Genomic DNA, 57,671 nt, shown 5'->3' on the forward strand with positions numbered 1-57,671 from the left:
CACCACCACCGCCCCCGGCCAAAACGGCACCTGGACCTTCACCGGAACCACCGGCCAACGCGTCTACTTCAACTTCACCGGCGGCACCTACGGCAGCATCAACTACGCCACCGTCAGCATCAAAAAACCCGACGGCACAGTCCTGATCGACTCCACACGCTGCGGCACCAGCTGCGCCTTCAACACCACCACCCTGCCGGCGGACGGCACCTACACCATCACCCTCAACCCCGACGCCCACTACACCGGCGCCCTCACCGCACAGCTCTACGACGTCCCCGCCGACGCAACGGCGGAGATGACGATCAACGGTGAGGCCCAGCGGGTCACCACCACGACCCCCGGCCAGAACGCGACCCTCACCTTCGCCGGCACCGCCGGTCAGACCGTCACCATCAACCTGACCAGCAACACGTTCGGTTCCACGCCCTTCGCGGTCCGCGGCCCAGATGGCGCGACCCTGGCAAGTTCCCTTGGGTCAGGGAACGTCACCTTCTCCAACCTGACCCTCCCGGCGGACGGCACCTACACGGTGTTCGTCAACCCCGACCGCACGGCCATCGGCGGTGTGTCCGGCATGGTCACGGCCTGACGATCCGCGTCGCCCTCTACCACTCGGCCACCCGGCGGTCCGTGGCCCCGGCGGCGGACATCTCGGCCGGGCTCGGTGGGGCCGCTGTCCTCGGATGCGGCTCGCACGACCGTGCTCGCCGTACCGCTCAGGAGGGCGCACGCGTCTGTCAGGGCGCCGGGCGTCGGTCCCGGCCTGCATGGACGAAGGTCCCGGGATCGGGGGACCTGTGACCGCATCGCCGACCGCGGCCGCCGCTCCACTCTGGAACCAGCACCCGAACCGAGCAGAGGAGCCGGCCATGCCGCTGCCATCAGATCCCGTCGTCGTCGGAACCGACGGCTCGGCGCACGCGGACCGCGCCGTCGAATGGGCCGCGGAGGAGGCCGTCCGCCGGAACCGGCCGCTGCTCATCGTGCACGCCGCGCAGCCGTGGCTTCCCGCCGCGCCGATGATGCCCGCGGGCGGGCTGGCCGACGCCCTGGAGGCGGCCGGGCGCGAGGTCCTCGGCGAGGCCGAGCGGCTGGCCCGCAAACGCTACCCCGACCTGGAGATCGGCACCCGCTTCGTCCCGCGGACGCCCGGTCTCGCGCTGGACCAGGAGTCCAGAACCGCCTACGAGGTCGTCATCGGCCATCGCGGGGCGGGCGGGTTCACCAGGCTGCTGCTGGGCTCGACCGGGCTGCAATTGGCCGGGCACATCCCCGGACCGGTCGTCATCGTGCGCGGCGACGCCGAGGAACGGGCCGGTGAGGTCGTGGTCGGCATCGACCCGGCCACCGAGCACGCCACGGCGCTGGAGTACGCCTTCGAGGCGGCGGCACTGCGGAGCGCGCGGCTGCGGGTCGTGCACGGCCGACGGCCATCGCCGACCCCCGAGGCCGCCCATGCGATCGATCTGCGGGACGCCGAGGAGGAGGCCCGATGGGCGATCCTGCGGGCCACCACGGCGCTGCGCAAGCGCCACCCCGGCGTCGAGGTCGTCGAGGACATCGTCCACGACCATCCGGTGGCCGCCCTGACCGAGGCGTCCGGGAACGCGGACCTGGTCGTCGTCGGCGCCCGCGACCGTCACGGGCTCGGCGCCCTGCGGCTCGGCTCGGTCAGCCACGGTGTCATCCACCACGCCCACTGCCCGGTCGCCGTCGTCCGCCCGCGTAGCTGAACGGCGGAGTTCGGCGCCGCGGCCGGCCGGTCTCTTGGAGATCGGCCGGCCGCGGCTTTTCGGGGCCGGTCAGCGACGGCGCCGGAGTCTAGATGAGGGACGTCCCGTCCCGAGGCGCCGGAGTTGGATCCACAGCGCGGGCAGCACCGCCAGGAAGATCACCAGGACCAGCGCCGGGTTGATCACCAGCAGGTGCCGATGAAACCCGACATCGTGGTGATCGCCTGCGCGATGGACAGGCTGCCGAGGATCAGCCGGTCCGGCGCCTGCTGGCTGGACTCGTGCGCCAGCCGTAGCGTGTCCTGGAAGGCGGGGTCCTCCAGCCGGCGCAGCCCCGCGTGCGCGTCGACGGCGGTGAACAGGCGGTCGACCACCAGGGCGCGCACCGCCCGGCGCAGCTGGCCTGCGCGTAGGTGGCGGCGTGCGGCAGCACGATGACGCACAGCCCGCTCGCGGCGAGCCCGGTGAGCACGGCGAGCAGGAACGACGCGGCCATCGCGCCGCGGTGCGCCCGGCCACTCAACGTGAGACGGCCGCATCCAGTGCTGCGCCGGACGGGCGGCACACAGGTCGCCCGGACCGGGATTACCCTGTTCACATGCGGAGACGACCACCGGCCCCTTTGGTGGTTCTTTTCGGGGGCGGTGGTCGCTTCCGTGGTGGTGATGGTCTACAGAGCGGTCAGGCCGTGTCGACGCAGATGCCCTGGGCGACGATGTAGTCCCAGTCCTGGCCGGTCGGGGTGTTCTCGACCGCGCCCGCTTCCGCCTGGGAGCCGGGGAAGACCTTCTGCAGGGAGACATGGCCGGGCGCTGAGGTGCTGATGCCCGCACCCGCGTTCACCGGGGCTCGCCCGTCAGGGCACTGCACCACGGCGTGCTTGTAGGTCTCCGAGTCCTGCTGGGCCGACGGGTCGCTCACCACCTCGTAGCCCTGAGGGGTGTCCATGCAGACCGCGTAGACGGCCAGCCAGTGGTTTCCCCCGTAGCCGGTGGCGTCCTCGTGCGACTGCGCCCGGGCGATGTCGCCCGTGCCCGAGGCCCGCGCCGTCTGCAGCACCACCTGGCCCTGGGACTCGTCCGCGACGCCGCCGATCATGGCGCCGGTGCCGACCACCCGCTGCCGGCTCGGGTCGTCGCAGCCCACCTCCACCTGCTCTTGCGGGTCGCTGGTCGTCCCGCCGTCGTAGGCCGCATTGATGTGCCAGCCGGGGACGGAGGAGGCGTCGGCGCACCACGCGTACGCCTGCACCCACCAATTCCCCGACACCCCGGGCGCAGTCTCGGCGGCGGTGACCCGGTAGCCGTCCGACCCGTGGCCATCGCCGACGTTGTCCATCGGCTGCAACTGCGTCAACGTCAACCGCTCGGGAGCGGTGGTGCTGGTCTCGAACGTCCAGCCGCCGCCGCCGACCACCTTCTTGCCGGCCGGGCACTTGGCGAGCGCCGACTTGGGCGACACCGAATTGACGTCCGACGGCATGACCTCGCTCTGCACCTTCTCCAGCCCGGTCAGCACCGGAGCGGCCACTGCGGCGGCCTGGCTCGGCGCGGCCACGCCGGCCAGCCCGAGCAGGCTCCCCATGCCCATCGCCGCCACCGCAAGGCGGCGGATCGCTCTCCCGGTCATCGTTCTTCCTCTCCTCGTTCCCGACGGCGGGCGAGGGCCTCTGGCCTTCCGCCGTTCGTGCTCACGGGAACCAAGAGTGCGAACCGGGGATTGAGGGGGACATCGGGCGGCGACCCCTAAGTTGGGCGATGGCCACCCTTGGCCTTTGCGGCGGGCGACCGCATGGACGCGGGTACGGTCCGTCCGTGGGGAACGTGGGCGCGGCACCGTTTCTGGAGCGTGAGAATGCGCTCGGCACGCTTCGGGACATCATTATCGGCGCCCGGGAGGGATCCGGCCGTGTGGTGGTCGTCAGCGGTGAGGCGGGGATCGGCAAGACGACCTTGGTGCGCCGGTTCACCGAAGGGCTGAGCGGTGACGTCCGGGTGCTGTGGGGGGCCTGTGACGACCTGACGGTGCCGGAGCCGCTCGGGCCCTTGCGGGAGATCGCCGGGCAGGTGGGGGGCGGTTTCGCCCAGGTGGTCGAGGGCCACGAGTCTCGGGAGGTGGGCCGGGCGCTGCGCGCTGAACTGGCCCGCGACATGCCCTGCGTGTGCGTGATCGAGGACTGTCACTGGGCGGACGAGGCCACCCTCGACGTCCTGGCGTACGCGGCTCGGCGCACCCGGGGCCTGCCTTCGGTGCTGCTGGTCACCTTCCGTGATGACGAGCTGAGCGGGACGCATCGCCTGCGCCAGGTCATCGGGTCCGTCCCACCCGACGATCTGATCCGGCTGCCGCTGGCGCCGCTGTCGAGGGCGGCCGTCGGGGAGATCGCCGGCGCGGACGCCGACCTGGAGGCCCTCTACGCGATCACCGCCGGGAACCCCTTCCTGGTCACCGAGACGCTGGCGGCGGGCACGGACCGGGTGCCGCCGACGGTCCGCGACACGGTGCTGGCCCGTGCGGCCCGGCTGAGCGCGGCGGCGCGCGGCGTGCTCGAAGTGGTCTCGGTCGTGCCGACGCGGGCCGAGCTGTGGCTGGTACAGGCGCATTCGGGAACGGCGGCCGCGATCGACGAGTGTGAGCGCTCCGGGCTGCTGGTGGTCGAGGAGCGGACGCTGCGATACCGGCACGAGCTGGCCCGCCGCGCCTATCGGGAGTCCCTTTCGGCCCTGCGCCGGATCGAGCTGAACCGGAAGGTCCTGCGGATCCTGGAGGACAGCGGGCAGGAGCTGGCACGACTGGTTCATCACGCCGAGGCGGCACAGGACCACGATGCCCTGACCCGGTATGCGCTGGTGGCCGCTCGACGCGCGGCCGAGACGCGGTCCCACCGCGAGGCCGTGGCGCTCTTCACGCGTGCACTCCGTCACCCGGACCGGCTGGATCCGGCGGACCGGGCGGCCGCCTACGAGGCCCTGTCCGATGCGGCGGGCACCAACAACCAGCTCGGCCCGGCGGTGGAGGCGCGGCAGTCCGCACTGGCGCTGCGCCGCGAACTGGGCGATCCGCAGAAGGTGGGCGTCAACCTCATCCGGCTGTCGCGCCTGCACTGGTGGGCGGGCCGGCGGCGGGCGGCCGAAGAGAGCGCCGCCGAGGCGGTCACGCTGCTCGAAGGACACGGGCCGTCGAGGGAACTGGCGATGGCCTACGGCAATCGGGCGGCACTGCTGATGCTCGTCCAGCACAACCGCGAGGCCATCGCCGTCGGCGAGCGGGCCATGGCGCTCGCGCGCGAGGTCGGCGACACCGAGACGCTGCTGCACGCGCAGACGACCGTCGGCTCGGCGCGCATGTTCGACGACCCCGACGGAGGGCGTGAGCTGCTGAGGCAGGTGGGCGAGCAGGCGCTGGCGGCGCACCTCGATGAGGCCGTCTGCCGGGCTTTCCACAACATCGCGGCGACCGACGTCGACCACTGCCGCCTGGACAGGGCGGAGACGGAGATCGAGCACGCGCTGACGGTGGCACGGCGGTTGGAGCACCGGCGGTTCGAGGTGGAGACACTCGGCGTGCGCGCGGTGCGCGACCTCATGATGGGCCGGTGGCAGTCGGCCGTCGCGATCGTCGACGACCTGTTCGCCCTCCACGAACTGTCCGGCGTGACTCATGGGCAGGTGCTGCGCGTGCTGGCGACCGTCGAGCTACGGCGCGGCGGGCGGCAGGCGCACGCTCTCGTCGAGGAGGCCTGGCGGCTCGCCCGCCCGGCCGAGGAATTGCAGTGGACGCGCCCCACGGCGGCGCTGCGCGCCGAGGCAGCCTGGCTGTCCGGCGACGTCGACGGGGTCCATGAGGCCACTCGGGAGATCTACCCGATCGCCCTCGAATACGGCCATCCCTGGGAGGTGGGCGATCTCGCCCTGTGGCGCTGGCGTTCGGGGCTGTTGGACGGCGTCCCGGCGAACTGCGCAGAGCCCCACACGCTGGCCATCGACGGCGACTGGGAGGGCGCGGCCCGCGCATGGGAGCGGATCGGCATGCCCTACGAGCGCGCCCTCGCCCTGTGCGACGCGCCCGAACCCGAACCCGTCCTGGCCGGGCTCGGATTGCTCGACGAACTGGGTGCGGTCGCACCGGCCCGGGTCGTCCGCCGCAAACTCCACGCCCTCGGTGTGCGCGGCGTACCCCGCGGGCCGCGTCCCGCGACCCGCGCGCATCCGGCCGGACTGAGCACCCGGCAGGCGGAGGTGCTGACGCTCATCACCGGCGGGCTGTCGAACGCCGAAATCGCCAAGGCCATGTTCCTCACCCCCAAGACGGTCGAACACCACGTGTCGGCGATCCTGCGCAAGCTCCGTGTGGACTCGCGCGCCGAAGCCGCCGAGGCCGCCCGCACCCTCGGCCTGGCCACCGCCCAACCTGGGGGTGCCGGCTCCCCGGGCTGAGGGAGAGGTCCTCGTTGGTGGGCCGGTCGGCGAACGGCGGAGGGCGGCACGGCTGGTCGGCGCACGTCATCAGGTCGTCGCATCCGGCGCCGGCCGGTGGTGAGGGAGCGGGCGTGGAGGTGCTCGCCGGCCCGGGGGCCGGCGAGTGCGCGCAGGTCAGTGTGTTCTCACCCCAGGGGGAGAAGTGTGATGAGTTGATTGCAGGATGTGACGTGAAGTGAGGTGATATTGCTGACAGTGTTACCCAGAGAACTGTGAGTGGCTATGGGGCGAGACGAGGACACCCGGGCGCACGACGAGGTGATCTACCTGGCGGCCGGGGTCGCCGACCTGGTGATGGGCGGGATGCGGGGCGCGGTGCGGCGTCTTCCCGGCCTGGGCGAAGTGCGGCAGGAGCTGCGGGCACGGGGTGAGCTGGCGCTGCGGCGCACCGCCCAGACGCCGCCGGCGCACATGGAGGTGCTGGCCCGACGGGTGGGCGAACGCAACGCACAGGCCGGGCAGACCGGGCAGGTCGGGCCGGGCGTTGATGAGTGACCTGCGGGTCCGTGTCGACCGGACGCTGGAGAAGTTCGTCGAGTCCGAGGTCGCGGCGCTGGTGGCGTTGGAGGCGGAGCTGGCGCCGGTGGCCGAGCAGGCGCGCGTCTCGGTCGCCGGGGGCAAGCGGATCCGCCCGGCGTTCTGCTACTGGGGATGGCGGGCGGCCGGGCAACCGGATGCCGAGCCGATGGTGCGGGCGGCCGCGTCGCTGGAGCTGGTGCACGCGGCGGCCATCGTCCACGACGACATCATCGACCGCAGCCCGCTGCGCCGCGGCCGGGCCACCGCCCACGAGCGGCTCGGCGACAGCCTGGCCATCATGATCGGTGATCTGCTGCTGACCTGGGCGGGGGAACTGTTCCACACCTCGGGGCTACCGCGTACGTTCCTGGCCCGGGCGGTGTCGGCGTGGACGGCGATGGGCCGGGAACTGATCGCGGGCGAGTGCCTGGAGATCCTGCGGACCGGGGCCGCGCCGGACGTGAGCCGGTCGATGCAGGTCGTGCGGTTCAAGACCGGCTCCTACACGATCGAGTGGCCGCTGCGGATCGGTGCCGTCCTGGGCGGCGCGGCACCGGCGGTGCTGGAGGCGCTGGCCGCCTACGCCCGGCCGCTGGGCGAGGCGTTCCAGCTGCGCGACGACCTGTGGGGGGTGTTCGGCGACCCCGCCGACACCGGCAAGTCGTCGCTGGACGACCTGGCCGGCCGCAAGCCCACCGCGCTGCTGGCCCTCACTCTGGAACGGGCCTGTGCGGAGGACCGCGCGCGGCTACAGGAACTGCTGCGGGCGCCGATCCAGGACGCCGAGGCCGCGCGCATCCGGCAGATCATGCGTCGCTCCGGCACCCCCGACCAGGTCCGGCAGATGATCGACGACCGTGCCGCCGCGGCGCGGGCGGCCCTGGAACGCGTGCGCCTGCCGCCGGAGGCCCAAGGCGCCCTGACCCGACTGATCAACGAGGTGACCGCAGATGCCTGAACCCACCACCCCGGCCGTTCACCCCGGCCCGACCAGCCCGGCCGGCCGCTACACCGATGCCTACCTGGACTCCCTGCGGCTGAAGGGCGACGAACTGGCCGACGCCACCGTCGACGCCCTGTTCACCAGCGGGCAGGTGTCCCGGTTCAACACGCTGATGCGCTGGTTCACCACCTCCGGGCAGGCGCTGCCCGAGGGCCTGCCCGACGCCGCCCGCGACTACCTGCAGGCCACGGCCACCCCGCCGGACTGGGTGGACTGGGCGATGATGGAGCAGGCCCGGCAGTTCTTCATCGACAACGACGTGCACATCTCCACCGCGCTGTCGTTCGCGTCCATGCCCGCCTGCTACACCGTCCCGCACGGGGCCAAGCTGCTGTCGGCCACCCACTCGCTGGCCTACCCGGCCCGGCGGATGGCCGAGACCGGGCAGTTCACCGTCTACCTCATGCAGCCCGACGCGTTCGAGGCCGGCGGCCGGTTCCTGCCGGCGGCGCAGAAGGTCCGGCTGCTGCACGCCTCCATCCGCCGTCACCTCCAGCAGGAGGGGCACTGGCCCGAACCCGTGCCGATCTGCCAGGAGGACATGCTCGGCGCACTGATGATGTTCAGCATCCAAGTCCTGGACGCCCTGCACCGCCTGGGCATCCACATCGACCCCGGCGGCGCCGAGGCCTACTACTACGCCTGGAAGGTCGTGGGCGCCATCCTGGGCTGCGACCCGGCCACCATCCCACCCGACCTGCAGGCCGCCCGCGAGTTCTCCGACCGGTACATGCTGCGCCACATGGGCCCCTCACCCGAGGGCGCCCACCTGACCCGGCAACTGATCGACATGTACGAGCAGGTCGTCCCCGGCACCCTGCTGGACCCCGTCGTGCCCGCCCTCATCCGCTACCTGATCGGCGACACCGCCGCCGACTGGCTCCAGGTCCCCCGCTCCCGCTTCGACACCCTCGTCCAGGCCTCCCCCACCCTGCTGGGCGTCATCGAACGCTTCGAGGACCGCGGCCCCTGGGCCGCCCAGTTCTCCGACCGCCTCGGCCGTCTGGTCTCCCACCTGGAGCTGACCTCGCTGACCCGCGGCCGTGTCATGCACTACGCCATCCCCGAAGAACTCAAACCCGACTACGGCATCCCCACCCCCGCCAACCGCTGGACCCCGCCCCCGCCCATCGACGACCTGTAGGGGCGCGACCCGGCTGCCGTCCTGGGCGATCGACGCGGTCACCTGCGTCCGCAGATACAGGGCCAGGGCGGCGGTCAGCAGAGCCCCGGCGGCGGTGATCTGCTGCTGGCTGAACGTCCCAACCGAACGACACGCCGAGCTGCAGGACGGCGGCCAGGAGCCCGGCCACCGCGGGGATGACCTTGTCCTTGGCGACGACCAGTGAGATGGCCAGGCCCATGCCCGTGGTGGCCACGGCGTTGATGCCAGCCTGCTGGGCCTCGCTCAGCTCGACGCCCCAGGCGACGAGGAACTGGACGGCGACGGCGACCAGGGCCAGCCACGCGGCCGGGTCTCTGCCGAGGATCTTCATAGGGCCTCCGGTGGACACGGCCCCGGACATCCCGGGGACATTTCAGGGGCGGATGGCACATCAGACCAGTTCGAATCTGATGCATAAACGGATAATGCGGTGACCGAAATCACCCGAAGTTAAACCCGTCCGATCAGGACGGGTTATTCGCCGGGGAGTTCACTGATTCTGAGATGGATTGACGTTCGACGGGTGCCATGGCCCTCGCAAGCACTGGCGGGAGACGACGCGGCCGTGTCGGACGGCTACGAAAGGACCGCCCGCCCACCCCCAAGGAGGACCCACCCATGAGACCCGCCGGCCTGCTCGTCGGCATCACCGCCGCGAGCACCATCGCCTTCACGGCGACCCCGGCCCACGCCTACGCCCAACAGGCCGACTTCACCATCAGGCCCTCCCCCTCCTCCAGTGACTTCTGCACCTGGAGCGGCGCGTCCACCAGCGCTGCGCCCCCGTCCCCGCTGACGATCGGCCTCACTGCGGCCTCCCCGTTCTGCTACAGCGGCGTCCTGGCCGCCACCAGTGACCCGGCATTCACCTTTAACGAAAACTGGCCCGGCACCGCCCTGTCCCCGCAGGTCGCTATCGCCATTTTCTACGGCTCACTCGTCGGCACCTGCCACTACGGAGCGATCAACTTGACGCTCCACCGGCAAGGGGTTACCAGGGAGTACTCCAGCTACTCCATCTTCTTCACCGAGTTGGCCCCAAAGCGCACTCTCTGTCCAGACACCATGCCTATACACTTGGTCTCCATCGTCTTCTACTGAGCTGTTTCCAACCTCAAGGGAACTGTCTGAAAGATGTGTGGGTGAGGTGGTGGTCCGGAAGGCTCTGGGGCCGATGCCCCGGCCAGGAAGGATCACCTGTGACCACTCACGATGAGGACGAGCGGTCGGGCGAGCCGGATGTCCAGCTCGCCGCCGAGTTGATCGAGCGGGCCGGGGCCGAGGGCGTGTCGCTGGAGAACATCACGGTCACCCCCTGGACCGCCCTCGCCAACTGACCCCACCGGCAAGGCGTGCAAGGCCCGCACGACCTGCCCGCCGACTACCAGCGGCTGCTCGCAGCCGTGACCGGCCCGGTGCGCTACAAGAAGCTCTGCGAGCAACGCGGCCTCGGCACCGAACCCCGGCATGTGGAGGTTGTGCCGGCCAAGCCGAAACGGCTGGAAGACCGGGCCCGGCTGCGCCGTAACGGCGCGGGCGCGTTCATCACCGGCACCCTGACCGGCCGCCGCTGTCAGCCAAACCCTCACCTTCGTCGCCGATCTGCTGCCTCCCGCCTGAAGAAGATCGGTTCCCGGTGGCGGAAACTCCCACCCGACAAGATCGCGGTGATCGTGCGTGCGGTGCTGCGCCACGCCCAGCGCCTCGCCGACATGGCCGGCGGAAACGACGTCTCCGTCTCCACCGTGCACCGCTGGGTGCGGGAGGTCATCGACCTACTTGCGGGCGGACGAATCTGACGCTGCGGCAGGTCGGGCCACTGTTCGGCATCTCGCACGCGGCCGCGCACCGGGTCGTGGACACCCTGAGCCCGCTGCTCACGTTGACGCCGGTCCGCCGCCGAGGCCCCGAGTAGGCATGCATCGCAGGCGGCACGCTGGTGCCGCTCCGTGACCGCAGCCTGGCCGCGCGCAGCAAGAACTACCGGTACTCGGCCAACGTACAGATCACCGTCGACGCCGACACCCGCCTGGCCGTCGCTGTCGGGGACCCAGTGCCGGGCGACCACGGGCGGCTGCCCGGCCTACCGCGATTCCGGCATCGACCGGGCCCTGGCCGGGCGACACGTGATGGCCAACGGCGCCTACCAGGGCAACCCCGGCGTCATCATCCCCTACCACAAGCCGCGCGACGGCAGCCCGCTGCCGGCCTGGCAGGAAACCTCAACCGCGTGCACCGCAGCGTCCGCGCCCACATCGAACACGCCCTGGCCCACATGAAGTGCTGGAAGATTCTGCGCGACCACCACCGCAAGGCCCGCTCCTTGCACGACACCATGGCCGGCATCGCCTACCTGCACAACCTCGCGCTCACCGGCTGACCGGCACCACCATCCGAGCCAACAATGGCTCCAGCCCCGCAGCCCACTCCTCGGCCTCCGCCATCCCCACCACGACCAGAACAACGAGCCCGACCAGCTCAGGACACGACTTCCCGGAGTACCGAGGAGATACTGCAGTTGCTGCTGCCCCTCGTGCGCAGGGCCGTACGACCGGACGTGGACGTCGAGCTGGCGCCGTGGACCCTCGCCTGTCCGGTTGGCAACTGCCTCCAGGCCGGCCTGCTGACCTCCGACGGCAAACGAAACGATACGCGCCGGATGACCCCGCCGCGCTGCATCACATGCGCGCTCGCCTGCGCTGGATCGCCGACGTGATGACGAGACAGGGCTGATGTCCGCCGGGAAGCAGCCCGTGACACCGAACGCTCAGGCGAGCGGGAACCTGTGACCGCTCCCCCCGCTGGGTTCCGGACCGGGGGCGCGTGATCGCGTGCACGCGATCACGTCGCCAGATTGGCGGGACGCCGTCCAGAGGTCACAGAATGGTGATCGCACGTTCCGGGCAGGCGCCGGCGCCGGTCTGGGCCGCTTCTTCCATCCCCGCGGGCACCTCCACCTCGCTCACGGCCACGTAGCCGAGGTCGTCGAGTTCGAACAGGTCCGGCGCGAAGGCGTTGCAGCGCGCGTGGCCACAGCACTTGCTCTGGTCCACCACGATTTTCATGAGACCTCCAGTCGAAGAGAAGCGGCGTGCTTCTAGCCGCGGACGTTCCAGACCAGCGGCAGGTTGTCCAGGCCGATCTGGCCGCCGTGCTCGCGGATCTCGACGTCCGGGTCGAGGTGGTAGTCCGGGATCCGGCGGTGCCACTCGGTCAGTCCGATCGTCAATTCGCGGCGCGCCAGGTGGGAGCCCAGGCAGCGGTGCGGGCCCGCGCCGAACGCCAGATGACGGTTGTCCTTGCGATCGATGATCACCTTGTCGGCGTCCGGGAACTCGCGAGGGTCACGATTGGCCGAGACCAGCGGTAGCCACACCATCTGCCCGGCCTTGACCGGGCACCCGGCGATCTCGGTGTCCTTGACCACCTTACGGCCCGGCGTCACGAAGGCGTAGTAGCGCAGGAACTCCTCGATCGCCGGTGCGAACAGGGCCGGGTCCTCGACCACTCGCCGCCGGTCCTCGGGGTTGGCGGCCAGGTGGTACATGGAGTAGGACAACTGCATCGCAACCGTGTCCAGACCGGCCATGAACAGCAGCAGGCACAGGCCGTGCAGGTCCTCCTCACTGACCGGCTCACCGTCGATCCGCCAGGTGGAGGCGATGCTGACGATGTCCTCGCGGGGGTTCCGGCGCCGCTCGGCGATCAGCGCGGCGAAGTAGTCGTTGACCTCCAGCATCGCCTGGAAGGCCGCCTCCGGGGCGGAGGCGCCTTTGTGCAGGATCGCGGTCTGCCACACCTGGAACTGGTCGGCGTCGGAGATGGGAAGCCCCATCATCTCCATGAAGATGGTGTTGGGGAAGCGCAGGGCGACGTCGGCGACGTAGTCGCACCGGCCGCGGTCGACGACGTCGTCCATGATCTCGTCGAACCGCTGCCGGAGCTTCGGCTCCAGCCGATCGACCGCGCCCGGCGCGAAGAACGGACCCAGCAGCTTGCGCCACTTGGTGTGCTCCGGCGGGTCGAGCATCTCGGGGATCCACTTGTACGGCGGGTCCGGCTGGTGCGGGACCACCGCGCGGTTGGAGATGGCGTCCGTGTTCTGGTAGGTCGCGCGGATCTCCGCCATCCGCGTGATGAGCCAGAACTCGTTGCCCAGGGCGGTACCGAAGTGCGCGGGGGCCTGCTCACGCAGCTTGTCGAACTCCTCGAAGCGCGCACAGGGCGCCGAGACCGGAACGTCGAGGTCCTCGTAGCGGATCGTCGGTTCAAGCCCTGCGGGATCACTGGCGATGGTCACAGCATCTCCTCGGCCACATGGGGGTGGACTCACGGGGCGGACGCCGGCGCAGCGTCGCGACCCTGCTCCCCGATCACCGAACGCCTAGTTAGGCGTCTAGGTTATTTCAGGTAGATGTTTACTTTCACTTACCTCGTCGGCCCATGTCAACACCCCGAGAGGGCCATCTGCGATCATGCGGATTCGGCGGCCATGTGACGACACGATCACACTAGGTGCACGCTTCAAAGCTATATAGTTACCTCAATTCGATCGATCTCCTGGAGATCTGCATGACGGCACTCGCCGAGGACGAGGGGGAGCTACTGCGCGTCGGCCCCCAGGAGCGCCCCCTGACGGTCTACGGCCGCGCGGCATGGTCACCGGGTCGTGGGCTTCGGGATCACGCGCCATGTGATGCGGCTGCGCGCGCTGCCGGCCCGGTCCGCTCCTGTGCCCGAAGTGGTCGCGGCCGCGTGGCAGTGATCGCGGGCGGCTTTCCGCGCAGCGACCGGGGACGGTTTCGGTATCGTCCCCGGCCCCTGCTCGCCGGATCCGCCGGACCTACCTCTTGACCTTCTCGTCGAGCAACCGCCCGCAGACCGGCTTGGCCTTCGGGTCCGGCTCGAACTTCGTGCCCTTGAGGATCGACACGTAGAAGCAGTTGCCCCCGCCGTGGCTGCCGGCGAGAACGCCATAGCTGGAGAAGTCGATCGGCTCCGGGCTCAGGCCGTTCGCGTCCCAGTCCTTGCTGGCGCGGAGCGCGTCGATCACCTTCGCCTGGGAGGTCCCGCATCCGGACTTCTTCAGCCCGTGCAGCAGCAGGTCGGCCGCGAGCCACCCCATCTGCTCGGAGAAGGAGGGCAGATCGGTCCTCATGCCGGCGTGCTTCTTGAGCCCGGCCACCATCGCCTGGCCCCCCGGGGTGGAGATCTCCACCGGCGCGGTGGACGTCACGAACCCCAGACCCTGCGCCGCCTGCACGGCGGGCTCGGACTTGAGCAGGTCGGCACCGTATCCGGTGGCCAGGAGCACCGACTTCATCTTGAGACCGGCCTGCTTGAGGCCGGCGACGATGGCGAACGCGGTCTCCGGGGTGACCGGAAGGTACAGCACGTCGGCGCCCGACTCCTTGATGCCGAGCACGAGGGGGCCGACGTCCTTGGTGCCGAACGGAACCTTGACGTTGACGTAACCGCGCTGCAGGCCGGCGTGCTCCGCGGACTGAACGCTGGCCAGTGCCGCGCTGGAGGAGCTGCGGGTCTCGAAGCTCACCGCGGCCGCCTTGGTACCGCCGATGCTCTTCCAGTATTCGCCCATGGTCGAGGCGACGTTGTCGTAGTCGTTGCTGCCCATGGCGTTGAACAGGTTCCGGTAGTCCTTGTTGAGCCACTGGGGGCCGCCGTCGAAGCCGGGACCGGCGAACAGCGTCTGCTTGGCCTGCGTGCCGGCGTACTGACCGGCGCCGAAGAAGAACGAGCTGACCGGCAGCACCGCGAAGACCTTGTCCTGGCGCACGAGCTTCTGGGTCGCCGTCAGCGCGCCCTGCGGGGTGGAGGTGTCGTCGGCCGCCACCACCTGAAAGTCGACCTTGCAGGCGTCGGACTCCTCCTTGTAGGCCGCCAGGCGGGCTTTGACCGCGCTCTCCACCCCGGTGAAGCTCGCGCTGGCCGAGCCGCTGAGCGAGGTGAGCACTCCGATCTTGAGCGTGGATCCGTCGGAGCCCGTGGCGTCCGAGCCGGAGCCACAGCCGGTGAGGGCGAGCATCAGGGCGCACGCGACACCGGATGCCGTCAGAGCTTTGCTGAACATGGTTCTCCTCTTCTGGCGGGGCGCTCCGACGGGTCGCAGTTCGGATGGTCCCCGTCGTCAGTCCCGAGCCCCGAACGAGCCACCGCCTCTGGTGCGCTAGGTAAGCTCAGTTAGCTGTATTGAGGCAACCATCGTTACAAAAGAGTGACCTGTTTTGGCGGCGAGGCCCGCTCATCTCTCTTTACCAGGCAATCCTGGGACCAGCCCGGGGACATCCCGCCGCTCAGTCGACCAGCCAGAGCACGGTTGACCAGTTATCTAACTAAAGGCACTATGTCTGAACCAGTGTGACGGCGGGCACATCCAAGCTCGGCGTCGCCGTATCCGGCCTGAGCACTACGGACGGTGCACGTGCTGCAGTACCTCTTCGCTGGCCTGGCCCTGGGAGCGATCTATGCGATCGCGTCGGTGGCGCTCGTCGCCACCTACGTCTCCTCCGGGGTCTTCAACTTCGCGCTCGGGTCGATGGCCTTCACGGTCGCCCGGTTCTACTACTTCCTCAACACCGAGAGCGGATGGCCGATCCTGCCCTCGGCGGTGGTGTCACTGGGCCTGTTCGCGCCCGCGCTCGGCGCGGTGCTCTACTGGCTCCTGTTCCGCCACCTGCGCCTGCGCTCTCCACTCATCAAGGTGGTCGCGACGATCGGCCTGTCGGTCGCGCTGCCGCCGGCGGTCGAACTGGTCTTCGGGAAGCTGACCAACGTGACCGCGCCCGGGCTCGCCCCGGTGCCGCTGAAGGTCTTCCACCCGTTCGGGGCCGCGGTCAACATGGACCAGATCATGACCTACCTGGGGCTCGTGGTCGTGCTCGTGCTGGGCATCGCCGTGCTGCAGTACACCGACCTCGGCCTCAAGGTGCGCGCCCTGGTCGACTCCGAGGCCCTGACCAGTCTGTCCGGGGTCAACCCCACGCGCGTCTCCCTGGGCGTGTGGGCGGTGAGCACCGTGCTCACCGGGCTGGCCGGCATCCTCCTCGCCCCGACGGCGGGGCTGTCGGTGGAGGGCATGACCTACCTGATGGCGGCCGCGTTCGCGGCGGTGGTCGCCGCCCGCCTCAACGGGCTGGCCACAGCCGTGGCCGTGGCCTTGGCCATGGGCGTGGTCACCACCGTCATCCAGCGCTACCTGGATCCCGAGAGCGCACTGTCGGCGCAGATCGTCCCGAGCATCCCGTTCGCGTTCATGCTGCTGGCGCTGCTCTACCACGCCTGGCGCCGGCGGGCGGGTGAGCCGCCGGCCGGTGGCGCGCTGGACCGGGCGATCCGCGTGGCGGGCGGCGCCACCGGCGGCCCCGCCCCCGCCCGTCGGGGCCTGGCCGACCCGACGCTGATCGCTTCGGGCGTCGCCCTGCTCAGCGTCGCGGCCCTGCCGCTGGTACTGCCGGAGTACTGGGCCGGACTGACCGCGACGGGACTGGCCCTGGCCATCGCCCTGCTGTCCTACACGCTGGTGACGGGCGAGGGCGGGATGATCTGGCTCTGCCAGATCACCTTCGCGGGCATGGGCGCCGTGCTCTCGGCGGAGCTGGCCACGTACCACGGCTGGCCGCCCCTGCTCGCCGTGTTCGTCGGGGCGCTGCTCATCGTGGTGGTCGGAGCGGTCATCGGCCTGCTCACCATCCGGCTGGGCGATCTGTACGTGGCGTTGGTGACGCTCACCTTCGGCCTGCTGGTGCAGACCCTCCTGTTCACCCGCGACCGCTTTTACAACTTCGGCCAGGGCACCGCGATGCCGCGGCCCGGCTTCGCCGAGGACACCCGGGTGTTCTCCTACCTGACCCTGGGCACCTTCCTGCTGCTGGCGCTGCTCATCGTCAACCTCCGCCGGTCGACGGCAGGGATGGCCATGCGCGCCGTCCGCTGGAGCGAGGACGGGGCGCGCACCCTCGGCCTCAGCGTGGTGCAGATGAAGCTGCTGGTGTCGGCCCTGGCGACCTACACGGCGGCCGTCGGCGGAGGCTTCCTGGCCATGAACTCGCAGTCCTCGCTGCCGGACTCCTACAACGTCTTCAGCGGCCTGGTGTGGCTGGCGGTCCTGGTGACGGTCGGGTCGCGTTCGCTCATGGCCGCGCTGGTCGCGGGCCTGAGCTTCCACCTGTTCCCCGGGGTCTTCCAGACCTACCTGCCCACCGGGTGGGCGGAGGTGCCGGTGCTGCTGTTCGGTCTCGGCGCCGTCATGGTGGCCAAGGATCCGGACGGCATCCTCGCCGTGCACGCCAGGCAGTTGCGCGGGCTCTTGGCGCGCCGCGGCGGCGGGCTCCCACAGCCGTCCGGCCGGCCCGCCCAAGCGGCCCTGGCCTCCGGTTCCCCGGACTCCGCCGTACACCAGCTGACAGGGGGAGATCGTTGATGAACGCCGTTTCGACCAGCCCCGTCCCCGCTCCCCCCGCCCGTCTAGAGGCCGTCGGGGTAACCGTGAGATTCGGCGGCCTGGTGGCCTTGAACAAGGTGGACCTGCGAATCCCGCCGGGTTCCATGGTCGGTCTCGTCGGACCCAACGGCGCCGGCAAGAGCACCCTGTTCGCCGTGCTGTCCGGGCTGCTCAGACCGAACGAGGGCCGGGTGCTGATGGGCGGCGGGGACGTCACCCGCGCGACCCCCCAGGCGCGCGCCCGCCGTGGCCTGTCGCGGACCTTCCAGCGTCCCGAACTGTTCTCCGGGCTCACCGTCCGAGAGCACCTCGTGCTGGGCGACCGTGTACGGCACTCCGGTGACCGCATCTGGCGCGACCTCCTCACCGGCGGGGGTTTCCGGCGACCGTCGAAGGAGGAGGACGAACGGGTCGACCGGCTGCTGGAGGCGCTGCACCTCGGCGGTCTCCAGCACCGGGAGGCGGCGGGCCTGTCCCTGGGCGCCGGCCGGCTGGTGGAGGTGGCCCGCGCGCTCGCGGTGGAACCCGAGGTGCTGCTGCTGGACGAGCCCTCCTCCGGGCTCGACATGCGGGAGACCGAGGAACTGGCGGCGACCCTGCGGCGCGTGGTCGAGGAGCGGGGTCTTTCCCTGCTGCTCGTCGAGCACGACGTCGACCTGGTCCTGGGCATGTGCGACACCGTCAACGTGCTCGACTTCGGGGCCATGATCCGATCGGGCACCCCGGAGGAAATCCGTTCCGATCCGGCGGTGCGCGCCGCCTACCTCGGGGAGGAGCCCGCTCCACGGGACGCCGAGGCGAAGCGCGACGAGGAGGATGCATGAGCGAGTCGGAGGAGCGCATGGACTGTGAGGCGAGGGAAGGCGGCGCTGCACCACTGCTGTCGGTAGCCGACCTTCAGGTGCGTTACGGTCCCGCCCAGGCGCTGTTCGACGTGTCATTCGAACTGGCCGCCGACACCACGCTCGCAGTGCTCGGCGCGAACGGGGCCGGGAAGAGCACGCTCGCCCGCGCGCTGAGCGGGCTGGTGCCCCCGAGCGGGGGGCGGATCCGTTTCGACGGGCGGGACATCACGGCCAAGGCGCCCGACGTGATCCGCCGGGCGGGGCTCGTCCACCTGCCCGAGGGACGGGGCGTGTTCCCGGCGCTCACGGTGCAGGAGAACCTGCGGATGGGGCTCGCCGTCGACAGGGCCGACCGCAAGGCGGCGCTCGAACGGGCGTTCTCGATCTTCCCGGTACTGGCTCAGCGACACCGGCAACGGGCCGGCACCCTCTCCGGAGGAGAGCAGCAGATGCTCTCGCTGGCCAGGGCGCTCATGGTGTCCCCGCGCCTGGTCATAGCCGACGAACTGTCCCTCGGCCTGGCACCCAGGCTCGTCGACGTCGTCTTCGAGAACCTGCAGCGGGCCAGGGAGGCGGGCGTCTCGGTCATCATGATCGAGCAGTTCGCGCACCGGGCGCTGGGTTTCGCCGACCGTTGCCTGATCCTTCAGCGGGGAGTCGTGGCCTGGTCGGGCCCCGCCGAGGCCGCCGGAGACGAACTGCTGCACCGCTACCTCGGCGAGGGCACGGCGGCCTGAGCCGCCCGCGGACACGGCACGGCGGCGTGCCGTGCCGTGCCCGTCTGGCACAGTCACGGTGGTCGGCGGCAGGCCGTAGAGGCCGCACCGCCGGTTCCACACCGCTCAGCCGAACATCTCCAGAACCGTCACCGCGGCGAGATCGTCCCGCAGCAGCAGCCGTGCCTCGGTCTGCATGTGCTCTCGCCAGTGCCGCTCGGCGCCGGCGGCGTCCCTCGCCTCGACGAGCGAGATCAGCCGCCGGCAGGACCCGGCGAGCTGACGGATCTCCGCCGGCCGCAGGGGGGAGGCGAAACCATGGACGGCGACCGACACATGCCTTGTCACCACCTCCCAGAGCACGCCGACCTGGACGGCGAGCGTCTGGTTGCCGGAGCGTTCGAGGACCAGATCGTGGAACCGCTGCGTCAGCGACACCCATACGCCGGCGTCGAGGCCGTCCCCGCCCTCCTCCAGCACCCTCTCGAAGTCGTCGACGCAGTCGCCGAGGTCGCGGAGGTCCTGGTCTGTACGGCGTGCGGCCAGCAGGGCCGCCGCGGGCGGTTCCAGCGTCAGCCGCGCCTCCAGGACGTCGGCGATCGTCGTCCCGGACACCTGGAGCAGCACACCGACGTAGCGGGCGCCCACGGCGATGTCGGGGGTGCAGACCTGCGGCCCGCCGTTGGAACCGCGGCGGACGTTGAGCAGGGACTCGGCCTCCAGGATGCGGAACGCCTCGCGCAGGGTGGGCCGCGAGACCCCGAACCGCTCCATCAGCACGGCCTCCGAAGGAAGCGTCTCACCGGCGCGCCACCGGCCATAGGCGATCTGCCGCCGCAACTCCGCGGCGACGAGTTCCGACACCTTGGGCTTGCGGGTGACCTGGTGGGCCGGACTGGGCTCGGAGAGGTCGCTGGTCACGGGCGTCCTTGCGCAGAGAGACCGACTTTACGGCAAGCTTACCGGTGCCGTTCAGGAGCCCGGGCGGGGCCGGGCGGCCCCGTGACCGCGCCGGAACTCGTCGCCCTCACACCCGTGCCGAACCCGGAACGGAGAACCACCACGCGTGGCGTACGCTGTCGCAGTGCGGCTGAGGCCCCAGCCGCGCCGATCATGCCGGGCACCGGCCGTCCGGGTCGGGGAGACCCATCATGGGGAGCTGTTGGATGACAGGCGGGCGAATCCCGGACGCGAGCGAGGCCACCGCGGTCAGGCAGGCCGTTCGGTCACCGAAGACCGCCGAACTCATCGCCTCGCAACTGCGCCGGGTGATCGTGCGCGGAGAGCTCAGGCCCGGCGACAGGCTGCCGTCCGAGGCCCAGTTGATGGAGCGGTTCGGGGTCTCGCGGCCCACCCTGCGCGAGGCGTTCCGCATCCTGGAGTCCGAGTCGCTCATCAGCGTGCTGCGCGGTTCCCGGGGAGGAGCGAGGGTCACCGCTCCGCAGGCGGCGGTCGCCTCCCGCTATGTCAGCCTGCTGCTGCAGGTCCGGAACACCACCATCGCCGACGTCTACGAGGCACGTATGGTCCTCGAACCGGCCTGCGCGCGGCTGCTCGCGCAGCGCCGGACCGATGCGGACCTGCGGGACCTGCGCGACCACATCGAGCACCTCCACCAGGTCGTGGAGAACCGGGGCCGGACCGCCGATCCACTGGAGTGGTCACGGCTGACGTACCGGTTCCACGAACTGGTGCTCCAGCGGTCGGGCAACAGGACCCTGGCCCTGCACGGCGAACTCCTCCATGACATCGTCAGCACGCACATGGCGATCACCGTGTCGCGCGACATCCACGACCCGGCGACGATCGGCCTGTTCCGCCGGACCGTCCGGTCCTACCGCAAACTCGTCGATCTCGTCGAGGCCCGTGATTCCGAGGGCGCGGAGCGGCATTGGCGCACGCACATGGAGGCCGCCGCCGAGTGGCTGATGGGCACGGGGCTTCGGGGCAAGACGGTCGTCGACCTCTTCGACTGACCCGATGACCGTCTGCGCACGGCCCGCCGGCCGCCGGTCGGCGGCCTCAGCCGCCGGACAGGTCACCCGCCCGTGCGCGCAGCAAGCTCAGCCGCTGCTCCAGGGCCGCCCGCGCCTGCGGGTCCGCCTCGCCGAGTTCGTCGAGCCGCGCCCGGGTCTCGGCGATCTCGGCGTGGAGCCGCTCCCCCGCCTCCTTGCGGGTCAGCAGGTCCAGGTCGGTCCAGTCGGACCGCCCCGACTCCGGACGCGCGCTCATGCGGGGAAGTTGTAGAGCCGGCGGACGTTCAGCTCGACGATCTTGTGAACCTCCTCGTCGGGCACGTCGGCCAGCCGCTCGGCGGCGACGGCGCGGCTCTTGGGCCAGTAGGAGTCGGAGTGCGGGTAGTCGCACTCCCAGGTGATGTTGTCGACGCCGATCGCGTGCCGGGCCTCGATGCCGAAGGAGTCGTCGATGAAGCAGCCGTGGATGTGCCTGCGGAACAGTTCGGAGGGGCGCACGTCCTGGTTGACGTTCTGGTAGAAGCGGTGCCGCTCCCAGGTGGTGTCGATGCGCTCCAGCAGGTAGGGCACCCAGCCGATGCCGCCCTCGGACAGACCGACCTTGAGCTCGGGGTGCTTGTGGAAGACCGGGGAGAACAGCAGGTCCGCGGTGGCGTACATCGAGTTGCAGCCGAACAATGCGATCATCACCGCCATCGGCGCCTCGGGCGCGGTGATGGGAGCCTGGCCGGAGGTGCCGAAGTGCATGGTCAACGGCATCCCGGTCTCCTCGGCGGCGGAGAATACGGGATCCCAGTGGTCGGTGTGGAAGGAGGGCAGGCCCAGCGGCACGGGGTTCTCGGGGAACGCGATCGCCTTGGCGCCCTTGGCGGCGGTGCGGTGGATCTCGGTCACGCACGCCTGCACGTCCCACAACGGCAGGATGACCAGGGGGATGAGCCGGTCGGGAGCGGTCGCGCACCACTCGTCGAGGATGTAGTCGTTCCACGCCTTGACGCACAGGTGGGCTAGCTCGGGGTCCTCGCCCTCCAGGAAGAGGGTGCCGGCGAAGCGGGGGAAGGACGGGAAGCACAGGGCGCCCCAGACGCCGTCGATGTCCATGTCGGCCAGCCTCGCCCGGGGGTCGTAGCAGCCGGGGATCATCTCGTCGTAGCGCGTCGGATCGATGCCGAACTCCTCGGGCTTCTTGCCCGCCACGGCGTTGAGGCCGATGGTCGGGTAGAGGCGGTCCTCGTACTTCCAGACCTCCGCGGGCGGCCCGCCGCTGGGCCGGGGCTGCTCGACGATGGTCGGACCGGCCTCGCGGTACTTGGCCGGCAGGCGGTCCGACCACAGCTTCGGGGGCTCGATCAGGTGGTCGTCGGTGGACAGCATCTTCATCCATGGCTGCAACGGCATGGCCGTTCTCCTTCATTCGTCCGCCCGGCGGGACGGACGCCGCTCGGGTCCGCCGGGACGCACTCGTGCGTCCCGGCCGCGTGATCTCGTTTCCTGTCACCGGCCGGTGATCCGTGGGGCGGCAGGCGTCCCCCGCCCCACGGGGCACCGTCGCTAGAAGCTCGGCTGCTGGGGACGGTTCTTGACGTAGCTGCCGGCGTCGACCCGCATCTGCATGCCGGTCACGAACCTGGACTCGTCGGAGACCAAGAACAGCACCATGTCCGCGATGTCCTCGGGCTCGACGAACCCGACCGGCATCGCCTGCATCGCGGGGAACGTGACCAGGGCGTCCTCGCGGGTCGGGTTCTCCAGGTCGGGGCGGAACGCCCGGTACATGACGTCGCTGTTGAGCATGTCGGTGTTGCAGTTGGCGGGATGCACCGCGTTCGCCCGGATCCGGCGCGGGGCCAGCGTCACGGCCAGGTCGTGGACGAACGAGGCGACGGCGCGCTTGGCCCAGGAGTACCCCATGCCCCCGAAGCCATTGGCCGGGTTGTCGGTGGCCCCGGGCAGCAGCCCGGCGACGGATCCGGTCGCGACGATCGAGGCGCCGTCCGGCAGATGCGGCAGCGCCGCCTGGACGGCGTGCACCACACCGTTGAAGTCGACGGCCACGGCGTCCAGGAACGCCTGCGCGTCCTGGCTGCCCAGCGGGCAGATGCCGGCCTGCGCGACGACCGCGTCCAGTCTGCCCAGCTCGGCCACCCCCTGGGAGACGGCGCCGGCGAGCACGGCGGGCTCGCGCACGTCGGCCTGCGCGGCGAACATCCGCCGGCCGAGCTTCTCCACCTGACGGACGGTCTCGTCCAGGTCCTCGCGCGTGGCGAGCGGGTAGTCGTTGGTGGCGATGTTCGCGCACAGGTCGACGCCGATGATGTCGGCGCCCTCCTCCGCGAGACGCACCGCGTGGGCCCTGCCCTGACCGCGGGCGGCGCCGGTGATGAATACGACCTTGTCTTGAACCCGGCCCATTTCTCTTTACCTCCTCAGTCGAGCGGTGCGGTTCAGCCGCCCGCGACGCCCCAGGCGATGCTCTTGGTCTGCAGGTACTCGTCGAGCCCGTGCTCGCCCCACTCACGGCCGAGCCCGCTCTGCTGGTAACCGCCGAAGGCCAGGTGCGGGCTGAGGCCGCCGCCGGCCCCGTTGACCGCGACATAGCCGGCCCGGATCCGCTTGGCGATCTCGTAGGCGCGGACCGGATCGGCCGCCCACACCGAGCCCGCCAGCCCATAGCTGGTGTCGTTGGCGATGCGCACGGCGTCCTCGTCGTCCTCGAAGGGGATGACGACGCCGACGGGCCCGAAGAACTCGGTCTGGGCGATCGTCATGGCGTTGTCGACTCCGGTGAACAGCGTCGGCTCCACGAAGTAGCCCCGTTCCAGGCCGACAGGCCGGCCGCCGCCGAAGGCGAGGTGCGCGCCCTCCTCCTCCCCGGTGCGGATGAGCTTTTCGACCTTGTCCCGCTGGGCCTGGCTGATCAGCGGGCCCATCAGAGTGGCCGGCTCGGCCGGGTCGCCGACCTTGACGTACTGCAGCGCGGCCACGACCTTCTCGACCAGTTCGTCGTGCCGGGAACGATGCACCAGCGTCCGGGTGAACAGCGCGCAGCCCTGGCCGGCGTGGACGGTGATACCGGCCAGCACCTCGGGGAGCACCTTGTCAAGGTCGGCGTCCTCGCACACGACGGTGGGCGACTTGCCGCCCAGTTCCAGCACGACCTTCTTCATCGTGGACGCGGCCTGCCCGTAGACCATCCGGCCGACGGTGTCCGATCCGGTGAAGCTGACCAGGTCCACCATCGGGTTGGTGGTCAGCTCCTGGCCCGCGGCGATGTCGCCGGTGACGACGTTGAGCACCCCCGGCGGCAGCCCGGCCTCCTCGGCGATCTCCCCCAGGATCAGCGACTCCAGCGGAGTGGTGGGAGCGGGCTTCAGCACGGTCGTGCAGCCCGCGGCCAGTGCGGGCGCCAGCTTCATGACGCTGAGGAAGAACGGAAAGTTGTAGGCGGAGATCAGCGTGGCGACCCCGAACGGCTCCCGCCGCAGCACACCCTGGCCGATGCCCTGGCCGACGAACGGTGCCACCGGCCGTTCCCAGGCGAAGGCGGGCATCACCCGCTCGGCCATGTCCCGCAAGTGCTGGATCGGGATCCCGACCTGGATCGACTCGGCCAGCGGGCGGATGGAGCCGGCCTCGGCGATGTTCAGCTCGACGATCTCGGGCATCCGCCGTTCCATGACGTCGGCCATGCGCAGCATGACCTGTGCCCGCTCCCGCACCGACATCCGCGGCCAGGGACCCTCGTCGAACGCGCGCCGCGCGGCCTCGATCGCCCGCACCACATCGCTGCGGGTTGCTTGCGGCACTTGGCCGATGACCTGCTCGGTCGCCGGGTTGACGACGTCGATCCGCTCGTCACCGTCACCGTCGGTCCAGGCCCCGTCGATATAGAGCCGCCGGATCAAATCTGCACTCATGGATCCTCCTCGGTGACCGGCGCCGGCCATGTGCGGTCCGGCGCGGCCGTAGGGCGTCGAGGGACGCCCGGCCCTCCAGGGACGCCGCAGGACCGGGCTCCACAGCCATCTCGACCGTTCCGGCCGGCTGTGACGCGACCCACACGATCGTACGACCGGCCACATGATTTGGGTAGCCCTAATTAAGGAGAGCCAACCGATCCGCTCTCAACCCACCGGCACCCGGTGAACACCGGCCCCGCCCCTCGCCCGACCCCCAGGGGGCATAAAATCCCAGCTTTACAAGGAGATATCACAGTGCTGACAGGTCACTTCCGATGCCTTCCCAGGACTGGCAGCGATTGCTATGCTTCCCGCCGTCGCCTAACAGAGTGCACACAATCAAGGTGGTGCGCGGCTGTTCTCTGGGCCGGGACTGCGGGCGCGGCGACGCCCCGCCGGTTCGGGGCGTGCGCCGAGAAGGAGGCGGTTCAGATGCATCGGCCCATGGAAGGTGTGCGAGTCCTGGAGGTCGCCCAGTTCACCTTCGTGCCGGCCGCCGGCGCGGTACTGGCCGACTGGGGAGCCGACGTCATCAAGATCGAGCACGCCGAGCGGGGCGACGCCCAGCGAGGCCTGGTCAGACTGCTCGGCCTGGACGTGCGGAGCAGGAACACCTCGTTCTTCCCGATCATGGAAGGCCCCAACCGAGGCAAGCGCAGTGTCGGGCTCGCCCTGGAGAACCCGTCCGCCCGCAGGGTGCTGGAGGAACTCGTCCGCACCAGCGACGTGTTCCTGACGAACTTCCTGCCCGGCGCGCGAGCCAAACTGCGCATCGACGTCGAGGACATCCGGGCGATCAACCCCGACATCATCTACGTCCGGGGCACCGGGTTCGGCTCCCGCGGCGAGGAGGCCGACAAGGGCGGCTACGACAGCACGGCGTTCTGGGCACGGGGAGGCAGCGCCGCCGGGGTCACCCCGCCGGATTCCGACACCATGATGCGCATGCCCGCCGGCGCCTACGGCGACTCCATCGGCGGCATGACGATCGCCGGGGGGATCGCGGCGGCGCTCTACTCGCGGCAGGCCACCGGCGAACCCTCCGTCGTGGACGTGTCCCTGATCGGCGTCGGCGCCTGGGCGACGCAGTTCTCGGTCAACCTCGCCCTGATGGCCGGCGGCCCGTTGCCGGAGATCAAGCAGCCCAGGCACGGATCGCCCACCAACCCGCTGATCGGCGCCTACCGCACCGCCGACGGGCGCTGGCTGGAGATGGCGATGCTCCAGCCCGGCCTGTACTGGCCCGAGTTCTGCACCGTCGTCGGCCGTGAGGACCTGATCTCCGACGAGCGCTTCGCCGGGGTCGAGAAGATCATGCAGAACGCCCCGGCGGCCGCCGGACTGGTCGCCGAGATCATCGAGCAGCGCACCTACGCCGAGTGGGTCGAGCTGTTCGAGGGCATGCAGGGCCAGTGGGCGGCGGTGCAGAACTCCTGGGAGGTCGGCCAGGATCCGGCGCTGCGCGCCAACGGCCTCATCGCCCCGGTGATCGACGCCGACGGAAAGCGGCGCGAACTGGTCGCCAACCCCGTCCAGTTCGACGAGACCCCGCCCGAACTGCGACGCGCACCGCAGTTCGCCGAGCACACCGACGAGGTCCTGCGCCAGCTGGGGCTGAGCGACGAGGAACTGATCGCGCTCAAGCTCGACGGCGCGATCACCTGAGCCGATGGCCGCCGAGCCGCCCGGCGCCGCGGAACGTCCGCCCTAGAATCAGACGGGAATGTCAGGGAAACCGGGGGGTGAGCCGTCTGTGGTGAAGGCAGGCGCCCGGCCCGCCCCCGGCCCTGACGATGACGGCCCCCTCTCCGGCACCGGAGATCCCGGCCGGGCGGGCGGGTCGGTGGGCAAGCTCGCCGCGCAGGTGGCCAGGCAGATCGAGGCCGAGGTGATCAGGCGGGGATGGCCTGTCGGGGAGATCCTGGACTCCGAGCCGGTGCTGCGGGAGCGTTACGGGGTGAGCCGCACCGTGCTGCGGGAGGCGGCCCGGCTGCTGGAGCACCACCAGGTCGCCAGGATGCGCCGCGGGCCGGGCGGCGGGCTGGTCATCTGCGCCCCGGACGCAGAGCCGACGGTCCGGGCGGTCGTCATCTACATCGAGTACGCCAACGCGGACCTGCGCGACGTGCTCCATGCCCGTCGCCTCATCGAACCGCTCGTCGGCAGGCTCGTCACCGAGCGGATCAACGAGCGCGGCATCGCGGCGCTGCGCAACGCCCTGGCCGCCGAGATCCCCCCCAAGGACCCGGGCGGCTGGGCCGACAACCTCTTCCACGCCATGCTGAGCGAGATGACCGGCAATCCGGTCCTCCAGCTCTTCACCGACGTGCTGGAACAGCTGGCCTTCCGGTACGTGAGCCTGGCCGCGCGCATCCCCCTGGCGGAGGTGCTCCGCTTCACCGAGATCTCCTACCGCCAGCACGCCGAGATCGTGGACGCCACGGTCGCCGGCGACGCGCCGCGGGCCCAGATCAAGCTGATCGAGCACCTGGACGAGGTGGCCGAATGGCTCGGCACCGGAACCGACCGGGAACGACCCGGCTCGATCATGCCGGTGTCCGCCGTCTCGCCGGGGCTGGGCATGGGCGCCACGCTCGCCGAGACGGTCGCGGTCCGGATCTACGAGGACATCGTCGCCCAGGGCAGGCCGGTCGGCTCGGTCCTCGGCTCGGAGGCCGAGCTCATGGAGCGCTACGAGACCAGCCGTGCGGTGCTGCGCGCGGCCGTCCGGCTGCTGGAGCACCATTCCGTGGCCACGTCCCGGCGAGGCCCCGGGGGTGGCCTGGTCGTCACCCGACCCGAGCCGCGAGCGGCCGTCGACGCGGCCGCACTGTACCTGGCCTACCGCGGTGTCACCGCCGAGAACCTGCACGTCGTCCGGGAGGCGATCGAGGTCGGGACGACCGCCCGCGTGGCGGCCCGGCGTGAGGAGCCGGACATCGCCCGGCGGCTCAAGACGCTCGCCGACCGGCCGCCCGGACAGGCCCGCGGCGACGGCTCCGCCGTCCAGGACTTCCACGCCGAACTCGCCGAACTGGCCGGCAACCCGGTGCTGAGCCTGTTCCTGCGGATCATTACCGACCTGTCCCGCCGGACCCGCGCGGCCCACGGGCGGCCGGACTCCGCCGGCATGTGCCTGGACGACTCCGACCCCGCGCACGGCGAGATCCTCAGCGCGATCCGCGACGGCGACGCGGGCCTGGCCCAGCACCGGATGCGACGGCATCTGGCCCCCTGAGGCCCAGGCCACAGGGGATCATCGAACGTCTTTAAGGCTACTCATTGCCGCCAACCGCGCGGACTTTCTCGGCCTGATCCTTGATATCACAATATTGTGTACACTATATTCACCGATGAGCCGCGGCCCTGTCCACGCATCGGGCGGCATGGGGGCGAGGCGCTCATCCGGCCCATGGAAACGGACGCCTCGCCATGCCCGGGAGCGGCCTTCGGACGAAGGGATCTCGTCATGGATCGACCGACGGTGCGGCCGTTGCCGCAGCCGACGCCGGCCAGCGCGGAGTTCTGGGCGGCCGGTGAAGACGGTGAGCTGCGGATCGCCCACTGTCAGGACTGCTCGGCGTACACGCATCCGCCGCTGCCGCGCTGCCGGTCCTGTCGCGGCCCGAACATGGTGATGGCACCGGTCTCCGGCAGGGCAACGGTGGTGGGGTTCACGGTCAACGCCCAGCAGTGGCTGCCGGGCTTCCCTCCGCCGTACGTCATCGCCATCGTCGCCTTGGCCGAGGACGACGGGGCACGGCTGATGACGAACATCGTCCACTGTGACCCCGCCGACGTGCATGTCGGCATGCAGGTCCGGGTCCTGTTCGAAGTGGCCTCGGCCGGCGCGGACGAGAAGATCCACCTGCCGCTGTTCGCACCGGACCCGGAACTGGCGGGCATCGCCGGCCCCGTCCCCGAGCCCCGCCCCTACAAGACGTCGCTGCGGCCGATGGTGCGCCGGGACAAGTTCGAGGACAAGGTCGCCCTGACCGGGGTCGGGCAGTCGGCGGTCGGCCGCCGGCTGATGGTCGACCCGCTGTCGCTCACCGCCGACGCCTGCCTGGCCGCCGTCGAGGACGCGGGCCTGTCCGTCGACGACATCGACGGCCTGGCCACCTACCCCGGCCCCGCCCCCGCCTCGGGCATGTCCGAGGGCGGGGTCATGGAACTGGCCGAGGCCCTGCAGTTGCGGCCCACCTGGGTGAACGGCGGCTCCGACACCCCCGGCCAGATCGGCTCCATCATCTCGGCGATGCTGGCGGTCGCCTCTGGGCTGTGCCGCCACGTGCTGTGCTTCCGGACGGTGTGGGAGTCCACGCACGCGGCCTTGGTGCGATCCGGTCGCTGGCACGCCGGCGGCGGGCGCGCCACCGGGATGATGGAGTGGCGCCTGCCCTTCGGGGCGGTGTCGGCGGCCAACTGGATCGCCTGCCACGCCTCGCACTACTTCCACCGCTACGGCGGCGACCGCCGGACGCTCGGCTGGATCGCGCTCACCGCCCGCGCCAACGCGGCGCGCAACCCCGAGGCGGTCTACCGGGACCCGCTGACTATGGACGACTACCTGCAGGCCCGCATGGTCTCGACCCCGTTCGGGCTGTACGACTGCGACGTGCCCGTCGACGGCGCCGTCGCCGTCGTCGTCTCGGCCGTGGAGACCGTCGCGGACCGGCCCAAACCTGCGGTCCTGGTCGAGGCCGTCGGCACCCAGATCATGGAACGGCTGTCGTGGGACCAGGACACCCTCACCCACCTGCCCCAGTCCCTCGGCCCGTCGGCGCATCTGTGGAGCAGGACGTCGCTGCGCCCCGAGGACGTCGACGTGGCCGAACTCTATGACGGGTTCACCTTCAACGCCCTGTCCTGGCTGGAGGCCCTCGGCTTCTGCGAGTTCGGCGGCGCCCGGGACTTCATTGACGAAGGCCGCGGCATCGCCCTCGACGGCCGGCTTCCCCTCAACACCCACGGCGGGCAACTGTCGGCCGGACGGCTGCACGGCTATGGATTCGTCCGAGAGGCCGTCCTGCAGCTGAGAGGCGAGGCCGAGGGACGGCAGGTTCCCGATGCCCGGGTCGCCGTCGTCACCGCGGGCGGCGGCGTCCCCTCCGGGGCCATGCTGCTGCGCTCGGATCGCTGACCCCGTACGACCGGGGCCTCCGGCCGTGCATACCGCCTCCCCATGTCCCACCCGACGAAAGGCCCCGCTGTGACCCTTGCCGAAGAAGACCGCTTCACGCCGGCCGACGACGACCTGCACCCCTCCAGCGGCGACTTCTACGAGACGGAGACCTTCTGGTACTCCTTCTTCGTCCCCGAGCGCAAGATCGGCGGATGGTTGTACGCATCGGTCCGCAGCACCCTGGGCGCCACGGGCGGCGGGATGTGGATGTGGGACGCCACCGGGACGGACCCGTGGGAGCTGCCCTTCTTCGAGCAGTTCGGCCACCTCAAGCCGCCGGTCGTCCGGGGGCCGGGATGCATCGACTTTCCCACGGGCCTGTCGATAACGACACGTGAGCACGGGATGTCCTACGACCTGCGCCATGAGGACCGGCACCGGGTCCAGGTGCAGTTCCGTTTCGACGCGCTCGAAGAGCCGGTGCCGTTGCGCCGCGGCGCGCCCCCGTACCCCAAGGCGTCCCACTACGACCAGACGGGACGGCTGACCGGGCACATCATCCTCGACGGTGAGCACATCGACGTCGACTGCCACGCCATGCGCGACCGCTCCTGGGGGCCGCGGCACGAACGCGGATACCGCCGGGTGGGCTACACCTGGGCGGCCTCCCCCGAGATCAGCCTGCTGACCTACACCGCTCCGGACGGCACAGACCTCGAACACGTCTACACCGGATACGTACGGCGCGACGGCCAGGTGGCACGTATCGTGGACGGCCGCCGGGAGGTCCTACGCGACCCCGCCGAGAACTGGGTCACCGGGATCTCCCTGGAGGTCCGCGACGAACTGGGACGGGTCACCACGGGCCGGGCGGAGGGCCTCAGCAGGATGTTCCTGCCGGGCGCCACCTCGCTGTGCCTGAACACCTCCCTGCGCTGGACGATCGAGGGGCGCACCGTCAACGGCGAGGACCAGGACGTCTGGCCGATCAGGGAATGGGCCCGGACCTCATCGGCATCCTGACGCCCGGCCCGGCGACGTCCTCGCGGTCATCGGGCCGGGCATCCCGATCGCGGCGCAGGCCGCGACATCCCTCCGGCATCGCCACGACATCCAAAGGAGCGTGATGGGAATGTCCGCATCCACCGAGGAAACGGCCACCGGGCTCAGCGATGCCCTCGTCGACTGGATGGCGGGCGCCGTGCGGGGAAAGATCGTCTCCTTCGAGCGCCGACCGGGCGGAGGCAGGCGCGAAGCCTGGTTCGTCGACGCGGAGACGGCCGACGGGACACGGCTGGAGTTGTTCCTGCGCTATGACCGCGGCAGGGCTGACGAGGCCGAGGACCCCTTCACCCTGCAGAACGAGGCGCGCTACTTCCTCGCCCTGCAGGACAGCGCCGTCCCGGTGCCGCGCATTCACGCCGTCCACCCCACCGAGCAGGCCATCCTGGCCGAACGGGTACCGGGCCAGACCTGGTTCTCCCGGCTGCGGGGCGAAGCGCAGCGGTTGAGCATCGCCCGCGAGTTCATGGGCATCCTGGCGGCCCTGCACGCGGTCGACCCGCGCAGGGTGCTGCCCCCCGACCGGTCGCCGGAGACCGACCTGCGCGATCTGGTGCACGCCGAGATCGACCGCTGGGAGGCGCTCTACCGACGGTCCACCGAACCCGCCGACCCGCTCATCGACCTGGGGCTGGCCTGGGTGCGGCAGAACGTCCCCGACGTGTCGGAGCCGGCGGTCATCGTCCAGGGGGACACCGGGCCCGGCAACTTCCTCTATCAGGACGGCCGGGTGACGGCGGTGCTCGACTGGGAACTGGCCCACCTGGGCGACCCGCACGATGATCTGGCCTGGGTCACGGTGCGCGCCGTCCAGGAACCGTTCACCCACATCCCCGACCGGCTGGCCGACTACGCGGCGGCCTCCGGGCGTGCCGTGGACCTGGACCGCATCCGCTACTACCGCGTCCTGGCCGAACTGCGCATCCTCATCCTCGGCCACCAGTCCTCCAGGAAGACCGCCCTCCTCTCCGAGGTGGGCAACGGCCTGATCTACATGGCGTTGCACCGCCGTCTCATGGTGGAGGCGCTGGCCGACGCGACCGGAACGAAGATCGACCCCCCGGCGCCGCTGCCGGCCACCGCCTGCGACAACGAGTGGCTGTACGACGCTGCCATCGCCCAGATCGGCGAGATCATCGTGCCGCGCAGCGAGGATCCCTTCGTCATCCTGCGCAGCAAGGGAGTGGCGCGGATCCTGAAGTACCTGCGGGAGAGCGAACGGCTCGCGGACGCCAAACGTCACCGCGACCTGGAGGACCTGGAGAGCCTGCTGGGCACCCGTCCGGACACCGTCGCAGAGGGACTGGCCCGCCTGTCGGAGGGGCTGCGCCACGGCGCGGTGACGCTCTCAGCGGCGCTGCCCGTCCTCTACCGCTGGGTGCTGCGGGAGACACAGGTATGCCGTCCCGCGATGGGCCGGCTCGCCGAGCGCCGCTTCGATCCCCTGTCCTGACCGGTCCCGGCGTCCGCACCGCCGGGCGCCGTGCCGGACGGAATCGGCTGCAGAACGGAGTCACGATGGACCTGACCACGGTGATCTACGAGGTGTCCGACCACGTCGCCACCATCACGCTCAACCGCCCCGAGGCGATGAACAGCTTCAACCAGGCGATGTGCGATGAGTTCTCGCTGATCTGGAAGACCGTCCGCGAAGACGACGACGTCCATGTCATGGTGCTGCGTGCGGCCGGCGACCGGGCCTTCTGCACGGGCGTGGACGTCAAGCAGGGCTTCGACAGGCATCCCAACGTGTGGACGCAGATCGATCCCGGGGAGTTGCTGTCCCCCAAGCTCAACCATGTCTGGAAGCCCGTGGTGTGCTGCGTGCACGGCATGGCCGCCGGGGGGGCGTTCTACTGGATCAACGAGTCCGACATCGTGATCTGCTCCGAGGACGCCACCTTCTTCGACCCCCACGTCAGCTATGGCCTGACCGCCGCCCTCGAGCCCATCGGCCTGGCCCGCCGGGTCCCCCTCGGCGAGGCGCTGCGCATCGCCCTGCTGGGCCTGGACGAGCGGGTCTCGGCCGAACGCGCCCTGCAGATCGGCCTGGTCACCGAGGTGCTCCCCCGCGAACGACTCTGGGAGCGCGGCGAGGAGATCGCCCGCATCATCGCCGCCAAGCCCCCGGCGGCAATCCAGGGCACCGTCCGCGCCATCTGGGAGTCCCTGGACAGCACCCGGTCCCAGGCGCTGCGCACCGGCCTGTCCTACACCCACATCGGCAACCCCCTCGGGACGGCGCAGATCGACCGGGCGTCGGTGCCCCGGCGGCAGTGGACGCTGCGTTGACGAGCACAGCTCATCGAGCCCCTTCCTACCCCACGAAAGACGAATAAAGTACTATCTTTTCGGTTCGCAGCCCTCTAATCGCCGCTCTCCGGCGCCGGAGGGCGGCGTCGCAGAACGGAGCGCGCATGGAGATCAAGAGCAAGAAGGTGGCCGTCTTCGGCGGAGCCTCGGGAATGGGACGGGCCACCGCCGAGGCCTTCGCGGCCCGGGGCGCGGACGTCGCGGTGCTCGACCGCCCGGAGTCGGGCGGGGAGGCGGTCGCCAAGGCGCTGGGAGCCTCGTTCCACACCTGCGACATCACCGACTTTGAGGGTACTGAAACGGCTCTTAATGAGGCGGTGGAGGCCCTGGGCGGGCTCCATGTGACCGTGACGACCGCGGGCGGCGGGATCGCCAAACGCACCCTCGGCAAGAGCGGCCCGCACGACCTGGACAGCTTCCGGCAGGTACTCGACCTCAACGTGGTCGCCACGTTCAACATCAGCCGGCTGGCGGCCGCGCATATGAGCGCCAACGAGCCCGAGGACGACGAGCGCGGCGTCATCATCAACACCTCCTCGATCGCCGCGTTCGAGGGGCAGATCGGGCAGGTCGCCTACACCGCCGCCAAGGCCGGCATCGCCGGGATGTGCCTGACCATGGCCCGTGACCTCGGCTCGCTCGGCATCCGGGTGCTGGCCATCGCCCCCAGCCTGTTCGCCACCGGCGCCACCGCCGCCATCCCCGACGAGATGGCCAGGTCCCTCACCAAGGACGCCGCCTTCCCCCGGCGCATGGGCCGCCCCGAGGAGTACGCCAAGCTGGCGCTGGCCATCGTCGACAACCAGATGCTCAACGGCCAGTGCCTGCGCCTGGACGCCGGCCAGCGGTTCGCCCCGAGGTGACCGCCGGTTCCGCCGACGGCACCGTGCACACTGGTGCCGCGAGAGCGAACGAGCGGGCACTGTGCCGCGGCTCGATGTTCGACCGCTTCGGACGGCTGGTGGCCGGCGTGACGCACGAGGGGCTGATCAGGGTGCGGCCGGGAGAAGGCCGTCCCTCCCCATTGGCCGGCAGCGGGAAAGAGTGTCATTAAAGCAGGTACAAGACCCGAGTCCGGCGGGACAGGCCGGGGACGGAAACTAGACTGAGGGTCCTTTGGTCCCTGCAGAGGAGTCGACCGTCCCATGGCGAGAACCGACGTGAACGTCCCGTTCGCCGGCGAGGAGGAGCCGGCCGTGGCACGGGGCTCCGCCGGGCGGCAGCACACCGACGGGGCCTCGGCGGGCAAGCTCGCCGCCCAGGTCGCCCGGCGGATCGAGGACGACATCATCCGGCTCGGCTGGCCGGTCGGGCGCAACCTGGGCTCAGAAGCCGAACTGCGCGACCGATACCAGGTGAGCCGATCGGTCCTGCGCGAGGCCGTGCGGCTGGTGGAGCATCATCAGGTGGCCCGGATGCGGCGGGGGCCCGGCGGCGGCCTGCTGGTGACCGCCCCCGACGCCGCACCGGCCAGCCACGCGATGGTGATCTATCTCGACTATGTCGGCACCAGCATCGAGGATCTCATGCACGCCCGGCTGCTGCTGGAGCCGCTGGCGGCGTCACTGGCGACCGAACGGCTCACCGAGGACGGCATCGACCGGCTGCGGCGTACCCTGCACGAGGAGGAGCAGCGGCGTGACGAGCCCGGCATCTGGTCCCAGAACACGATGCACGTGCTGCTCGGCGAGCTGTCGGGCAACCCCGCACTCCGTCTGTTCATCGACGTGCTCACCCGTCTGACGACCCGATACGCCCACCACTCCCGCCGCACGTCCAAGGCGGAGGCCACCCGGGCCAAGCAGGACTCGCAGCACGAGCACGCCCATCTCGTCGATGCCGTGATCGCCGGTGACGGTGGCCTGGCACAGGCCCACCTGACCGGACATCTCCACCAGATCGCCGCCTGGCTGCACGAGCACCGGACGGCGGAGGGGCCTGGTTCGGAGCAGGCGGAGACCCGGCTGGTCGGCGGGCCCGGCGCCAAGCTGGCCGAGACCATCGCCGCCCGCATCCACGACGAGATCGCCGCCGACGGCTGGCAGGTCGGCCGCGTGCTGGGCTCGGAGACCGCCCTGCTGATCCGGTACGGCGTCAGCAGGGCGGTGCTGCGCGAGGCGGTACGGCTGCTGGAATACCACCAAGTGGCGCGCATGCGCCGTGGCCCGGGTGGCGGCCTGATCGTCACCGCCCCCGAACCGGACGCCAGCATCGACACCATGGCCCTCTACCTGGACCACCAGGCCGTCACCGCCGAAGATCTGCGGGTGGTCCGCGACGCCGTCGAGCTGGGCACGCTGCAGCGGGTAACCGCGCGCCGTCACGACCCCGAGGTCGCCACACGGCTGCGCACCGCACTGGACCACACGGCCGAGCAACTGGAGCCTGGACGGCCAGGCGCCGACCTGTTCCACACCGAACTGGCCGACCTGTCCGGCAACCCGGTACTGGTGATGTTCCTGCGCATCCTCACCGAGCTGTGGGCCCGGCACACCGCGACCCAGGAGCATCCGCCGCCCGGTCTGGAGGCCGCCGTCGAGGTCGAACGGATCCACCAGCGCATCCTGGAGGCGATCCTGGACGGCGACCAGAGCATGGCCCAGTACCGCATGCGCCGCCACCTGGAGGCGCTGACCACCTGGTACCACTGACCCGGATCGCACGGACAGCGGCAAAGCGGAACCGCCCGGTCCCGGTGCCGATGGAGCGAGGATCACCCGGCTCCTGCGCTGCGACGAGCCCTGCGGCCGGATCGGCCATGGAGCCCGCTGGTGTCCTGGTCGTCAGGAGACGGTCTGTCGCCCGGCGGTCAGGCCGGTCACCACGTCGTGGCGCAGGATCTTGCCGGTGGGGGTGCGCGGCAGCTCCGGCCACACCACGATCCGGTCGGGGGTCTTGGAGCCGCGCAGCAGGCTCCGGACGTGCTCGCGCAGCGCCTCGGTGTCCACGCCGGCACCCGGCGCCGGGACGATCACGGCCTCGATGCGCTGGCCCCACTCCTCATCGGGCACCCCGACCACGACGGCGTCGGCGACGTCGGGATGGCGCAGCAGGACGTCCTCGATCTCGGCGGGGGCGATGTTCTCGGCTCCGCGGATGATGGTGTCGTCGATACGGCCCTCGACGAACAGATAGCCGCCGGCATCCAGCCGGCCCCGGTCACGGGTGTCGAAGAAGCCGCGCTCATCGACCGCCGAGCCCTGCCCGGCGTACTCGCCGGAGACCTGCTCACCGCGCACCCAGATCCGCCCGCTCTCCCCCGCCGGCAGCACCCGGCCCTCCTCGTCACGGACCTCCAGCTCGATCGCCGGAACGGTCCGCCCGGCCGAGTACAGCCGGGCGCGCACCTCGGGGTCGGTGGACGCGAACGCGGTGCGGTGGTCCTCCGGGCCAAGGACGGAGATGGTCGAGCTGGTCTCCGTCAGCCCATAGGCGTTGACGAAGTCGACGTGCGGCCATTCGGCCAGCGCCCGCTCGATGACCCGGGGCGGCATCTTGGCGCCGCCGTAGGCCAGGGTGCGCAGCGACGGCACCGAACGGTCCAGCCCGTCGGCGTCCATGATGCGGGCCAGCATCGTCGGCACCACCATCGCGTTGGTCACCGCCTGCTCGCGCACCACCTCCAGCCAGCCGGCCGGGGAGAACGAGGGCAGAGCGATGAACCGGCGGCCCGCATACAGGTTGGTCAGTACGTTGGAGACGGCCGCGATGTGGTACGGCGGTACGCTCATCAACGCCGCCTCCTCCTCGCCCGCCGCGGCGAACTCCACCGACCCCAGCACATACGACACCAGGTTCTGGTGACGCAGCACCACGCCCTTGGGCGCGGAGGTGGTCCCGCTGGTGTAGATCAGTACGGCCGGGGCATCGGTCCAGCCGGGCTCACCAGGCTCGCCGAGGTCGCCGTCGGCTGCGGCGGCCATGAACTCCTCGGGCGTGCGGGCCGCCAGACCGGCCGCACCGAGCATCTCGAGTTGGCCCTCGTCGGCGATCGCGTACGCGCCGGGATGGCCGGCCAGCAGCCGGCCGAGTTGCTCACGGCCCAGCCGGTAGTTGACGGGGACCAGCGGAACCCCGGCGCGAGCCGCGGCGAACATGGCCACCGGGAAGGCCGGGCCGTTCACCCCCAGGTACAGGATCGAGTCCGCGCCGGCGGCGGCCACCGCCCGAGCGCCTCCGATCGACAGCTCACGCAGCCGCACGGCGGTCAGGCCATCCTGCCTGCGCCCCACGACGACCCGGTCACCGAAGCCCTCGGCCGCCATGTCCAGCAGCATCGTCACGTTCATCGCACGCTCCGGTCGATAACGGGGTCGGCGAACTCAGTCCGAGGCCGGCAGCGGCTTGGCCTCCTTGAGCACCAGCGGTTCGCCGTCGACGGCCACCGTGCCCTGGCCAGGCTTGGTGCACAGCAGTTCCAGTCCCAGCCCGTCATGGGTGTAGCGCTTGCCGAGCACGGTGCCCTCCTGCTGCCCTGGGTCGGCGACACCGCCCTCGCCGGTTCCGGCCTCGGCAGGGTCGACCATCTCCGCGCCGCCACAGGTCAGAACGATGTCATCACCGGGAGCGCGCACCACGATCATCCTTGTGCCGTCAACGGTGCTGGCCACCTGCCGTCCAGGGCGCAGCTTCATCGCAAGGTCCTCCACATGCGTACAGGGCATCGGCCGGCGAGCCGGTGCGCCCGCCCAGGGGGCCGGTATCGGGTGGGACTCATCACTATAGGTGCGCAGAGTCCAGAACGGGAGATATAAGTATCTTGTTTCTCGCAACACTACAAGCTGTAGTTATTTAAACACCAATAGCAACAAGTCGATCCGCGGCCAAATAAGCTAGCTTCACCTGCGATGTCAGATGCCATCCAGTGATATCCAGAGCCGCCAGACCCGACTCCGGGAGTCTCTCACCAAGAGCCGAAAGGTAAAGGGTATAAGAATTTGGAGATGCGGGACCGGCGCCGCGGCAGCCCGTCCGCTCAAAACTGGAGGTCGTTGATGCGCCGGAGCCGCAGGGTACGCCCACCGAGGAGGAGACCATGAGCCGCGTCGAGACCCAGGTCGCCATCGCTGGGGCGGGGGTGACGTCCTCAGCGCACGAGGCCGGTCCCGGCCGAGGAGATGTCGGGACGGGGCCGGCCTCGTGTCGTGCGCGGATGCCGGTCAGCAGCCCGCCGCGGCCTCGCCGTACCGTTCGATAGCCGCGACCGCCGCGACCGCCGCGCCGACACCGTTGCCCGGCGGGCGCATCACGAACCGGGGCGGCCGGCCCCGGCCGGCCGCCCCGGTTCCCGGTGCCGGACGGTGGGGTCACTCGGCGACGTCGAACCGCCGGAGTTCATGAGCGACCATGCCGTCGAGGTCGGGCGCCGGAGACTCGGGCAGTTCGACGCGGGGACGCTCGCGGGTCGGCAGCAGCACCACGGCGGTGCCGGGCGTGGTGGTCTCGCCGCGCTGGTTCTCGCACCACACCTCAAGGTGAACCTCGTTGCGGCCGCCCTCCCGGCGTTTGCCCGTCACCCGGCCGCGCACCCAGGTGGTGTCGCCGATGTAGTTGAACTTGCGGTGCTCGCAGCGCAGCTTCCACAGCCAGCCGTCGTCGCCCATCCAGTCGGTGATGATGTGGCACAGCCAGGTCTCGCGCATACCGCCGTAGTCGTAGGAGTTGGGCAGCCCGAGTTCCTGTGCGCGCTGCGGTTCCCAGTGCAGCCGCTGGACGGTGTCGGGGACGTTGAGCGCGTTGGGCGGGTACAGGCCCGGGGCCTTGGTGCGGACGCGGTGCGCCAGCCTGAACGAGCCGGGCGGGGTCAGCTGCATGCCCCAGCCCAGGTGCCAGACCACCACGTCGGTGGTGGTCAGCGGCCCCTTGACCCGGGGCTGCAACTCGTCACCGGCTTGCACGTCCTCCCAGAACCGCGGCTCGGCGCCGCGGCGGGTCTCGGCCGCGTACAGCGCGTCGATCTGGGCGAGCCGCTCAGACGTGTACGGCTCCTGGACGAGCTTCTCCTTGGCGCGCTTCTTGGAGGTGTGCCGCTCGGCGTTGATCCAGGTGCCGCGCCGCACGGCGTGCATCTGCCCGGCGCCGTTGGTGTAGAGGAAGTCGTGGGTGACGTGGACGGTGCGTCCGCCGAACCTACTGGGCTTGGGCTGCACGCCGACCTGGGCCTGGAGCATGCGGCAGCGGTCACCCAGTTCCAGCGGACGCCACCACTCGAACTCCATGACGGCCTGATAGGAGCCGAGCCCGGCGAACGGGTCGCCCTTGAGCAGGGCCTTGGTCTGCGGGTCGGGTTCGGGCGCGGCGTCCTCCCCCATCGTGTAGAGGAAGGTGGGCGGCGCGATCAAGCGGCCCCAGCGGGTCGCCGCCCCGTGGGCGGGGTCGCAGTACAGCGGGTTGTCGTCACCGTAGCCGTAGGCGAAGTGCCGGACGGCGTCCCAGGTCACCTCGTAGTTGTGCGGCGGGTTGCGCTGGGGCTGCGGCACCCCCAGCCGACGTCGGGAGCGCTCGATCGCCTCCTCAGTAAGTACACCGAATCTTTCTTCTATGCCAGAATCCTCCGGCATATCGGTCATCTTCATAGGAAAGAGTATAAGTTTCTTGGTGCGGGGAAGCATGACAGGCCCCGGGCCTGCTCATCGCGGGTGGTGTGCCGGCTCTCTGGTGCGCCGCCCCGGCGGCGTGGCCGCCGGGGGCGTACCGCGCGCGCTCCGTTCCGCCGGGAGCGCGGTCTGCACGACCTCTTCTCCGGTCAGTGCCCGGTGAAGCGTGGAGGTCGGCGGCCGAGGAAGGCCCGGATGCCCTCCTTGAAATCGTCGCCGCGCAGGCTCAGCTCCACGGTGCGGGCCTCGGCGGCCAGCGCGCGGGGCAGGTCCGAGGTGAGGTGGTCGGAGATCATCGCCTTGGTGAGCCCATGCACGAAGGTGGGCCCGGCGGCCAGTTCGACCGCCAGCCGGGCGGCGGCCTCGGTGAGCTCTCCGTCCGGGACGACCTCGCCGATCAGCCCCCACTCCAACGCCCGCGGGGCGGTGACCACCGTGCCGCGGATGAGCATCTGCTTGGCGCGGGCCACCCCGATCAGCCGGGGCAGCAGGTAGGTGGCCCCGCTGTCGGCGGTGAAACCGCGCTGGGCGAACGGGTAGCCGAACGTCGCCGACTCGGCGGCCACCACGAAGTCGGTGGCCAGGGCCAGGTTCAGGCCGAACGCGGCGGCCCTGCCCTGGACCGCCGCGACCGTCGGGACCGGCAGGTCCCACAGCGTCTGGATGACCCGGTGCGCCACCGTGTTCAGCGACCGCACCATGGTGCCGATCGGGGGCCTGTCCCCACCCGGCGGGTTGGCCGAGACCAGGTCGGCCCCGGCGCAGAAGTTGCGGCCCTCGCCCTCGATCAGCACCGCCCGCGCGGTCCGGCCCGCGGCCACGGCCTCCAGAGCCTCCAGGACCACGGCCATGTCCCGGCCGCGCATCGCGTTGGCCTTGTCGGGGCGGGCGAGGGTGATCCGCAACAGGTCGCCGGAGATCTCGCAGCGCGGCTCGCCGGTCACCGGGCGCCCTCGCGCAGCAGCTCGCCGTGCCGGGCCATCATCTCGACGGCACGGCGCTGCAGGTCCGCGGGCACCTCCGGCAGCAGGGCCGGGCCGTGCTCGCGGCTGGGCAGGCAGACCGTCGCGGTGCCCTTGATGGTGTCCTCACCGCGCTGGTTGGTGGCCTTGAACGCGATGTCGACCAGGCATCGGCCGCCCTCCTCGTACTTGCCGGTCACCTCGCCGGACAGGAACTGCACGTCGCCGTGGTAGTTGAACTTGCGGATCTCGTCGTGCTGCGACACCACCCAGCCGTCGTCGCCGATCCAGTCGGTCAGGTAGTGGTGCATCCAGCACTCGCGCAGCACCCCGTAGTCGTAGGCGCGGGGATTGCCGATCGCCTGCGACCACGCGGAGTCCCAGTGCACCCGCTGCGCCACGTCGGGCACCCCGTACTCGTTCTTGATGTAGAACGGCGCGATCCGCTGCCGGTTGGCGTAAGCCAGCCGGCCCGTCTTGAGCCCATAGGGGACGAACCCGTAGCCGCCCGCGTGGAAGACGATCATGTCGGTGGTGGTGAGCGGGCCCTTGACCATCGCGGGCAGCACCTCGCCCACCGCCACGTCCTCGAAGTAACGCGGCCGCGCCCCCCGGGGACGCTCGCCGGCGTAGATCTCGTCGATGCGCGCCAGGTCCTCGTCGGTGTACGAGGGCTCCTCGATACCGGCGTACTTGCCGCGCTCACGGGCCTTCTTGCGCTCGGTGTAGATCACCAGGGTGCGGTAGACGCCGACGACCTCGGCGTTGCCGTTCATCTTGACCTCGCGGTGAACCTTGACGACCGAGCGGCCCGCGAACTCCGAGCGTTTGACCTCGACCGACTCCAGGCCGCCGAAGGAGTACAGGGTGTCGCCCGGGCGGATCGGCCGGTACCAGTCCCAGGTGCCCCCGGAGACGAAGGCATGGATGCCCCGGTAGCTGCCGCCCCGCTCCTGTTTGGAGGGACGCTCGCCCCGCAGCGGGGCGTTGAGCACGGCCGCCATGATGGGCGGGGCGATCTGCCCGCCCCAGCGGGTGCCCCGGCCGTACTCGGGGTCGCAGTACAGCGGGTTGTCGTCGCCATAGCCGTGGGCGAAGTTGCGGATGGCCTCCGGCGTCGCGGTGGACAGGAACTCCTGGGACCGGCTCGCCCAGTCGCGCCCGAGGATCGCCCGGTCCTTCTCGATGTCGGCGTCCTGCAACTCGGCCGAGGTCGCCTTGGTGAACTCCTCCTGCACCCGTTCGCTGGTCGTCTCACTCATCGCACGTCCTTTCTCCCATAGCGGTCAGTCACGGTCACCGGACAGGTTCAGACGCGAGTTGTCCCAGGTGACACATGGTTCGGTCGGCTCGAAACGGATGACGGCCATGGCCTGGCCGTAGTGCTCTCGGGTGGCGGCCGGCAGCCGCCCGACCGGCGGCCCGTACCCCGCGTACTTGTCCGTGAGGGCGGCCTGCGCCACGGCCTGCTCTCCCTCGTCCTCCACCGGGAAGGCCCGACCCTGTACGAGCACGGCCGTCAGTTCGGTCCAGCGGATACCGGACTCCACGAGCAGAGACGCCCGGTCGTCGTGACGGAGCCTGCGGACCTTCGCCGACCCGGCCGGGGTGCGAAGGTAGGCGCGCCGGCCGAGGACCACGAACCACACCGGCAGCGGCACCGGGCGCCCGTCCCGGCGCAGCGTGGTGAAGACACCGGTGTGCGCGGCGGCCAACCGCTCCCACGCCTCCCCTTCGGTGAGCCGGACGCTCATCGCCGCGCCTCGGTGAACAGGGCGCGCACCGCGGGACGGCTGACCTTGAGGGACGGTGTGCGGGGCAGTTCGTCCACGATCTTGATCTCGGCCGGGAGGTGGTAGCGGGCCAGCCGGTCGGCCAGCCAGTCCCGCAGCGTCCCGGGGTCCGCGGGCCGTTTCAGGGTGACCGCGGCCACCGGGACCTCACCGAGCCGGGAGTCGGGGACGCCGACGGCGGAGGCGTCGCGGACGGCCGGATGGCCGCGCAGCGCGTCCTCGATGACACTGGGGACGATCTTGAAGCCGCCCCGGTTGATGGCCTCGTCGACCCTGCCGTGGATGAACAGGAAACCGTCCTCGTCCAGCGAGGCCAGGTCGGTGGTGCGGGTCCAGCGCCCGTCCTCGGCACCGGGCAGTTGCCCGCCCCTCGCCTCCAGCACACCGATCTCACCGCAGGGCAGCACGGCCGTGGTCTCGGGATCGACCACCCGCAGTTCGACGCCGGGGTGGGCCCGGCCGACGCTGCCGCGCTTGGCGGTCCCCCACTCCCGGCGCAGCCGCAGGTCCCAGCCCGCAATGGCGCCGGCGAACTCGGTGGCGCCGTAGTTGGTCAACACCGGCACGCCGTAGCGGGCCTCGAACCGGTCGGCGTCGTCCGGATCCAGCGGGGCGGTGCCCGACAGGACGGCGCGGACGCCGTCGAACACCTCCCTGGGCACCTCGGCGTCCATCACCATGCGCATCGCCGCCGGCGGCAGCCCGACCATCCTGGGCCGGTGCTCGGCCACCAGCGCCGCCCACTCCGCCACGTCGAACCGCTCCATCAGCGCGACGGCGCGGCCCTCCAGAACGGCACCGACCGCGAAGTACAGGCCGCCGATGTGGACCAGGGACCCCCACAGGATCGAGGTCCCCGGCCGCAGCCTGGGCTCCCCGGTCAGGGCCTCGCCATGTCCGCCCGCGGTGAAGGCGGCGGTGAGCCGGGAGTAGGTGAGCTCCACTCGTTTGGGCCTGCCGGTCGTGCCGCTGGTGAGCATGAGAACGGCCACGTCGGACGGCCCGGCCGGCTTCGGATCGGCCGTCCAGTCCGCGGGCTGCGCGCGCAGTGCTCGGTCCTCGCCCGTGCGAACGGCCACGGCCCGCACGCCCGCCACCGCCTCGGTCACTCCGGACCGAGCCCAGTCCTCGGGGTCGGCGATCACCGCCTGCGGGGTGAGCGAGGCGATGTCCTCGGCCAGCCCGACGTCACCGTGGAAGGGGCTGAGGGGCACCACCTCGCGGCCGGTGGCCAGCGCGGCGATCAGCGCGGCCACCAGGGCGGGCCGGTTGTGCAGCACGATGCCGACCCGCCGGATCCGCGCGTCGCCGAGCAGGTGGTCCAGGTCCTCGATCGCCTCCAGGTGGTAGGCGTACGGATAAGTCCGGTCCTCGAACGTCAGCGCGGTGGCGTCCGGATCGAGGGACAGCATCTGACGGAGCCTGCGCGACAGCGGCCGGTCGCGATCGGCGTCCACGGTCTTCATCGGTTCCTTTCCAGCTCGTCGAGCAGGGCGGCCAGAGCGGTGTCCCGGGGATTGGGCCCGACATAGGGCGGGACGCCGATCACCTCCCCCACCGGCGGGACCTCGTGCGGCTGGTCGTCGACGAGGACCGCGGGGATGTGCTCGGGGGGCAGGTGGGGCAGGACCCAGTGGCCCCGCCCGTCCCGGCCGGCCTTGACGTGGGCGGCGGTGACGAACTCGGCGATGCCCGCCTGGCGGGCCCGCCGCCAGGCGTAGTCGTCGCCGCCCGCGCTCCACAGCAGCACGGGGATCCCGCGCTCCCGCAGGCCCGCGAGCAGCTCACGGGCCAGCGGGCGCAGCGAGGTGCCGGTCACCGAGTCCAGCAAGGTGCCGTCCACGTCGAACAGCCAGGCTTTCGGTGTCACTTCAGCCACAGGTAGTACGGACGGGGAGCGATGTCCTCGGGGGCGAAGACCGGCTGCCGCGTGGCGCGGACGTCGCCCGTCAGCGCGGCGACCCGGGGCACCTGGCTCAGCGGGAACGCGACGCCGCGCTCGACGGTCGCCTTCTGCAGTTCGGTCATCAGCGGCTTGCGGGTCGCGTCGTCGGACGCCTCGGCGGCCTTGGTGAAGGTGGCCTCCAGGTCGTCGAGGTCGTCGAGCTTGAACGGGTTGTAGACGCCCTTGGTCGAGATGGTGCGGGTCCACCACTGGTAGATGTCGACCGAGGACGGCACGAAGTAGCCGGCGGGGAAGCGGCCCCGGCGGACCTCGGCGGTGTACTGGCCGTCGGCCACGTCCACGATCTTCATCGTGATGCCGCCCTCGGCCAGCAGTTGGGCGGTGGTCTCGTTCTGCTGCCGGATCACCGGGGCGTTGCCGACCTCGAAGGTGAAGCCGCCCGGGTACCCGGCCGCCGTCAACAGCCGCTTGGCCTCGGCCACGTCGGCCTTGCGCAGGTCGTTCAGCGAGGCGTCGAACCACTTGGAGTTCGAGGCGGCGAATCCGCCGCCGGTCGGGTCGCCCTTGCCGGACAGCAGCGCCTTGTTGTACGCCTCCCGGTCGAGCAGATGCGCGATAGCCTGCCGGACCTCCGGTTTTCCGAAGGCCGGCACCTTCTCGCCCCGGCGGTCCATGATCATGAAAGTGGCGGTGAAGGTGAAGTCGCTCAGCAGCCGCAGCCCGGCGCTGCGCGCGGGCTCCATCTGGTTGGGCTGGACGGTGCCCATCACGTCGACCTGGCCGCTCTGCACGGCGTTGAGCCGGGCGTTGTCCTCGGCGATGATCTTGACCTCGACGGTCTCGGCCCTGACGGCCTCCTTGTTCCAGTAGGAGGGGTTGGCCTTGTAGGTGTGCGAACCGCCCTCGCGGTGGGCGTCCTTCTGCCAGATCCAGCCGCCGCTGCCGGCCGGGGCGCGGGTCAGGTCGGCCTTCTCCTCGATGGCCTTGGGGCTGATCATCGCGCCCGGCACCATCGACATGCTGTAGGGGAAGTTCGGCTGCGCGGTGGAGAAGTGGACGTCGACCGTGGTCGGGTCGATGACCTCCACCTCGGAGATCGGGGCGTAGATGTTGGCGTGCGGCCCGCCCTCGACGCCCTTGCCGCGCTCCAGGTTGAGCTTGACGGTCTCGGCGTCGAACTTGGAGCCGTCGTGGAAGGTGACGTCGTCGCGGAGCTTGAAGCGCCAGGTCTTCGGGGCGGGTCTGCTCCAGGAGGTGGCCAGCCACGGCTTGGGCTCGAACTTGTCGTCGACGACGGTGAGGGTGTCGTACTCGGGGAAGATCAGCGCCCCGTTCTGGACGGTGGTGCGCGCCGGGTCGAGGGACGGGGTCTCCTGCCAGGCGGCGAAGCGCAGCGTCCCGGTCGGGGTGGTGGGGGCGCCCTGCGCCTCGATGAGGGGGCTGGTGGGTCCTCCTGTGCCCCCGCCGCCTCCGCCGCAGGCGGCGAGCGTGAGGGTGGCCGCAGTGGCCACGGCGGCGACGAGGGCGCGTCGCACGGTCGCGGTCCTTTTCATCGGGAGGTCTCCTGGTAGTCGGGGTGGGTGTCGGAGGGCCGGGCGGTTCCCTCGCCGCCGAACAGGTGGCAGGCCACCCGTCCGCCGTCCGGGACCGGGGTCCAGCCGGGAAAGGTCTCGGCGCACACCGGCATCCGGTGCGGGCAGCGGGCGGCGAACGGGCAGCCCGTCGCAGGTCTCGGCCCGGCGGCCGGGGCCGCGGCCCGCAGTTCGCGGCGGCGCTCGCGTTGCAGCCGCTGCCGGGCGGGGTCGGGGTCGGGGACGGCGGCCAGCAGTGCCTCGGTATAGGGATGGGCGGGCCGCTCGCAGATGCGGTCGGCGGGGCCCTCCTCCACGATCCGGCTGCGGTACATCACCGCGATCCGGTCGCTGGCGTGCCGGACGACCGCCAGGTCGTGGGCGACGAACAGGTAGGCCACACCGGTGCGCTCCTGGACGTCCTCCAGCAGGTTGACCACCTGGCTCTGCACGGACACGTCCAGTGCGCTGACCGGCTCGTCCAGGATGATCAGCTTGGGCTCGACCGCCAGCGCCCGGGCGATGTTCACCCGCTGGCGCTGGCCGCCCGACAGCTCGTACGGGTAGCGCCCGCCGTGGTGGGAGGCCAGGCCGACCTGGTCGAGCAGCTCGGCCACCCGCTTGTCGCGCTCACGGCCGCGCAGGCCGAAGTGGATGCCCAGCGGCTCGGCCACGATGTCCCCGATCACCTTGGTCGGGTCCAGGGAGCCGAGGGGGTCCTGGAAGACGGCCTGCACCGCGCGGCGGTAGGCGATCGGGACCCGGCGGCCGAAGGAGCCGACCTCGAAGCCGGCCGCCTCGATACTGCCACCGCTGGGCCGCACCAGCCGCAGCACGGCCCGCGCGGTGGTGGACTTGCCGGATCCGGACTCCCCCACCAGGCCCAGCGTGCCGCCGGGCTCGATGTCGAGGTCGATGTCGTTCACGGCGGTGACCGCACCGGGCCGCCGCCAGGGGGTGGAACGGCGCTCGGTGAAGGTGACGGTCAGGTTCCGTACCCGCAGCAGCGGGCCGGGGTCGGTCGTCTTCATGGGCGCTTCTCGATCCGGGTCGATATCAGAGGCGGATCCGCCTTGACGACGGGCCGTCCCGCCGCGGGCGGGAGGGGCTCGCCTGCGGCCGGGACGTCCCCGACCCCGGCGAGGGTCAGCTCGCCCGCACGTACGCACCGGGTGGCCCGGTCATCCCCTCGGGCGCTCAGCTCGACGGGGGTCTCCAGGCACTGCGGCCGTGCGTACGGGCAGCGGTCGGCGAAGTGGCAGCCGACCGGCCAGGCGCTCGGCGGCGGCACGACGCCGGGGATGGAGGGCAGCCGACCAGCGCGCCGCACGTTACGGGGCAGCGATGCGAGCAGGCCCTCGGTGTAGGGGTGCGCGGGGCGGCGGAAGACGTCCTCGGTGGGCCCGCCCTCCACGATCTGTCCGGCGTACATCACCGCGACCCGGTCGGCCACGTCGGCGACCACGCCCAGGTCATGGGTGATCAGCAGGATCGACATGCCGGTCTCGGCGCGCAGTTCCAGCAGCAGGTCCAGCACCTGGCCCTGAACGGTGACGTCCAGCGCGGTGGTGGGCTCGTCGGCCACCAGCAGCCGGGGCCGGCAGGCCAGCGCCATCGCGATCATGACCCGCTGCGCCATGCCGCCGGAGAACTGGTGCGGATAGTCCCGGATCCGTTTGTCCGGCTCGGGGATGTGCACCTGCTCGAACAGCTCGACCACGCGGGCGCGGGCCTGCGCCCGGCTCAGCCCCTCGTGCTCGCGCAGCACCTCGGCGACCTGGTCGCCCACCGTGTAGGCGGGGTTGAGGCTGGCGATCGGTTCCTGGAACACCACGCCGATCGCACCGCCGCGCACCTTGCGCAGCTCCTCGAACGACAGCCCGGTCAGCTCACGGCCGTCGAGTTCGACGGCCGAGGCGGCCACCCGCCCCGGGTCGGGCACCAGGCCCAGCAGCGACATGGCGGTGACGCTCTTGCCGCTGCCGGACTCGCCGACCAGGCCCAGGATCTCGCCCTTGGCCACGTCCAGGGACACGCCCTGCACCACGGTCACCCGTCCCGCCCCCGGTTGGGGGAACGACACCGTCAGGTCACGGACGCGCAGCAGCGGGTCGGCCGCGACCAGGCCGGGGGGCGGCGGCTGCCCGGAGCCGGACTCGTGGTGCACCGGGTTGACACCCAGTGACCCGCCCTTGGCCTCGCGGGCGAACAGGTCGCGCAGGCCGTCGCCGACCTGGTTGAACGCCAGGACGGTGAGGAGGATGGCCAGTCCGGGCGGCAGCGCGAGAAAGAAGCTCTCGCGGATGCTCGCCTGGGCGTCCGACAGCATCGAGCCCCAGCTGGCCTGTCCCGCCTGTACCCCGAGCCCGAGGAACGACAAGGTGGCCTCGGCGATGATCGCGCCTGCGATCATCAGGGTGACCTGCACGATCAGCGGCGGGGTGATGTTGGGCAGGATGTGCCGGAACAGGATGCGCCGATCACCGGCACCCGCCACCCGGACCCCGTCGACGTACAGTTCCTCACGGGCCGCCAGCGCCTGCCCCCGGGTCAGCCGCAGCAGGGTCATGGCGTACACCACGCCGACGACCGCCATCGACTTGGTCAGCCCGGGGCCCAGGACGGAGATCAGCGCGATGGCCAGCACCAGGAACGGCACCGACATGACGCCCTCGACGATCCGCATGGCGATGCGGTCGGGCCAGCCGCCCAGATACCCGACCAGCAGGCCGAGCGGGATGCCGATGAGCGCGGCGATGCCCACCGCCTCCAGGCCGGCCAGCAGGGCGACGCGCGCCCCGTATAGCAGCCGCGACAGCACGTCCCGGCCCAGCTTGTCGGTGCCCAGCCAGTGGTCGGCCGACGGGCCCAGCAGGCCCTCGCGGATGTTGCCCTTGAGCGGGTCGTGCGGGGACAGCAGCGGCGACAGCAGCGCGGCGAGCACGACCAGCAGCACCACGGCGGCCCAGAACAGGGTCGCGCGCTGCTGGACCAGCCGCGACAGCAGCCGGGAGCCGGAACGCCCGGAGACGGCGGCCGCAGGGACCTTCACTTCGCTCATAGTGACCGCACCTTGGGGTTGAGCCATGCGTACGACAGGTCCAGCAGCACGTTGACCAGGACGATGACGATGACGGTCAGCACGACGATGCCCTGGATGACATCGGGGTCGCGGCGCACCACCGCGTTGATCGCCAGTGCCCCCAGACCGGGCATGGCGAACAGCCGCTCGATCACGATGGAACCGCCCAGCAGCGTGGTGACCTGGAAGGACACCACCGTCACCACGGGCACGGCGGCGTTCTTGAGGGCGTGCTTGACCACCACCCGGCGCTTGGACAGGCCCTTGCTGAGCGCGGTGCGCACGTACTCCTGCTGCAGGACTCCGATCATGCTGGAGCGGGTCTGCCGGGAGATGGCGGCGGCGGCGATGAGCCCGAGCGAGACCGAGGGCAGCACCAGGCAGTGCAGCCAGCCGGTGAGGCTCTCCCCCGGCGGGACGTAGCCGACCGCCGGGAACCAGGGCAGCCGGATCGCGAAGGCGATGATGAGCAGCAGGCCCAGCCAGAAGCCCGGCACGGCCTGGCCCACCGTCGCCAGCAGGCTGACCGCCCGGTCCCCGGCCCTGCCCGCCCGCAGCGCACTCCAGATGCCGGACGGCACGCCCAGCGCCAGGCCGACCAGCAGGCCGCCGAACGTCAGCGACAGCGTGATCGGCAGCGCCTGCGTCAACGAGGTGGTCACATCGGCCTTGGTGTACAGCGACTCACCGAGGTCGCCGCGCACGGCGCCCGACAGCCAGTCGGCGTACTGTTCCAGTGCCGGGCGGTCCAGGCCCAGTTCCGCCCGGACGGCGGCGACCTGCTCCTCGGTGGCGTTCGGGCCGACGATGTTCTCGGCCGGATCGACGTCGGACAGCTGGCCCAGGAAGAACACCCCGGTGGCCACCAGGAACACCAGCGGGATCATGGCCAGCAGCCGCAGGACGACCATTCTCAGCATGGCCGTTCCCCGTCCGGCCCCAGCACCGCCAGAGCGTCCACGGCGACCGCGCCGTCCGGGCCGACGACGAGCGGGTTGATCTCCAGCTCCCGCAACTCGGGCCGGCCGTGCGCCAGTTCACCGAGCCGCACCAGCACGTCGGCCACCTGACCGGCCTGCTTCGCGGTCAACCCTCGGACGTGGCCGACCAGCCGGCCGCCGGCCAGCTCGCCGACGAGCCGCTCGGCCTCGCCGCGGCCGATCGGCACCAGGGCCAGCCGCCGGTCACGGGTGATCTCGACCAGGGTGCCGCCCAGCCCGACGGTGAGGACCGGTCCAAAGGTGGGGTCGGTGAAGACTCCGCAGACCAGTTCCAGCCCCTTGGGGGCCATCCGCTGGACGAGCACGACGGCGGGCTCGGCACCGACGGGGCGTAGTTTCTCCCCGATCGTGGCGAGGTCCCGATGGGCGGCCTCGATGTCGGCGGGATCGGACAGGCCGAGCCGCAGCGCTCCGTGCTCGCTCTTGTGCGCGAGCCAGTCGGCGCTGAGCTTCATGGCCACCGGCCCGCCGAACCTCGCGGCCAGGGCCACCGCCTCATCGGCGTCGCCGGCGACGCCCTCGTCCGGTACGGCGATCCCCGCCTCGACGAGGAACCTGCGGGAGAGGTGCTCGGCGAGCGTGCGCGTGTCCTCACCTGTCCGGGGCGCGCGGCCCGCCCGGAACGGGGTCTCCAGCAGCCGTTCGCGGGTCTCGGTGTAGCGGCCCAGTTCACCGAGCGCGCGGATGAGCAGGTTGGGGTCGGTGCAGGCGGTGACGCCGCGTCGCATCAGGTCGAGGGCCACGTCGGGCTGGCCGGCCCAGACGGCGAACGGCTTGTCCGTCGTCCGGCTCGCCTGCTGCATGGTCTCCCGCAGGGCGGGCCCGAGGCCGCGCGGCGCGCCCGCCACGCACACCATGTCGTAGCCGGGATCATCGGCCACCTTGGTGAACAGACCGCGCAGCATCGACTGGTCGTTGACGATCTGGGCGGTGGGGTCGATGGGGTTGGCGATCGACCCGAAGCTCGGCACCAGTCCGGCCAACTCGGTCTCCAGTTCGGGGGCGGGGCCGGGCATCGCCAGCCCGGCCGCCTCGGCCACGTCGGCCATCAGCACGCCCGCGCCACCGCTGGTGGTGACGACCGCCAGCCGGCGTCCACGGGGACGACGCCCGGCGGAGAACACGCGGGCGTACTCCACCAGCTCGGACGGCCCGTCGACGCGGATGACCCCGGTGGCCTCGAAGGCGGCCGACACGACGTCGTCGGCCGACGACAGCGCGCCGGTGTGGCTGGCGGCGGCACGGGCGCCCACCTGCGAGCGCCCGGTGCGCAGGGCGATGACGGGCTTGCCGAGCTCCAACGCACGCCGGGCGGCGGCCAGCAGCGACCGGGGCTTGCGGACGCCCTCCATGAACAGCGCGATGACCTCGACGTCCGGCTGCTCGGCCAGGTATCCGACCAGCTCACCGCAGCTCACGTCGGCCTCGTTGCCGGTGGCGCAGACGTAGGAGACGCCCAGGCCGGACGCCTGCGCGGTCTCGAACATGCCCATGCCGAAGCCGCCGCTCTGGCTGACGATGGCGACGTTGCCGGTTTCCTGCGGCACCCCGTCGAGGGTGGAGAACACCGCGCGTAGGCCGATGGTGAGGTTGACGATCCCGATGCAGTTGGGGCCGGCGACGCGCATCCCGGAGGCGGCGCCGATGGCGGCCAGCTCCTGCTGGGCGCGCAGGCCCTCTCCGCCGATCTCGCCGAAGCCGGCCGACAGCACCAGCATCGCGCCCGTCCCCCGGTCGGCGCAGTCGCGGGCGATCTGCGGCACCTGCGCGGCGGGCGCGGCCACGATCGCCAGGTCGACCGGCTCGGGAACGGCCGTGATGTCGGGGTAGGCGGTCAGGTCCTGGACGGTCGGGCGTGTGGCGTTCACCGGGAACACCGTGCCCTGGTAGGTCTCCTTGAGTCGGGCCAGGATGCGCCCGCCGATGCGGGCGGGCCGGTCGGAGGCTCCGATCACCGCGATGGACCGGGGCGAGACGAGGGGTGCGAGCGTGGCCGGGGACGGTACCGGCACGTTCGTCGTCTGGGACACCGTGGGGAACTCCTTCATGACCGGGTGCGGGGATGCGCGTTCTGGGAGGCGACGGGGCGGCGAACGGCCAGCTCGGCGAACTCGGGACGGTCGAGGCTCTCGTAGACCAGTTCTTCGGCTCGGGCGTAGGCGCTCGGCCAGTCCTGCTCCCAGGCCCCGTAGACCTGCTCGCGCATCCGGGCCAGCGAGTACGGGGAGCTGGTGGCGGCCAAGTCGGCCGCATAGGCGCGGGCGCGCGCCAGCAGCTCACCGTCGGGTACGACCCACTGGACGAGCCCGATGCGCAGCGCCTCCGCGCTGTCGATCAGGCGGGCGGAGTACAGCAGGTCCAGAGCCCGGGCCGTGCCGACGAGCCGCGCCAGCAGCCAGGCCACGCCCCCTTCGGCGGTCAGGCCCAGCCGGGCAAAGGAGGTGGTGAACCTGGCGGAGGCGCCTGCGAAGCGCAGGTCGGCCATCAGCGCGTGGGCCATGCCGATCCCGGCCACCGGGCCGTTGACGGCGGCGATCAGCGGCTTGGTCAGGCGCACCGCCGTGTCGAACGGGATCTCCTGGGCGGCGTTGCGCGCCCGCAACGTGGCCGCGTCCAGGCCGTCGAGCTCCTTGAAGTCCGCTCCGGCGCAGAACGCCCGCCCGGCGCCGGTGACCACGATCGCCCGGACCTCCTCGTCACGGTCGGCACGGGCCAGGCACCGCAGGTACAGCTCGCGCATCCGCCGGGTGAACGCGTTGAGCCGGTCGGGTCGGTTGAGCGTGATCGTCGCTATTCCGTCGACTGTTTTATAGAGGATCGGGTTCTCATCGCGCTCCTCGGGCGCACCCTCCAGCGCTGTGCCCATCCGGCAACCTCCTTGCCCGGCTCCGAGATCTCCTGGGTAACCGCATGTTCAAGTAATCAAACCGACCATCTGGCAGAGGGCGGGTAAGCGGTCTACAGCCGTACCAACTGTGGATGAACCTAGTTACCTAGGTTATCCTTCGCTAAATTAGTAGCATGTTTAGGGTGTGATGCCAAGAGTGCGGCTACGATTTCGGGCAACCGCAGACCGCGGAGTCGAGGGGACGCAGTGACGCTGCTGGGAGGTCATGCCTCGGCCGCCGTTTCCGGGGACGGGCGCAAGGAGAAGCTGGGCGAGCAGGTGGCCCGGCGCATCGAGGACGACATCGTGGCGCGCGGCTGGCCCGTGGGCGAGGTGCTGGGCTCGGAGGCCGAGCTGACCGCCCGCTACGGCGTCTCCCGCGCCGCGCTGCGCGAGGCGATCAGCATCCTGGAGTACAAGCAGGTCGCGGCCATGCGCCGGGGCCGAGGCGGGGGTCTGGTGGTGCGGGCCCCGGCTGCGGCGGTGGTGGCCGAGGCGGTGGCGGCGTTCTTCCACTTCGCCGACGTGTCGGCCGACGAACTCTACGAGGCCCGGATCACCCTGGAGGTGCTGGCCGCCCGGTTGGCGGCCCGGCGGATCGAGGAGAGCGACATCGCCGCGCTGCGCGAGGTCACCGCCACCGACACCCCGGAGCGCCCGCTGAGCGTCGCCATCGCCCGCGTCGCCGGCAACCCGGTGCTGACGATCTTCATTCCCACCCTGACCCGGGTCACCGGCGCGCTGGCCGTGGGCCCGGCCGGACGGACGGACGGCTTCGCGCTCGGCGAGGGCGTCAAGGCCGAACGGGACCGGGCGCTGACGGCCATCGCCGAGGCGGTGATCTCCGGTGACGAGGCCACCGCCGAACGCCGGGTCCGCACCCATCTGCTGGGTGAGCGCGCCTGGCTGGAACGGGTGCTGGCCGACCAGGCCGAGTCCCGGGCACGGGCGGTGGCCGAGCAGCCGGACTCCCTGGCCGAGCGCCTCGCCCGCAGCCCGGTCGGCAAGCTGCCCGAGCGGATCGCACTGCTGATCCGCCAGGAGATCCACCAGCGGGGCTGGCCCGCCGGGGAGGTGATCGGCGGCGAGGCCGCGTTGTGCGAGGAACTGGGCGTCAGCAGGGCCGTCTTCCGCGAGGCCGTGCGCATCCTGGAGCACAACGGCGTCGCGCGCATGCGGCAGGGGCCCGGCGGCGGGCTGGTCGTCCTGACCCCCGACCCCGCCCGGGTCGTCGACGCGCTGGCGCTCTATCTGCGGTATCTGCGGGTCGGCGCGGCGGATCTTTTCGAGGTGCGCACGGCTGTCGAACTGAAGGCGGTCGAGCTGGCCGCCGCCGTGAACGGCCGCGACGCCGCCGGCGCCGAGCGGCTGGCGGAGTCACTGGAGCACGAGCGCGTGCACAGTGACGCCCCACCCGCCTACGCCGACCTGCACGTGGCGCTGGCCCAACTGAGCGGCAACCGACTGCTGACCCTGTTCACCGCCGTGCTGTCCCGGTTGACGCCCTTCCGGCTGCCCCGCGACGACGTCCACCAGCGGCGCTCCCTGCAGACTCACGAGAAGATCGCCGAGGCCGTCCTCTCCGGGGACGCCAGCCTGGCCCGCCACCGGATGAGCCGCCATCTGGAGGCGCTCACCCCATGGCTGGACGACTCGCAGCCCTAAGGGCCACACGGGCGAGGACCGCCTGGCCGCACTTCGGGAGGGGTCGCCCCGGAGGAAACAGATCAGGAGGCAGTCTCCTCGACGGTCCGGTCCGTCAGCAACCGGCGCAGCAGCTTGCCGGTGGGGGTGCGGGGCAGTTCGCCGGCGAACTCGATCGTGCCGGGGCACTTGTAGCCGGCCAGGCTCCTGCGGCAGTGGGCGACGAGTTCGTCGGCCAGTTCCGGTCCGGCGACGGACGGGTCGGCGGGCTGGACGACGGCGTGGACCCGGCGGCCCATCTCCGGGTCCGGAATCCCGATCACCGCGACGTCGGCGACCGCGGGATGGACGACCAGGACGTTCTCGATCTCCTGCGGGTAGATGTTGACGCCCCCGCTGAGGATGAGGTCGGTCCGCCGGTCCACCAGGTACAGGTAGCCGTCGGCGTCGAGGCGGCCGACGTCGCCGAGGGTGCTCCAGCCGCGCTCGTTGTGCGCTCCGGCGGTCTTGTCCGGGTCGTTGTGGTACTTGAAGTCCGGCGTTTCCTCGAACCAGACGGTACCGACCTCCCCGGCGGGCAGCTCACGGCCCTCATCGTCGAGGATGTGGACCTTGCCGAAGGCGGGGCGGCCGACTGAGCCGGGGTGAGCAAGCCAGTCAGCGGAGTCGATCAGGAAGAAGCAGTTGCCCTCGCTGCCGGAGTAGTACTCCCACACGATCGGCCCGAGCCACTCGATGATCCGGTGCTTGACCTCCACGGGACAGGGCGCGGCGGCGTGCACCACCGTGCGCAGGCTGGACAGGTCATGGCGAGTGCGGATGTCCTCGGGCAGCTTGAGCATCCGGATGAGCATCGTCGGCACGAACTGGACGTGCGTCACCCGGTAGCGCTCGATGTACTCCAGCGCCTGCCCGGCGTCGAAGCGGTCCATCAGGACGACCGTGCCGCCGTTGCGCATCGTGCCGAGTGTCCATCCGGTGGGCGCGGCGTGATACAGCGGGGCCGGGCACAGGTAGACGGTGTCGTCGCCGAACCCGAACATCCCCCCGAGGGTGTGGTCGATGGCCAGCCCGGTGCCGAACGGGTCGCCGGTCAGGGCGGGGAGGATGCCCTTGGGCCGTCCGGTGGTGCCGGACGAGTAGAACATGTAGTAGCCCTCACGCTCCCCCTGCCGTTCCTCGGCGGGGTAGGCGGCGATCGCCTCGTCCAGGTCCTCGAACCCGTCCGGGGTTTCCCCTCCCCCGCAGATCAGCCGCACCTCCACGTCCGGAGCGGCGTTGGCGATCTCCCACGCCGGCCGGTCCAGCGTCCTTGCGGCGATCAGCGCGCGAGCCCCGCAGTCGCGCACGATGTAGGCGGCCTCATCGACGGTCAGGTGGTGGTTGACCGGCGTCCAGTACAGCCCCGACCGCTGGCAGGCCCAGGCCGCGGCGAAGTAGGCCGGGGTGTTGTCGATCAGCAGGGCGACGTGGTCGCCGAACATCAGCCCCCGGTCGGCCAGCAGCCGGGCCAGCCGGATGGACGCCGCGTCCAGTTCGCGGTAGGTCACGGACTCTCCGGTGGCCGCGACGACCACGGCGGGCTTGTCGGGATGGGCCTGGGCGAGCCTGGACAGGTGCACGGCATCCTCCGTACGGGGCGGGGCGGGATCTAGCGGGGTTCGCGGGGCAGTCCCAGACCTCGCTCGGCGATGATGTTGCGCATGATCTCCGAGCTGCCGCCGGCGATGGTGTAGGCGCGGGCGTACAGGTAGGCGTCCTGCCAGCGACCATCGGCGACGGCGTCCGGGTCGCCCTCGGCGAGCACTCCGCTCGCGCCCAGCAGCGACAGCGCGTACTCGGCGATGCGCAGGTTGAGCTCGCTGAAGTACAGCTTGGTGATCGGGGCGTCCGCCGCCCGCTCCCGGCCGGCGTTCCACCGGGCCAGCGAGGTGTGGGCGAGCAGCTCGCAGGCGTCGACCTCGGCGCGGAGGGCGGCCAGCCGCTGGCGGACGTCGTCGCACTCCAGCGCGGGCCGCCCGTCCACGGTCACCCCGCGGGCGTCCTCGACGAGGTCCTTCCAGGCGAGCTGGAGCTGCACGACCGAGGCGCCCACCCCGTTGCGCTCCTCGGCCAGGGAGGCGTTGGCGATGAGCCAGCCCTGTCCCGGAGCGCCGATGATCGCGTCGGCGGGCAGCCTGACCTCGTCGAAGAAGACCTCGTTGAAGTCGGAGGTGCCGGTCAGCTCGCGCAGCGGCCGCACCTGCACGCCTGGAGCCTTCATGTCCAGGACGAAGGCGCTGATGCCCTTGTGCTTGGGCGCCTGCGGGTCGGTGCGGGCCAGCAGGTATCCATAACCGGACCAGTGCCCGTTGGTCGTCCAGACCTTCTGCCCGCTGACCACCCACTCGTCGCCGTCCCGCACCGCGACGGTCCGCAGCGAGGCCAGGTCGCTGCCGGCGTCGGGTTCGCTGAACAGCTGGCACCACAGATCCTCACCGGAGCGGATCCGGGGCAGGTACCGGCGCTTCTGCTCCTCGGTGCCGAACCTGATCAGCGCGTGCGCGGCCAGGGAACTGCCGCTGGCCGGCATCGGCGCACGGGCACGGGCGATCTCCTCGCCCACCACGAAGGCCCGCAGCGGGTCGTGATCGGGCGCGCCGCCGTACTCGGCCGGCCAGTCGGCGCCAAGGTAACCGGCCTCGTACAGTTCGGCCGTCCAGCGCTGCAGTTCCTTGAGCTCGGCGGCGTTCTCGGGGCTGCGGACCCCGGACCTGACCTTGTATCCCGGGGCATGGGCGGCGACGAACGCGCGCACCTGCCCGCGGAACTCCTCCAGCGGCGTTCCGGCACCGAATTCCACGGCGGCACTCCTCTCGAACGGGGTGGGCG

The 57,671-nt window shown here is 71.0% G+C and carries 49 protein-coding genes and 1 pseudogene; 24 read left to right on the forward strand and 26 right to left on the reverse strand.

The window, feature by feature from the left end; all coding sequences use genetic code 11:
- Both C4U03_RS40750 and C4U03_RS32490 read left to right on the forward strand, forming a co-directional pair.
- Positions 1 to 592: pre-peptidase C-terminal domain-containing protein (locus C4U03_RS40750; protein WP_200827628.1), on the forward strand; the 592-nt coding region annotated here is incomplete at its 5' end.
- Positions 593 to 872: 280 nt separating this feature from the next.
- Positions 873 to 1,736 (forward strand): universal stress protein, encoded by an 864-nt coding sequence (locus C4U03_RS32490; protein WP_103943433.1) that lies wholly within the window; start codon positions 873 to 875, stop codon positions 1,734 to 1,736.
- A 182-nt stretch (positions 1,737 to 1,918) separates the two neighbouring features.
- Here C4U03_RS32490 and C4U03_RS32495 read toward each other — a convergent pair whose 3' ends face one another.
- Together C4U03_RS32495 and C4U03_RS32500 are read right to left on the reverse strand one after the other, a co-directional pair.
- A complete protein-coding gene (locus tag C4U03_RS32495) occupies positions 1,919 to 2,179 on the reverse strand; it encodes a hypothetical protein (RefSeq protein ID WP_146087603.1) in 261 nt (86 codons plus the stop codon).
- A 238-nt stretch (positions 2,180 to 2,417) separates the two neighbouring features.
- Complete coding sequence (locus tag C4U03_RS32500; RefSeq protein WP_103943437.1) at positions 2,418 to 3,365, reverse strand: hypothetical protein; 948 nt, start codon at positions 3,363 to 3,365, stop codon at positions 2,418 to 2,420.
- Between the two features lie 185 nt (positions 3,366 to 3,550).
- On the opposite strand from C4U03_RS32500, the gene C4U03_RS32505 reads away from it, so the two are divergent.
- From C4U03_RS32505 to C4U03_RS40110, 9 genes and pseudogenes are all read left to right on the forward strand, one after another.
- Positions 3,551 to 6,172 carry an AAA family ATPase gene (locus C4U03_RS32505; protein WP_160147170.1) on the forward strand — a complete coding sequence of 874 codons (2,622 nt, stop codon included), beginning with the start codon at positions 3,551 to 3,553 and terminating at the stop codon, positions 6,170 to 6,172.
- Between the two features lie 264 nt (positions 6,173 to 6,436).
- Positions 6,437 to 6,709 (forward strand): polyprenyl synthetase, encoded by a 273-nt coding sequence (locus C4U03_RS40105; RefSeq protein WP_160147171.1) that lies wholly within the window; start codon positions 6,437 to 6,439, stop codon positions 6,707 to 6,709.
- Entirely contained in the window at positions 6,702 to 7,691 is a 990-nt protein-coding gene (locus C4U03_RS32510; RefSeq protein ID WP_103943441.1) for a polyprenyl synthetase family protein, read from the forward strand. The genes C4U03_RS40105 and C4U03_RS32510 overlap by 8 nt, the downstream gene beginning before the upstream one ends.
- Positions 7,684 to 8,880, forward strand: coding sequence for an oxygenase MpaB family protein (locus C4U03_RS32515; protein ID WP_103943443.1), 1,197 nt, complete (start codon positions 7,684 to 7,686; stop codon positions 8,878 to 8,880). Before C4U03_RS32510 ends, C4U03_RS32515 begins: the two co-directional genes overlap by 8 nt.
- 639 nt (positions 8,881 to 9,519) lie before the next feature.
- Positions 9,520 to 10,002, forward strand: a complete 483-nt coding sequence (locus C4U03_RS32525) for a hypothetical protein (protein ID WP_103943447.1) — start codon at positions 9,520 to 9,522, stop codon at positions 10,000 to 10,002.
- Between the two features lie 98 nt (positions 10,003 to 10,100).
- Positions 10,101 to 10,238 carry a hypothetical protein gene (locus C4U03_RS40755; RefSeq protein ID WP_160147172.1) on the forward strand — a complete coding sequence of 46 codons (138 nt, stop codon included), beginning with the start codon at positions 10,101 to 10,103 and terminating at the stop codon, positions 10,236 to 10,238.
- 66 nt (positions 10,239 to 10,304) lie between these two features.
- On the forward strand, positions 10,305 to 10,700 hold the full coding sequence (locus tag C4U03_RS41405; protein WP_200827629.1) for a helix-turn-helix domain-containing protein: 396 nt from the start codon (positions 10,305 to 10,307) through the stop codon (positions 10,698 to 10,700).
- Positions 10,679 to 11,281, forward strand: a pseudogene (locus C4U03_RS42190) (transposase family protein); the annotation flags it as partial. The gene C4U03_RS41405 and the pseudogene C4U03_RS42190, both read left to right, overlap by 22 nt.
- A gap of 138 nt (positions 11,282 to 11,419) precedes the next feature.
- Complete coding sequence (locus C4U03_RS40110) at positions 11,420 to 11,617, forward strand: hypothetical protein (protein WP_146087605.1); 198 nt, start codon at positions 11,420 to 11,422, stop codon at positions 11,615 to 11,617.
- Positions 11,618 to 11,777: 160 nt separating this feature from the next.
- On the opposite strand, the gene C4U03_RS32535 is transcribed toward C4U03_RS40110, so the two are convergent.
- From C4U03_RS32535 to C4U03_RS32545, 3 genes are all read right to left on the reverse strand, one after another.
- A complete protein-coding gene (locus tag C4U03_RS32535) occupies positions 11,778 to 11,966 on the reverse strand; it encodes a ferredoxin (protein WP_103943449.1) in 189 nt (62 codons plus the stop codon).
- 32 nt (positions 11,967 to 11,998) lie between these two features.
- Positions 11,999 to 13,201, reverse strand: coding sequence for a cytochrome P450 (locus tag C4U03_RS32540; protein WP_103943451.1), 1,203 nt, complete (start codon positions 13,199 to 13,201; stop codon positions 11,999 to 12,001).
- A 543-nt stretch (positions 13,202 to 13,744) separates the two neighbouring features.
- The gene (locus C4U03_RS32545) at positions 13,745 to 14,992 is read right to left on the reverse strand and encodes an ABC transporter substrate-binding protein (protein WP_103943453.1); all 1,248 of its coding nucleotides are present in this window, start codon (positions 14,990 to 14,992) and stop codon (positions 13,745 to 13,747) included.
- A gap of 351 nt (positions 14,993 to 15,343) precedes the next feature.
- Between C4U03_RS32545 and C4U03_RS32550 the strand changes: the two genes are divergently transcribed.
- From C4U03_RS32550 to C4U03_RS41415, 3 genes are read left to right on the forward strand one after another with little or no spacing between them, the layout of a single operon-like run.
- The gene (locus tag C4U03_RS32550; protein WP_103943455.1) at positions 15,344 to 17,341 is read left to right on the forward strand and encodes an ABC transporter permease; all 1,998 of its coding nucleotides are present in this window, start codon (positions 15,344 to 15,346) and stop codon (positions 17,339 to 17,341) included.
- Positions 17,341 to 18,186: an ABC transporter ATP-binding protein gene (locus tag C4U03_RS41410; protein WP_200827630.1), complete on the forward strand. Its 846-nt coding sequence runs from the start codon at positions 17,341 to 17,343 to the stop codon at positions 18,184 to 18,186. The genes C4U03_RS32550 and C4U03_RS41410 overlap by 1 nt, the downstream gene beginning before the upstream one ends.
- Entirely contained in the window at positions 18,183 to 18,944 is a 762-nt protein-coding gene (locus C4U03_RS41415; RefSeq protein ID WP_200827631.1) for an ABC transporter ATP-binding protein, read from the forward strand. Before C4U03_RS41410 ends, C4U03_RS41415 begins: the two co-directional genes overlap by 4 nt.
- Positions 18,945 to 19,049: 105 nt before the next feature.
- Here C4U03_RS41415 and C4U03_RS32560 read toward each other — a convergent pair whose 3' ends face one another.
- Complete coding sequence (locus C4U03_RS32560) at positions 19,050 to 19,844, reverse strand: FadR/GntR family transcriptional regulator (RefSeq protein ID WP_103943457.1); 795 nt, start codon at positions 19,842 to 19,844, stop codon at positions 19,050 to 19,052.
- A gap of 245 nt (positions 19,845 to 20,089) precedes the next feature.
- Here C4U03_RS32560 and C4U03_RS32565 point away from each other — a divergent pair, with 245 nt between their 5' ends.
- The gene (locus C4U03_RS32565) at positions 20,090 to 20,899 is read left to right on the forward strand and encodes a FadR/GntR family transcriptional regulator (RefSeq protein WP_103943458.1); all 810 of its coding nucleotides are present in this window, start codon (positions 20,090 to 20,092) and stop codon (positions 20,897 to 20,899) included.
- A gap of 46 nt (positions 20,900 to 20,945) precedes the next feature.
- On the opposite strand, the gene C4U03_RS32570 is transcribed toward C4U03_RS32565, so the two are convergent.
- The 4 genes from C4U03_RS32570 to C4U03_RS32585 form a co-directional block, all read right to left on the reverse strand.
- Entirely contained in the window at positions 20,946 to 21,155 is a 210-nt protein-coding gene (locus tag C4U03_RS32570; RefSeq protein WP_103943460.1) for a hypothetical protein, read from the reverse strand.
- Positions 21,152 to 22,297: an amidohydrolase family protein gene (locus C4U03_RS32575; RefSeq protein ID WP_103943462.1), complete on the reverse strand. Its 1,146-nt coding sequence runs from the start codon at positions 22,295 to 22,297 to the stop codon at positions 21,152 to 21,154. The genes C4U03_RS32570 and C4U03_RS32575 overlap by 4 nt, the downstream gene beginning before the upstream one ends.
- A gap of 153 nt (positions 22,298 to 22,450) precedes the next feature.
- Complete coding sequence (locus C4U03_RS32580; RefSeq protein ID WP_103943464.1) at positions 22,451 to 23,311, reverse strand: mycofactocin-coupled SDR family oxidoreductase; 861 nt, start codon at positions 23,309 to 23,311, stop codon at positions 22,451 to 22,453.
- A 32-nt stretch (positions 23,312 to 23,343) separates the two neighbouring features.
- A complete protein-coding gene (locus C4U03_RS32585; RefSeq protein ID WP_103943466.1) occupies positions 23,344 to 24,816 on the reverse strand; it encodes an aldehyde dehydrogenase family protein in 1,473 nt (490 codons plus the stop codon).
- 474 nt (positions 24,817 to 25,290) lie between these two features.
- Here C4U03_RS32585 and C4U03_RS32590 point away from each other — a divergent pair, with 474 nt between their 5' ends.
- The 8 genes from C4U03_RS32590 (at position 25,291) to C4U03_RS32630 (ending at position 36,009) form a co-directional block, all read left to right on the forward strand.
- On the forward strand, positions 25,291 to 26,523 hold the full coding sequence (locus C4U03_RS32590) for a CaiB/BaiF CoA transferase family protein (RefSeq protein ID WP_235018288.1): 1,233 nt from the start codon (positions 25,291 to 25,293) through the stop codon (positions 26,521 to 26,523).
- Positions 26,524 to 26,611: 88 nt separating this feature from the next.
- Entirely contained in the window at positions 26,612 to 28,096 is a 1,485-nt protein-coding gene (locus C4U03_RS32595; protein ID WP_200827632.1) for a FadR/GntR family transcriptional regulator, read from the forward strand.
- Between the two features lie 231 nt (positions 28,097 to 28,327).
- On the forward strand, positions 28,328 to 30,001 hold the full coding sequence (locus tag C4U03_RS32600; protein ID WP_103943472.1) for a thiolase C-terminal domain-containing protein: 1,674 nt from the start codon (positions 28,328 to 28,330) through the stop codon (positions 29,999 to 30,001).
- A 69-nt stretch (positions 30,002 to 30,070) separates the two neighbouring features.
- The gene (locus C4U03_RS32605) at positions 30,071 to 31,006 is read left to right on the forward strand and encodes a DUF7065 domain-containing protein (protein WP_200827633.1); all 936 of its coding nucleotides are present in this window, start codon (positions 30,071 to 30,073) and stop codon (positions 31,004 to 31,006) included.
- A gap of 103 nt (positions 31,007 to 31,109) precedes the next feature.
- The gene (locus C4U03_RS32610; RefSeq protein ID WP_200827634.1) at positions 31,110 to 32,498 is read left to right on the forward strand and encodes a phosphotransferase family protein; all 1,389 of its coding nucleotides are present in this window, start codon (positions 31,110 to 31,112) and stop codon (positions 32,496 to 32,498) included.
- A gap of 65 nt (positions 32,499 to 32,563) precedes the next feature.
- Positions 32,564 to 33,337 (forward strand): enoyl-CoA hydratase/isomerase family protein, encoded by a 774-nt coding sequence (locus tag C4U03_RS32615; RefSeq protein ID WP_200827635.1) that lies wholly within the window; start codon positions 32,564 to 32,566, stop codon positions 33,335 to 33,337.
- Between the two features lie 125 nt (positions 33,338 to 33,462).
- A complete protein-coding gene (locus C4U03_RS32620) occupies positions 33,463 to 34,221 on the forward strand; it encodes an SDR family NAD(P)-dependent oxidoreductase (RefSeq protein WP_103943478.1) in 759 nt (252 codons plus the stop codon).
- A 282-nt stretch (positions 34,222 to 34,503) separates the two neighbouring features.
- Positions 34,504 to 36,009: a FadR/GntR family transcriptional regulator gene (locus tag C4U03_RS32630; protein WP_103943480.1), complete on the forward strand. Its 1,506-nt coding sequence runs from the start codon at positions 34,504 to 34,506 to the stop codon at positions 36,007 to 36,009.
- Between the two features lie 132 nt (positions 36,010 to 36,141).
- Here the strand turns inward: C4U03_RS32630 and C4U03_RS32635 are convergent, their stop codons facing one another.
- The 14 genes from C4U03_RS32635 to C4U03_RS32700 form a co-directional block, all read right to left on the reverse strand.
- Entirely contained in the window at positions 36,142 to 37,647 is a 1,506-nt protein-coding gene (locus C4U03_RS32635) for a class I adenylate-forming enzyme family protein (RefSeq protein WP_103943482.1), read from the reverse strand.
- Positions 37,648 to 37,680: 33 nt separating this feature from the next.
- On the reverse strand, positions 37,681 to 37,992 hold the full coding sequence (locus tag C4U03_RS32640; RefSeq protein ID WP_103943484.1) for a hypothetical protein: 312 nt from the start codon (positions 37,990 to 37,992) through the stop codon (positions 37,681 to 37,683).
- A 672-nt stretch (positions 37,993 to 38,664) separates the two neighbouring features.
- Positions 38,665 to 39,933, reverse strand: a complete 1,269-nt coding sequence (locus C4U03_RS32645; RefSeq protein WP_200827636.1) for an FAS1-like dehydratase domain-containing protein — start codon at positions 39,931 to 39,933, stop codon at positions 38,665 to 38,667.
- Positions 39,934 to 40,103: 170 nt separating this feature from the next.
- Positions 40,104 to 40,898: an enoyl-CoA hydratase/isomerase family protein gene (locus tag C4U03_RS32650; protein ID WP_103943488.1), complete on the reverse strand. Its 795-nt coding sequence runs from the start codon at positions 40,896 to 40,898 to the stop codon at positions 40,104 to 40,106.
- A complete protein-coding gene (locus C4U03_RS32655) occupies positions 40,895 to 42,178 on the reverse strand; it encodes an FAS1-like dehydratase domain-containing protein (RefSeq protein ID WP_103943490.1) in 1,284 nt (427 codons plus the stop codon). Before C4U03_RS32655 ends, C4U03_RS32650 begins: the two co-directional genes overlap by 4 nt.
- A gap of 24 nt (positions 42,179 to 42,202) precedes the next feature.
- The gene (locus C4U03_RS32660) at positions 42,203 to 42,670 is read right to left on the reverse strand and encodes a pyridoxamine 5'-phosphate oxidase family protein (protein WP_103943492.1); all 468 of its coding nucleotides are present in this window, start codon (positions 42,668 to 42,670) and stop codon (positions 42,203 to 42,205) included.
- Complete coding sequence (locus C4U03_RS32665) at positions 42,667 to 44,175, reverse strand: class I adenylate-forming enzyme family protein (RefSeq protein ID WP_103943494.1); 1,509 nt, start codon at positions 44,173 to 44,175, stop codon at positions 42,667 to 42,669. The genes C4U03_RS32660 and C4U03_RS32665 overlap by 4 nt, the downstream gene beginning before the upstream one ends.
- Positions 44,172 to 44,579 carry an HAD family hydrolase gene (locus C4U03_RS32670; RefSeq protein WP_103943496.1) on the reverse strand — a complete coding sequence of 136 codons (408 nt, stop codon included), beginning with the start codon at positions 44,577 to 44,579 and terminating at the stop codon, positions 44,172 to 44,174. Before C4U03_RS32670 ends, C4U03_RS32665 begins: the two co-directional genes overlap by 4 nt.
- Positions 44,576 to 46,168 (reverse strand): ABC transporter substrate-binding protein, encoded by a 1,593-nt coding sequence (locus tag C4U03_RS32675; protein WP_103943499.1) that lies wholly within the window; start codon positions 46,166 to 46,168, stop codon positions 44,576 to 44,578. The genes C4U03_RS32670 and C4U03_RS32675 overlap by 4 nt, the downstream gene beginning before the upstream one ends.
- Positions 46,165 to 47,217 carry an ABC transporter ATP-binding protein gene (locus C4U03_RS32680; RefSeq protein ID WP_103943502.1) on the reverse strand — a complete coding sequence of 351 codons (1,053 nt, stop codon included), beginning with the start codon at positions 47,215 to 47,217 and terminating at the stop codon, positions 46,165 to 46,167. The genes C4U03_RS32675 and C4U03_RS32680 overlap by 4 nt, the downstream gene beginning before the upstream one ends.
- Positions 47,214 to 49,247, reverse strand: a complete 2,034-nt coding sequence (locus C4U03_RS32685; protein WP_160147174.1) for a dipeptide/oligopeptide/nickel ABC transporter permease/ATP-binding protein — start codon at positions 49,245 to 49,247, stop codon at positions 47,214 to 47,216. Before C4U03_RS32685 ends, C4U03_RS32680 begins: the two co-directional genes overlap by 4 nt.
- Positions 49,244 to 50,188: an ABC transporter permease gene (locus tag C4U03_RS32690; protein ID WP_103943505.1), complete on the reverse strand. Its 945-nt coding sequence runs from the start codon at positions 50,186 to 50,188 to the stop codon at positions 49,244 to 49,246. The genes C4U03_RS32685 and C4U03_RS32690 overlap by 4 nt, the downstream gene beginning before the upstream one ends.
- A complete protein-coding gene (locus tag C4U03_RS32695; RefSeq protein ID WP_160147175.1) occupies positions 50,182 to 52,299 on the reverse strand; it encodes an acetate--CoA ligase family protein in 2,118 nt (705 codons plus the stop codon). Before C4U03_RS32695 ends, C4U03_RS32690 begins: the two co-directional genes overlap by 7 nt.
- 14 nt (positions 52,300 to 52,313) lie before the next feature.
- Positions 52,314 to 53,135, reverse strand: a complete 822-nt coding sequence (locus C4U03_RS32700) for an enoyl-CoA hydratase-related protein (RefSeq protein WP_103943508.1) — start codon at positions 53,133 to 53,135, stop codon at positions 52,314 to 52,316.
- Positions 53,136 to 53,363: 228 nt separating this feature from the next.
- On the opposite strand from C4U03_RS32700, the gene C4U03_RS32705 reads away from it, so the two are divergent.
- The gene (locus tag C4U03_RS32705; protein WP_103943510.1) at positions 53,364 to 54,821 is read left to right on the forward strand and encodes a FadR/GntR family transcriptional regulator; all 1,458 of its coding nucleotides are present in this window, start codon (positions 53,364 to 53,366) and stop codon (positions 54,819 to 54,821) included.
- Between the two features lie 62 nt (positions 54,822 to 54,883).
- On the opposite strand, the gene C4U03_RS32710 is transcribed toward C4U03_RS32705, so the two are convergent.
- Both C4U03_RS32710 and C4U03_RS32715 read right to left on the reverse strand, forming a co-directional pair.
- Positions 54,884 to 56,422: an AMP-binding protein gene (locus C4U03_RS32710; protein WP_103943512.1), complete on the reverse strand. Its 1,539-nt coding sequence runs from the start codon at positions 56,420 to 56,422 to the stop codon at positions 54,884 to 54,886.
- Positions 56,423 to 56,451: 29 nt separating this feature from the next.
- Entirely contained in the window at positions 56,452 to 57,642 is a 1,191-nt protein-coding gene (locus C4U03_RS32715) for an acyl-CoA dehydrogenase family protein (protein ID WP_103943603.1), read from the reverse strand.
- Positions 57,643 to 57,671: the final 29 nt, after the last annotated feature.

It is taken from the genome of Thermomonospora echinospora (genome assembly GCF_900108175.1).
Taxonomy (GTDB): Bacteria; Actinomycetota; Actinomycetes; order Streptosporangiales; family Streptosporangiaceae; genus Thermomonospora; species Thermomonospora echinospora.

Coding starts and splice junctions, on each gene's coding strand:
- C4U03_RS32490 (WP_103943433.1), top strand. CDS start 873: ATGCCGCTGCCATCAGATCCCGTCGTCGTCGGAACCGACGGCTCGGCG.
- C4U03_RS32500 (WP_103943437.1), bottom strand. CDS start 3,365: ATGACCGGGAGAGCGATCCGCCGCCTTGCGGTGGCGGCGATGGGCATG.
- C4U03_RS40105 (WP_160147171.1), top strand. CDS start 6,437: ATGGGGCGAGACGAGGACACCCGGGCGCACGACGAGGTGATCTACCTG.
- C4U03_RS32510 (WP_103943441.1), top strand. CDS start 6,702: ATGAGTGACCTGCGGGTCCGTGTCGACCGGACGCTGGAGAAGTTCGTC.
- C4U03_RS32515 (WP_103943443.1), top strand. CDS start 7,684: ATGCCTGAACCCACCACCCCGGCCGTTCACCCCGGCCCGACCAGCCCG.
- C4U03_RS32525 (WP_103943447.1), top strand. CDS start 9,520: ATGAGACCCGCCGGCCTGCTCGTCGGCATCACCGCCGCGAGCACCATC.
- C4U03_RS32535 (WP_103943449.1), bottom strand. CDS start 11,966: ATGAAAATCGTGGTGGACCAGAGCAAGTGCTGTGGCCACGCGCGCTGC.
- C4U03_RS32545 (WP_103943453.1), bottom strand. CDS start 14,992: ATGTTCAGCAAAGCTCTGACGGCATCCGGTGTCGCGTGCGCCCTGATG.
- C4U03_RS41410 (WP_200827630.1), top strand. CDS start 17,341: ATGAACGCCGTTTCGACCAGCCCCGTCCCCGCTCCCCCCGCCCGTCTA.
- C4U03_RS41415 (WP_200827631.1), top strand. CDS start 18,183: ATGAGCGAGTCGGAGGAGCGCATGGACTGTGAGGCGAGGGAAGGCGGC.
- C4U03_RS32565 (WP_103943458.1), top strand. CDS start 20,090: ATGACAGGCGGGCGAATCCCGGACGCGAGCGAGGCCACCGCGGTCAGG.
- C4U03_RS32570 (WP_103943460.1), bottom strand. CDS start 21,155: ATGAGCGCGCGTCCGGAGTCGGGGCGGTCCGACTGGACCGACCTGGAC.
- C4U03_RS32575 (WP_103943462.1), bottom strand. CDS start 22,297: ATGCCGTTGCAGCCATGGATGAAGATGCTGTCCACCGACGACCACCTG.
- C4U03_RS32580 (WP_103943464.1), bottom strand. CDS start 23,311: ATGGGCCGGGTTCAAGACAAGGTCGTATTCATCACCGGCGCCGCCCGC.
- C4U03_RS32585 (WP_103943466.1), bottom strand. CDS start 24,816: ATGAGTGCAGATTTGATCCGGCGGCTCTATATCGACGGGGCCTGGACC.
- C4U03_RS32590 (WP_235018288.1), top strand. CDS start 25,291: ATGCATCGGCCCATGGAAGGTGTGCGAGTCCTGGAGGTCGCCCAGTTC.
- C4U03_RS32600 (WP_103943472.1), top strand. CDS start 28,328: ATGGATCGACCGACGGTGCGGCCGTTGCCGCAGCCGACGCCGGCCAGC.
- C4U03_RS32610 (WP_200827634.1), top strand. CDS start 31,110: ATGGGAATGTCCGCATCCACCGAGGAAACGGCCACCGGGCTCAGCGAT.
- C4U03_RS32615 (WP_200827635.1), top strand. CDS start 32,564: ATGGACCTGACCACGGTGATCTACGAGGTGTCCGACCACGTCGCCACC.
- C4U03_RS32620 (WP_103943478.1), top strand. CDS start 33,463: ATGGAGATCAAGAGCAAGAAGGTGGCCGTCTTCGGCGGAGCCTCGGGA.
- C4U03_RS32630 (WP_103943480.1), top strand. CDS start 34,504: ATGGCGAGAACCGACGTGAACGTCCCGTTCGCCGGCGAGGAGGAGCCG.
- C4U03_RS32635 (WP_103943482.1), bottom strand. CDS start 37,647: ATGAACGTGACGATGCTGCTGGACATGGCGGCCGAGGGCTTCGGTGAC.
- C4U03_RS32640 (WP_103943484.1), bottom strand. CDS start 37,992: ATGAAGCTGCGCCCTGGACGGCAGGTGGCCAGCACCGTTGACGGCACA.
- C4U03_RS32645 (WP_200827636.1), bottom strand. CDS start 39,933: ATGAAGATGACCGATATGCCGGAGGATTCTGGCATAGAAGAAAGATTC.
- C4U03_RS32655 (WP_103943490.1), bottom strand. CDS start 42,178: ATGAGTGAGACGACCAGCGAACGGGTGCAGGAGGAGTTCACCAAGGCG.
- C4U03_RS32660 (WP_103943492.1), bottom strand. CDS start 42,670: ATGAGCGTCCGGCTCACCGAAGGGGAGGCGTGGGAGCGGTTGGCCGCC.
- C4U03_RS32665 (WP_103943494.1), bottom strand. CDS start 44,175: ATGAAGACCGTGGACGCCGATCGCGACCGGCCGCTGTCGCGCAGGCTC.
- C4U03_RS32675 (WP_103943499.1), bottom strand. CDS start 46,168: ATGAAAAGGACCGCGACCGTGCGACGCGCCCTCGTCGCCGCCGTGGCC.
- C4U03_RS32680 (WP_103943502.1), bottom strand. CDS start 47,217: ATGAAGACGACCGACCCCGGCCCGCTGCTGCGGGTACGGAACCTGACC.
- C4U03_RS32685 (WP_160147174.1), bottom strand. CDS start 49,247: ATGAGCGAAGTGAAGGTCCCTGCGGCCGCCGTCTCCGGGCGTTCCGGC.
- C4U03_RS32690 (WP_103943505.1), bottom strand. CDS start 50,188: ATGCTGAGAATGGTCGTCCTGCGGCTGCTGGCCATGATCCCGCTGGTG.
- C4U03_RS32700 (WP_103943508.1), bottom strand. CDS start 53,135: ATGGGCACAGCGCTGGAGGGTGCGCCCGAGGAGCGCGATGAGAACCCG.